56 protein-coding genes (1 of these 56 running past the window's edge) are annotated in these 57,671 nt (G+C 43.0%); 8 read left to right on the plus strand and 48 right to left on the minus strand.

The features are described 5' to 3' along the window. Positions 1 to 273 precede the first annotated feature (273 nt). Positions 274 to 1,683: an MDR family MFS transporter gene (locus B6A27_RS03395; RefSeq protein ID WP_080860185.1), complete on the minus strand. Its 1,410-nt coding sequence runs from the start codon at positions 1,681 to 1,683 to the stop codon at positions 274 to 276. Between the two features lie 136 nt (positions 1,684 to 1,819). Between B6A27_RS03395 and B6A27_RS03400 the strand changes: the two genes are divergently transcribed. After that, positions 1,820 to 2,464 (plus strand): TetR/AcrR family transcriptional regulator, encoded by a 645-nt coding sequence (locus tag B6A27_RS03400; RefSeq protein ID WP_161491026.1) that lies wholly within the window; start codon positions 1,820 to 1,822, stop codon positions 2,462 to 2,464. A gap of 651 nt (positions 2,465 to 3,115) precedes the next feature. Here the strand turns inward: B6A27_RS03400 and B6A27_RS03405 are convergent. Then, positions 3,116 to 3,805, minus strand: a complete 690-nt coding sequence (locus B6A27_RS03405) for a hypothetical protein (protein WP_236631777.1) — start codon at positions 3,803 to 3,805, stop codon at positions 3,116 to 3,118. A 1-nt stretch (position 3,806) separates the two neighbouring features. Next, positions 3,807 to 4,106, minus strand: coding sequence for a hypothetical protein (locus B6A27_RS03410; RefSeq protein ID WP_080860189.1), 300 nt, complete (start codon positions 4,104 to 4,106; stop codon positions 3,807 to 3,809). Positions 4,107 to 4,544: 438 nt separating this feature from the next. Between B6A27_RS03410 and B6A27_RS19020 the strand changes: the two genes are divergently transcribed. Further along, on the plus strand, positions 4,545 to 4,793 hold the full coding sequence (locus B6A27_RS19020) for a MarR family winged helix-turn-helix transcriptional regulator (protein WP_369824138.1): 249 nt from the start codon (positions 4,545 to 4,547) through the stop codon (positions 4,791 to 4,793). 374 nt (positions 4,794 to 5,167) lie between these two features. On the opposite strand, the gene B6A27_RS03420 is transcribed toward B6A27_RS19020, so the two are convergent. From B6A27_RS03420 to B6A27_RS03475, 12 genes are all read right to left on the minus strand, one after another. Then, the gene (locus B6A27_RS03420) at positions 5,168 to 5,680 is read right to left on the minus strand and encodes an acyltransferase (protein ID WP_080860191.1); all 513 of its coding nucleotides are present in this window, start codon (positions 5,678 to 5,680) and stop codon (positions 5,168 to 5,170) included. A 3-nt stretch (positions 5,681 to 5,683) separates the two neighbouring features. Next, complete coding sequence (gene ppaX / locus B6A27_RS03425) at positions 5,684 to 6,325, minus strand: pyrophosphatase PpaX (RefSeq protein WP_044741457.1); 642 nt, start codon at positions 6,323 to 6,325, stop codon at positions 5,684 to 5,686. Further along, on the minus strand, positions 6,325 to 7,260 hold the full coding sequence (locus B6A27_RS03430) for a nucleoside recognition domain-containing protein (RefSeq protein ID WP_080860192.1): 936 nt from the start codon (positions 7,258 to 7,260) through the stop codon (positions 6,325 to 6,327). The genes ppaX and B6A27_RS03430 overlap by 1 nt, the downstream gene beginning before the upstream one ends. A gap of 16 nt (positions 7,261 to 7,276) precedes the next feature. Next, entirely contained in the window at positions 7,277 to 8,086 is an 810-nt protein-coding gene (gene lgt, locus B6A27_RS03435; RefSeq protein WP_066149671.1) for a prolipoprotein diacylglyceryl transferase, read from the minus strand. An 18-nt stretch (positions 8,087 to 8,104) separates the two neighbouring features. Beyond that, the gene (hprK, locus tag B6A27_RS03440; protein ID WP_044741460.1) at positions 8,105 to 9,040 is read right to left on the minus strand and encodes an HPr(Ser) kinase/phosphatase; all 936 of its coding nucleotides are present in this window, start codon (positions 9,038 to 9,040) and stop codon (positions 8,105 to 8,107) included. A gap of 87 nt (positions 9,041 to 9,127) precedes the next feature. Next, positions 9,128 to 9,472, minus strand: a complete 345-nt coding sequence (locus B6A27_RS03445; protein WP_080860193.1) for a phage holin family protein — start codon at positions 9,470 to 9,472, stop codon at positions 9,128 to 9,130. After that, positions 9,469 to 9,669, minus strand: coding sequence for a PspC domain-containing protein (locus B6A27_RS03450; protein ID WP_066149663.1), 201 nt, complete (start codon positions 9,667 to 9,669; stop codon positions 9,469 to 9,471). The genes B6A27_RS03445 and B6A27_RS03450 overlap by 4 nt, the downstream gene beginning before the upstream one ends. A 14-nt stretch (positions 9,670 to 9,683) precedes the next feature. Further along, positions 9,684 to 9,998 carry a magnetosome magnetite crystal formation protein family gene (locus B6A27_RS03455; protein ID WP_044741481.1) on the minus strand — a complete coding sequence of 105 codons (315 nt, stop codon included), beginning with the start codon at positions 9,996 to 9,998 and terminating at the stop codon, positions 9,684 to 9,686. A gap of 321 nt (positions 9,999 to 10,319) precedes the next feature. Next, positions 10,320 to 13,181: an excinuclease ABC subunit UvrA gene (gene uvrA, locus B6A27_RS03460; RefSeq protein ID WP_369824139.1), complete on the minus strand. Its 2,862-nt coding sequence runs from the start codon at positions 13,179 to 13,181 to the stop codon at positions 10,320 to 10,322. A 16-nt stretch (positions 13,182 to 13,197) separates the two neighbouring features. After that, positions 13,198 to 15,177, minus strand: coding sequence for an excinuclease ABC subunit UvrB (uvrB, locus tag B6A27_RS03465; protein WP_080860198.1), 1,980 nt, complete (start codon positions 15,175 to 15,177; stop codon positions 13,198 to 13,200). A gap of 202 nt (positions 15,178 to 15,379) precedes the next feature. Next, positions 15,380 to 15,601 carry a CsbA family protein gene (locus tag B6A27_RS03470; RefSeq protein WP_044741465.1) on the minus strand — a complete coding sequence of 74 codons (222 nt, stop codon included), beginning with the start codon at positions 15,599 to 15,601 and terminating at the stop codon, positions 15,380 to 15,382. A gap of 16 nt (positions 15,602 to 15,617) precedes the next feature. Continuing rightward, a complete protein-coding gene (locus B6A27_RS03475) occupies positions 15,618 to 16,811 on the minus strand; it encodes a PDZ domain-containing protein (RefSeq protein WP_080860200.1) in 1,194 nt (397 codons plus the stop codon). A gap of 238 nt (positions 16,812 to 17,049) precedes the next feature. Between B6A27_RS03475 and B6A27_RS03480 the strand changes: the two genes are divergently transcribed. The 4 genes from B6A27_RS03480 to B6A27_RS03495 all read left to right on the plus strand — a co-directional run bounded on the left by B6A27_RS03480 (position 17,050) and on the right by B6A27_RS03495 (position 21,136). Beyond that, positions 17,050 to 17,553 carry a MerR family transcriptional regulator gene (locus B6A27_RS03480; RefSeq protein ID WP_080860202.1) on the plus strand — a complete coding sequence of 168 codons (504 nt, stop codon included), beginning with the start codon at positions 17,050 to 17,052 and terminating at the stop codon, positions 17,551 to 17,553. Positions 17,554 to 18,047: 494 nt separating this feature from the next. Beyond that, positions 18,048 to 19,736 (plus strand): DUF6044 family protein, encoded by a 1,689-nt coding sequence (locus B6A27_RS03485; RefSeq protein ID WP_080860207.1) that lies wholly within the window; start codon positions 18,048 to 18,050, stop codon positions 19,734 to 19,736. Between the two features lie 15 nt (positions 19,737 to 19,751). Continuing rightward, positions 19,752 to 20,741 carry a glycosyltransferase family 2 protein gene (locus B6A27_RS03490; protein ID WP_080860209.1) on the plus strand — a complete coding sequence of 330 codons (990 nt, stop codon included), beginning with the start codon at positions 19,752 to 19,754 and terminating at the stop codon, positions 20,739 to 20,741. After that, the gene (locus B6A27_RS03495) at positions 20,738 to 21,136 is read left to right on the plus strand and encodes a GtrA family protein (protein WP_080860212.1); all 399 of its coding nucleotides are present in this window, start codon (positions 20,738 to 20,740) and stop codon (positions 21,134 to 21,136) included. Before B6A27_RS03490 ends, B6A27_RS03495 begins: the two co-directional genes overlap by 4 nt. Positions 21,137 to 21,173: 37 nt before the next feature. Here B6A27_RS03495 and B6A27_RS03500 read toward each other — a convergent pair whose 3' ends face one another. From B6A27_RS03500 to B6A27_RS03555, 11 genes are all read right to left on the minus strand, one after another. Beyond that, entirely contained in the window at positions 21,174 to 22,622 is a 1,449-nt protein-coding gene (locus tag B6A27_RS03500; protein ID WP_066149639.1) for a S41 family peptidase, read from the minus strand. A gap of 520 nt (positions 22,623 to 23,142) precedes the next feature. Then, the gene (locus B6A27_RS03510) at positions 23,143 to 24,093 is read right to left on the minus strand and encodes a cation diffusion facilitator family transporter (RefSeq protein WP_066149634.1); all 951 of its coding nucleotides are present in this window, start codon (positions 24,091 to 24,093) and stop codon (positions 23,143 to 23,145) included. A 17-nt stretch (positions 24,094 to 24,110) separates the two neighbouring features. Next, complete coding sequence (locus B6A27_RS03515; protein WP_066149632.1) at positions 24,111 to 24,419, minus strand: ArsR/SmtB family transcription factor; 309 nt, start codon at positions 24,417 to 24,419, stop codon at positions 24,111 to 24,113. 122 nt (positions 24,420 to 24,541) lie between these two features. Then, complete coding sequence (locus tag B6A27_RS03520) at positions 24,542 to 25,264, minus strand: ZIP family metal transporter (protein WP_080860214.1); 723 nt, start codon at positions 25,262 to 25,264, stop codon at positions 24,542 to 24,544. 269 nt (positions 25,265 to 25,533) lie between these two features. Further along, positions 25,534 to 26,868 (minus strand): hemolysin family protein, encoded by a 1,335-nt coding sequence (locus B6A27_RS03525; protein ID WP_066149628.1) that lies wholly within the window; start codon positions 26,866 to 26,868, stop codon positions 25,534 to 25,536. Between the two features lie 60 nt (positions 26,869 to 26,928). Further along, on the minus strand, positions 26,929 to 27,615 hold the full coding sequence (locus tag B6A27_RS03530) for a zinc metallopeptidase (protein ID WP_080860221.1): 687 nt from the start codon (positions 27,613 to 27,615) through the stop codon (positions 26,929 to 26,931). 137 nt (positions 27,616 to 27,752) lie between these two features. Further along, positions 27,753 to 28,178, minus strand: a complete 426-nt coding sequence (locus tag B6A27_RS03535) for a MerR family transcriptional regulator (RefSeq protein ID WP_231734658.1) — start codon at positions 28,176 to 28,178, stop codon at positions 27,753 to 27,755. A 531-nt stretch (positions 28,179 to 28,709) separates the two neighbouring features. Beyond that, positions 28,710 to 30,239 carry an alkyl hydroperoxide reductase subunit F gene (gene ahpF / locus B6A27_RS03540; protein WP_044746259.1) on the minus strand — a complete coding sequence of 510 codons (1,530 nt, stop codon included), beginning with the start codon at positions 30,237 to 30,239 and terminating at the stop codon, positions 28,710 to 28,712. A 14-nt stretch (positions 30,240 to 30,253) separates the two neighbouring features. Continuing rightward, positions 30,254 to 30,817, minus strand: a complete 564-nt coding sequence (gene ahpC / locus B6A27_RS03545) for an alkyl hydroperoxide reductase subunit C (RefSeq protein WP_066149616.1) — start codon at positions 30,815 to 30,817, stop codon at positions 30,254 to 30,256. A 1,431-nt stretch (positions 30,818 to 32,248) separates the two neighbouring features. Further along, on the minus strand, positions 32,249 to 34,750 hold the full coding sequence (locus B6A27_RS03550; RefSeq protein ID WP_080860223.1) for a heavy metal translocating P-type ATPase: 2,502 nt from the start codon (positions 34,748 to 34,750) through the stop codon (positions 32,249 to 32,251). Between the two features lie 13 nt (positions 34,751 to 34,763). After that, positions 34,764 to 35,084, minus strand: a complete 321-nt coding sequence (locus tag B6A27_RS03555; protein WP_080860226.1) for an ArsR/SmtB family transcription factor — start codon at positions 35,082 to 35,084, stop codon at positions 34,764 to 34,766. 755 nt (positions 35,085 to 35,839) lie between these two features. On the opposite strand from B6A27_RS03555, the gene B6A27_RS03565 reads away from it, so the two are divergent. Both B6A27_RS03565 and B6A27_RS03570 read left to right on the plus strand, forming a co-directional pair. Further along, positions 35,840 to 36,385, plus strand: a complete 546-nt coding sequence (locus tag B6A27_RS03565) for a copper resistance CopC family protein (protein WP_080860228.1) — start codon at positions 35,840 to 35,842, stop codon at positions 36,383 to 36,385. Continuing rightward, the gene (locus B6A27_RS03570; RefSeq protein ID WP_080860229.1) at positions 36,382 to 37,470 is read left to right on the plus strand and encodes a copper resistance D family protein; all 1,089 of its coding nucleotides are present in this window, start codon (positions 36,382 to 36,384) and stop codon (positions 37,468 to 37,470) included. Before B6A27_RS03565 ends, B6A27_RS03570 begins: the two co-directional genes overlap by 4 nt. A gap of 289 nt (positions 37,471 to 37,759) precedes the next feature. On the opposite strand, the gene B6A27_RS03575 is transcribed toward B6A27_RS03570, so the two are convergent. The 22 genes from B6A27_RS03575 to B6A27_RS03685 form a co-directional block, all read right to left on the minus strand. Next, complete coding sequence (locus B6A27_RS03575; protein ID WP_080860231.1) at positions 37,760 to 39,052, minus strand: murein hydrolase activator EnvC family protein; 1,293 nt, start codon at positions 39,050 to 39,052, stop codon at positions 37,760 to 37,762. A 28-nt stretch (positions 39,053 to 39,080) separates the two neighbouring features. Further along, entirely contained in the window at positions 39,081 to 39,974 is an 894-nt protein-coding gene (gene ftsX, locus B6A27_RS03580; protein ID WP_080860232.1) for a permease-like cell division protein FtsX, read from the minus strand. After that, positions 39,964 to 40,650: a cell division ATP-binding protein FtsE gene (gene ftsE / locus B6A27_RS03585; protein WP_080860234.1), complete on the minus strand. Its 687-nt coding sequence runs from the start codon at positions 40,648 to 40,650 to the stop codon at positions 39,964 to 39,966. The genes ftsX and ftsE overlap by 11 nt, the downstream gene beginning before the upstream one ends. 191 nt (positions 40,651 to 40,841) lie before the next feature. Next, complete coding sequence (gene cccB / locus B6A27_RS03590) at positions 40,842 to 41,171, minus strand: cytochrome c551 (RefSeq protein ID WP_080860235.1); 330 nt, start codon at positions 41,169 to 41,171, stop codon at positions 40,842 to 40,844. Positions 41,172 to 41,231: 60 nt separating this feature from the next. Continuing rightward, the gene (locus B6A27_RS03595) at positions 41,232 to 42,101 is read right to left on the minus strand and encodes a YitT family protein (protein ID WP_080860342.1); all 870 of its coding nucleotides are present in this window, start codon (positions 42,099 to 42,101) and stop codon (positions 41,232 to 41,234) included. Between the two features lie 311 nt (positions 42,102 to 42,412). Next, a protein-coding gene (gene prfB, locus B6A27_RS03600; protein ID WP_369815562.1) for a peptide chain release factor 2 occupies positions 42,413 to 43,517 on the minus strand; the annotation gives its coding sequence in 2 pieces (ribosomal slippage) (positions 42,413 to 43,441 and positions 43,443 to 43,517; 1,104 coding nt in all). 89 nt (positions 43,518 to 43,606) lie between these two features. Continuing rightward, on the minus strand, positions 43,607 to 46,120 hold the full coding sequence (secA, locus tag B6A27_RS03605) for a preprotein translocase subunit SecA (RefSeq protein ID WP_080860237.1): 2,514 nt from the start codon (positions 46,118 to 46,120) through the stop codon (positions 43,607 to 43,609). Positions 46,121 to 46,259: 139 nt separating this feature from the next. After that, entirely contained in the window at positions 46,260 to 46,733 is a 474-nt protein-coding gene (locus B6A27_RS03610) for a hypothetical protein (RefSeq protein ID WP_080860238.1), read from the minus strand. A gap of 68 nt (positions 46,734 to 46,801) precedes the next feature. Further along, the gene (gene hpf / locus B6A27_RS03615) at positions 46,802 to 47,356 is read right to left on the minus strand and encodes a ribosome hibernation-promoting factor, HPF/YfiA family (protein WP_044746267.1); all 555 of its coding nucleotides are present in this window, start codon (positions 47,354 to 47,356) and stop codon (positions 46,802 to 46,804) included. A 358-nt stretch (positions 47,357 to 47,714) separates the two neighbouring features. Beyond that, a complete protein-coding gene (locus B6A27_RS03625; RefSeq protein ID WP_080860242.1) occupies positions 47,715 to 48,104 on the minus strand; it encodes a DUF8042 domain-containing protein in 390 nt (129 codons plus the stop codon). Between the two features lie 10 nt (positions 48,105 to 48,114). Continuing rightward, complete coding sequence (gene fliT / locus B6A27_RS03630) at positions 48,115 to 48,465, minus strand: flagellar protein FliT (protein WP_080860244.1); 351 nt, start codon at positions 48,463 to 48,465, stop codon at positions 48,115 to 48,117. Beyond that, positions 48,465 to 48,866, minus strand: a complete 402-nt coding sequence (gene fliS / locus B6A27_RS03635; RefSeq protein ID WP_080860246.1) for a flagellar export chaperone FliS — start codon at positions 48,864 to 48,866, stop codon at positions 48,465 to 48,467. The genes fliT and fliS overlap by 1 nt, the downstream gene beginning before the upstream one ends. A gap of 21 nt (positions 48,867 to 48,887) precedes the next feature. Beyond that, entirely contained in the window at positions 48,888 to 50,363 is a 1,476-nt protein-coding gene (locus tag B6A27_RS03640) for a flagellar hook-associated protein 2 (protein ID WP_080860248.1), read from the minus strand. Between the two features lie 17 nt (positions 50,364 to 50,380). Next, positions 50,381 to 50,743, minus strand: a complete 363-nt coding sequence (gene flaG / locus B6A27_RS03645; RefSeq protein ID WP_080860251.1) for a flagellar protein FlaG — start codon at positions 50,741 to 50,743, stop codon at positions 50,381 to 50,383. Between the two features lie 339 nt (positions 50,744 to 51,082). Next, positions 51,083 to 52,156 carry a glycosyltransferase gene (locus B6A27_RS03650; RefSeq protein ID WP_236631778.1) on the minus strand — a complete coding sequence of 358 codons (1,074 nt, stop codon included), beginning with the start codon at positions 52,154 to 52,156 and terminating at the stop codon, positions 51,083 to 51,085. Beyond that, a complete protein-coding gene (gene rfbD / locus B6A27_RS03655) occupies positions 52,153 to 53,013 on the minus strand; it encodes a dTDP-4-dehydrorhamnose reductase (RefSeq protein ID WP_080860253.1) in 861 nt (286 codons plus the stop codon). Before rfbD ends, B6A27_RS03650 begins: the two co-directional genes overlap by 4 nt. After that, positions 53,010 to 54,023, minus strand: a complete 1,014-nt coding sequence (rfbB, locus tag B6A27_RS03660) for a dTDP-glucose 4,6-dehydratase (protein ID WP_080860255.1) — start codon at positions 54,021 to 54,023, stop codon at positions 53,010 to 53,012. The genes rfbD and rfbB overlap by 4 nt, the downstream gene beginning before the upstream one ends. Further along, positions 54,020 to 54,583 carry a dTDP-4-dehydrorhamnose 3,5-epimerase gene (rfbC, locus tag B6A27_RS03665; RefSeq protein WP_080860257.1) on the minus strand — a complete coding sequence of 188 codons (564 nt, stop codon included), beginning with the start codon at positions 54,581 to 54,583 and terminating at the stop codon, positions 54,020 to 54,022. Before rfbC ends, rfbB begins: the two co-directional genes overlap by 4 nt. Positions 54,584 to 54,595: 12 nt before the next feature. Continuing rightward, complete coding sequence (locus tag B6A27_RS03670) at positions 54,596 to 55,342, minus strand: sugar phosphate nucleotidyltransferase (protein ID WP_080860259.1); 747 nt, start codon at positions 55,340 to 55,342, stop codon at positions 54,596 to 54,598. 98 nt (positions 55,343 to 55,440) lie between these two features. Then, positions 55,441 to 56,532, minus strand: coding sequence for a DegT/DnrJ/EryC1/StrS family aminotransferase (locus tag B6A27_RS03675; protein ID WP_080860261.1), 1,092 nt, complete (start codon positions 56,530 to 56,532; stop codon positions 55,441 to 55,443). A 90-nt stretch (positions 56,533 to 56,622) separates the two neighbouring features. Continuing rightward, positions 56,623 to 57,282: an HAD family hydrolase gene (locus tag B6A27_RS03680; RefSeq protein ID WP_161491027.1), complete on the minus strand. Its 660-nt coding sequence runs from the start codon at positions 57,280 to 57,282 to the stop codon at positions 56,623 to 56,625. A 29-nt stretch (positions 57,283 to 57,311) separates the two neighbouring features. Then, on the minus strand, positions 57,312 to 57,671 hold the end of the coding sequence (locus tag B6A27_RS03685; RefSeq protein ID WP_080860265.1) for an ATP-grasp domain-containing protein. Its footprint extends 597 nt past the window's final position; 360 of the gene's 957 nt are visible here — the last part of the coding sequence; its start codon lies beyond the right edge, outside the window — the gene reads right to left on this strand; it ends in the stop codon at positions 57,312 to 57,314.

Below are 57,671 nucleotides of genomic sequence, written 5' to 3' on the forward strand. Positions count from 1 at the left end.
AGAAATGTTGTTGTCAACAACATTTCTCCTGCCTAAGCATAAGAAATCGCTATTTATGGACAAGCGCCTGCCGTCTATATCCCATCCATCGCATAAAAAGTGCATCGACAACGCCGATGGATACGAGCACACATATTTTCCATTCGTTTAGCGAGCCGCTATCTCTTGATCTTGCTTAGTTGCTGTCATCTCCAATATGAAGTATAAAGACGAAAACTCCATGATTACTAGTAATGTTGTCTTCATTCAGAAAACCTCAAAATACATGGAATATTACGCCTTTGATTTTACCTTATTGGTTAAAAACAGAGATGGAATAAACATCGCAACCATTAACATGCTTGCAACCAAAAAGCCTGATTGATACGCAGAAGTAAGGTGCGCTAGATTAGGAACAACATGATCCATTCGATTAGCTACAATCGTCGCTAATACTGCCGATCCAAATGCACCGCCAATATTTTGAATAATACGAGTAGCAATACTAGCCTGTGGTATTTGACTTTTGGATAGACCAGTATAAGCATCCGCCATTATTGGTATCGTAATTCCTCCTACACCGATTCCACGAATAAACAGAGCGATCGCAATGAGCCAATAACCTGTGTTTTGTGAAAACCATGCAAATGGAAATGTGCCAATAAACGTAATCACAATCGCAAACATTACCACAATCTTTGCCCCAATTTGATCAATCATCTTACCAATCAATGGTCTAACAATCAGCATTCCCAATCCTTGCGGTATGAGGGCTAGACCAGCAAGAATAACTGTGTCCCGTCGAATATTTTGAAAGAACAAAGGTAAAAGCAACATAGGTCCATTGGTACCAATCCCAGCAAGAAACAATGCACAAATTGATGCTGTAAAGCTTCTAAATCTAAATAAACTTAAAGGGACAATAGCATTTTTAGGTTGTACGAATGCATAAATAATATAAACAATAGTTAAAACAACTCCCACTCCTAAAAAGGCAATCGTTTTAAAATTGGCCAAATCAGAACTTGAAGCCACTGTTGTAATTCCATATATAAAACTAGCTGAGAGACCTCCTAATAATAATATGCCTAACCAATCAAACTTTTTCTGCTTGTTATCGGGAGAAAAGCTCGGAAGATTTTTATAAATCAAATATAACGCAATCATGCCAATAGGAACATTGATGAAGAAAATCCAGCGCCATGAAAGATAATCTACAAAGAATCCTCCGATGACCGGACCGAGTATAGGTCCTAAAATAATAGGCATTCCGACAATCGACATCAATTTCCCCATATTATCCTGCCCGGCAGCCTGAACCAATAAAGTGGTCAACAACGGAATAATAAGTCCTGCACTAAATCCTTGCACAAGACGGAACATAATGAGACTTTCGATGTTCCATGAAATTCCTGAAAGGATGGAGCTAATAAAAAAAAGGAATTGAGCACTTACATAAATGCTTTTTCCATCAAAGCGATTGACCAACCATCCAGAAAAAGGAACTGCTATCCCTGTCGCTAAGACATATCCTGTAACAACCCATTGAATCGTATCAAGCGATGAATGAAAATCTTTCTCCAAATCATTCACAGCTATATTAACCATCGTTGAATCTAGCATTGGGGCAATTGCGCCAAGCACTAACAAAAGGGCAATATTCACTAGTTCTTTAGGTAATTTTTCCTCTCTCTTTCCAATCATATTATCATCCTTTCTATTAGATACAGTATGTATCTTAATTATATAGCGTATAGAAAATAAAGTACAATATGTATCTTAAAAATATGTTAAAAAATATGATAAAATGACTGTAGAAATGAATGAGGGGGTTAGAACCTTGACAAATGAACGAAAACGAGGAGAAAAACTAGAGATAACCATTCTCGAAGCAGCAGATGAGATTATACACACCTTCGGATATGAGCATATGACATTCCAAAATGTTGCTAAAAAAGCAAAGACCAGCCGAACTGTCATCTACCGCCGCTATGAAACGAAAGGAGATCTCCTTCACGCTTTAATACGATACAAAGCTAAACAGGCACTTGGTGGAAGCATGATTGAGTTAATCAACGAAAGAGGAAGCCTGCGAGCAGATTTATTGGCAGTTGTAGAGCTTTACCAACAATTTTTTGAAGCTATAGGTCCGAAAGTGATCAGTGCTATACTATTTGAATTGAGCCAAAAAAATTCCCATTTACAACTCTGGTTTAACCGCGCACTGGAAAGTAACATGAAAATAATGAGGAAAATCCAAGATTTCGCCAAAAAGCGCGGAGAAATTAATCATGAATTTTCACTCATGCAGATGAGTTTACCTTTTGATTTATTAAGGTTTGAAAACGTGATACGAGGCGGGAATGTATCAAAAGAGTATTTGACTCAATTAGTAGATGAAATATTAATGCCCATTTATCATTCCCCATCAAAGCATTTCTTTCTCAATAGAGAGAAAGAGCATGATCCGGTAAATAAAGAATAGATAAACACTAATCAGAACTGGCAAAAACCTCATTTGTTATGGACGGATATGAACAAACATTTTTCGTTACCAGTGGTGCTAAATAAAGTAACCTTTGCATGAAGATCTCCTTTAAAATGTAACTCTTTCCGTCAAAAGAAGAAGTCCTATGCAAGACCATTTCACAATAGATGAAATATCACATATGCAGCAATTGAATCGATTGAATGAGGTTATGATCGCGTCCATGCTCTTGAACATTACCATGGGTTCCAATATCTTCTTTGAAATGGATTCGATCCTAGTTAGTTAAGCGTTCGATCCATCACAATGATATAGTAACAGCTGGCCCATTGAACCCTGCCATTACACATGAATGGATCACAGCAAACGATTTTAATGATCGTTGAATCGATTATGGTGCATCCAAAAACAAAAAGACAGCTGATTATGGGAGGCTCCTCTTCAGATCACTATTCAAACGCTTCGGGTATGTGTCGTCACCAAAGCATTCTGCCAGACTGGCCGCCGTAAAAACCGTGCAATCCCACCTCCTCTTCCTATAAACAAATGAGTGGAGCGAAACACTGCCCCACTCATTTGTTTAGTGATGCGCTCTCCTCTCTCACCTATCCTGCGGCGAGAGAGAGGGAAGATTGCTTGGCCAATATGTTAAACTCCTATCTCTTGTACGAGTCTCTGAAAAGTATGAAATGCTGGCTTTGGCGTATAGTCATCTCCCATTATGCCAAATTGGTGGAATAAATCGTGAATCGAGCTATCGGCATCTCTTAACCCAAAAAACTCATAATGAGTAATATTGAATTCTTCGCGTAAAGAATAGACAGTACGAATAATAGTCTCAAACACCTTAGCCTGATGCTCATACGATCTTTCTCTTCCCGTAAAAGGGTGCCTGCCAGTAGGCCAGCCGTTTTCCGTAATCCGAATTGGAATCGTTTCAGGTATATGGGCCGTCTTAAGATTTTTTTCACGAAAACGGCACAGCACATATTCTACAGAAGCTGGTATGTCTTTCAGTTTAATTTCTTCTTCAAATACATCTACATAGAAATTATATCCGACATAATCGAGCGCTTGGACAAAATCATGTCCACCAAGCTCAAAAATCCGTTCCCAAAAATCTGGAACAATCGGGCCAACATGATCTGGATCAGCCGCAAAGCCAATATTGACTTGGGAATTGATTGCCTCCTTTTCATTTTTAGCTGCCATAATTCCCTGCACTAAAGTTTTTTGAACATTCGGCTTAGAGCCTTCCATGAACGTCATATTCGCTTCACCTGTAATTTGCAAGCAATCGAGATGATTACTATATTGCCGAATAATTGATCGAATCAAATTAAGCCATCCATCCAAGTTCCCTTCCTGAATCATAAAACCCTAACACCATATCCCATTTAAATCCCCATTTTTCTCCTACCTTCACATAACGCTTGACGTAGGATAAAACTTTGTTCAATAACTCTGGTCCGCTATAAACTATATAAGTTCGAGGCAGCAGTGTCGTTGCTTTGCTTTGTAGTTCTTTTAAGGCCACTCCGATTTTTTCATAATCATCCTCCGGTCCTGTTGCTAAACCCGTCGGCGTTCCCGCCACACTAAATGGATAAATGCCAAAGATTAATCCAAAGGAAGTCATTCAAATATCTCTTTTCTTAAAGAGAACGGAATCTTGTGTCTCTTTTGTGAGTTAGTAAATAAAATTGAATTATAGCGTCTCTCTCGATAAACTACATTTAGTAAACCAGCCTTTTAGCGAAAGGATATAAGCACAACTTAGCATTTGTATGTTTCCACTTTTGATTATTCGTTTTCCCAACTATTCGAACTTGTTTGATGCGGAATCTCTCAGTCGTGCTGATACACACTAAATTATTAAATTAATATTTACTTCACACTCGAAAAACCATGGTTTTACCTAAATAAATAGCAAATAATTATTTACTAATTTTCAACATATAAGTGAAAGAGAGGATGCTTACCGATGACAAGGATTCACCAAATTGCCGAACGTTTTGCTCAGCTTCTTCCTTTGCTGGATAATTAAATTTTTAAACCAATCATTCAAGCTACTCCGATTCCGAAGAAGCAGTCCGATTTAACTCATTTGCAATTCCATATACTAGAATCGTTGCTTCATGCAAAGGCTGACATTTCAATGACCGAGCTGGCTGACGGTTTAAGAATTTCGAAGCAGCAGCTTACTCAGCTGATTCGGAATTTAGAAGAGAAGGAGTATGTAACGAAAGTACCAAGTCCCACCGATAAACGATCCGTTATCGTGATGCTGACGGAAAAAGGGAGACACGTTGTGAAGAAAAGATAGGAGGAATTTTATCGGTTATTTTGTAATAAGATAGAGCAACTGAGTGGGGATGATTTAATAAACCTCGAATACGCCCTTACCAAGTTGGCTCAAATTATGGCCAAACTAAAATAATCTTTTTTTCTGACTACCAAATTCCCTTCAGAAATATGACTTATCGAGAATTTTCTCACCTTTAAACGTGGGAAATGGAAGAAGCTCATCATTCGCTGAAATTTTCGCTGCTTAATTTGACAGCAAACATTTGTCAAGAGCGATCCATTCATCAATTTTTTATTCATTGCATTCAATAACTATATAAACTCCATGTATGGTATGCAACAAAAAATAGTCTCCCGCCTTCCAAATATGGCGGCGGGAGACTCAAAATGGAGTTATTTATTTTGGGGTGTGTCCTCTGTCTCTTCTCTCATATAAACCATTCGCATCGGATTGCCGGCCACAAATGCACCTGGAGGCACATCCTTGTGTACCACCGTTCCTGCAGCCACAATCGCGCGATCGCCAATGACCACTCCCGGGAGAATGGTGGAATTCGCGCCGATCATGACTTCATCGCCGATGATGACATCGCCTAGGCGATATTCATCAATCAAATACTCATGCGCTAAAATCGTGGTATTATAGCCAATAATCGAATTGCGGCCAATTTTGATTTTTTCTGGGAACATAATATCCGGCATCACCATAAACGCAAGTGCGGTTTTCTCGCCAATTTCCATATGCAAAAATGTGCGGTACAGCCAATTTTTCAGCCGCATAAATGGCGTGTAGCGCCCTATTTGAATGATCACTACATTTTTAAACACCTTCCAAAACGAGACCGTTTTATACACTTGCCACAACGAATTGGCTCCAGATACCGGATATTTTGTCGTTCGTCTCAAAATTTATTCCACCCCTACAATCGCCAATAAATCACTCATTTTCTCAAGCATAAAGTCTGGTTCATACTTCTCCAGATACTCTCTTCCTTTAATGGCCCATGCTACTCCTGCCGTCTTTGTTCCCGCTTGCTTTCCCGCCAAAATGTCATGATAATTATCTCCAACCATGAGCGTTTCTTCTGGAACAGAACCTAAAAGCTCAAGCGCCTTCAAAATCGGTTCAGGATGCGGTTTCGCGTTTTGTACGTCATCCAGCCCGACAACACAGCGGAAAAACGGATCAAGCTTTGTCCGCTTTAATCCCATCAGCGCCGTCGCGTTCATTTTTGTCGTCACGACTCCCAATTGAAAGTCGTGCTGGTGTAGCACGGCAATCGTTTCATATACCGTTTCATATTCTTTTATGAGCGCATCGTGCTGGCGATGGTTGAACGCCCGATAGGTCGCAATCATCTCTTCTACCCGTGCTGCATCAAGCGCAGCAAAGGTATCGTAAAGCGGCGGACCGATAAACGGCAGGACATCCTCCCGTCTATATTTTCCGGGATAGTAGGTTTCCAACGTATGCAAAAATGACTGGATAATGAGTTCATTTGTATCAATCAGCGTGCCATCCAAATCAAATAAAATCGTGCGAATGTTCATTAGGCTGCTTCCCTTCTCCCTGTTTTTCTATAAACATTCCAAACAAATCCGACCATCATCGTCAATAGAACAGCTGTTGTCAAGCGAATCAGCAAAAGCGGCCATACCGGGATGCCAAGCGGAACAAATAATAGTGTATCCTCTACCACCGCATGGCACGCAGAAAGAAACAGAAAAGCAAGCGTGACATCTTTCTTCGATACACCATCCTCTTGTACCGCCTGAATCATGACTCCCGCTCCATATGCCAAACCAAATAAAAGTCCCGCCGCCAGCGTCATCGACGTATTTTCTTTCATTCCAAGCATTTTCGTCAATGGGGACATCCAACGTGAAAACACATCAAGCCATTTTAAATCCTTCAAAATTTGAATCCCGACCATGAGCGGAATGACAATCATGGCGAGCTGCATAATTCCGAACAATGCTTTTTTCACGCCTGCCCAAACGACAGGTCCCCATCCGGAAAACTCTGCTGAAGAGCTAGAGATCATACCATATTGCGCCACCTCATCTCCTCCCTGCCAAATCAGATGAATGAGGAGCGCAGAAACAATCGCCAGCATAACGCGAACACCAACAGCTAAAGCTACATGAACCCCCACTCTTCCAGCAACTGTCACTTCCACAAGCAAATTGTGGGAAAATGAAAGCATGACAGCTAAAATCAATACTTCTTTTACCGTCAGATGCAGCGTCAAAATCGCGCCAATTCCAGCATATAAGTTTAAAAAATTCCCCAACACAAGAGGAATGGCAGCCTCCCCTGGCAGGCCGATCCATTTCATCAGCGGAGATACCACTCGAATGATCCACGGCAAAATCGGCGTATACTGCAGAATCGATACGATAAGAGTAACCGGAAAAATAATTTTTCCAAGCGCTCCCGTCGTCTTCACGCCGACTGCCAGCCCTTTTTTGACCGTCTCGACCAATCCGCTTCCCCCTTTTCTAATCTAAATAACGCTCCTTCGCCCATCCTTTTACCCGCCGTACCATCCACAATCCGGCCGCTAACACAACCAGGGCAATGGAGACAACTTGGGCAATCCGCAAATGATCTGTCAGCATTAAGCTATCTGTCCGCATTCCCTCGATAAAAAAGCGACCGATCGAATACCAGATTAAATAGCTGAGAAATAACTCACCGCGGCGCAAATTGATCCGACGCAACATGATCAGCAAGAAAAAGCCCATCAAATTCCAAATCGACTCATATAAAAAAGTCGGATGATAATATTGGCCGTTGATATACATTTGGTTAATAATAAAATCTGGAAGGTGCAAGCTTTCAAGAAAATGGCGCGTCACTGGTCCGCCGTGCGCTTCTTGGTTCATAAAGTTGCCCCAACGGCCGATCGCCTGGCCTAAAATAATGCTAGGCGCTGCAATATCGGCCAGTTTCCAAAACGAAATGCCCCGCCTTTTGGCAAAGACGACTCCCGTAATGATTGCGCCAATTAAGCCTCCATGGATGGCTAAGCCTCCCTCCCAAATTTTAGGGATTTCAGCAGGATGCTTCGCGTAATAATCCCATTCAAACATCACATAATATGTACGGGCACAAATAATCGCAATCGGAACAGCTAATAAAACGAGATCCACAAATGTTTCTTTTGCCAATCCACGCTTGACCGCTTCTCGCGTCGCAATCCACAGTCCAAGCAGCACGCCTGTTCCAATAATCACTCCATACCAATAAATAGTGATAGGACCAAGGTGTAAAAATACACGATCTAATGGCTGAATCGCTGGATCCACCTTATCCTTCCTCCTCTCTTATTCGTAATCATGATCTCCATCCTCAATGGCATCTGTTAAGCGTGCCGAAAACTCTTCAGCAGCATTCATTCCCATTCGTTTCAAGCGGAAATTCATGGCGGCTACCTCAATAATGACCGCTAAATTTCGGCCGGGTCTTACTGGAATCGTCAATTTTGTCACTTCTGTATCAATAATTCTCACTTTTTCTTCTTCTAAACCGAGCCGATCATATTGTTTATTCGGATCCCACAACTCCAAATCCACGACGAGCGAAATGCGCTTATGTGTCCGCACGGCTCCTGCACCGAACAATGTCATCATATTAATGATACCAAGCCCGCGAATTTCCAGAAGATGCTCAATCAGCTCTGGAGCATTACCGACGAGAAGGCCTTCATCCTCTTGACGAATTTCTACGCAGTCATCGGCCACAAGACGATGGCCTCGCTTTACCAACTCCAGCGCCGTTTCACTTTTTCCGACACCGCTTTTTCCGGTAATCAGCACGCCAACACCGTATACATCAACCAATACCCCGTGCACAGCGGTCGTCGGAGCCAGCTTGCTTTCCAAAAAATTCGTCAATCGGCTCGAAAGGCGTGTCGTTTTCATCGTTGAACGCATGACCGGAACCGAATGGCGCTCAGATGCTTCAATTAATTCTTGCGGAACATCCAGCCCGCGCGATACAATAATTCCCGGCGTAATATCTGTACAAAGCTTTTCCATGCGAATCTTCTTTTCAGCCGGGTGCAATCGTTCAAAAAACGAAAGCTCTGTTTTTCCTAGCAATTGAATCCGCTCAGCTGGATAGTAGGCAAAATATCCCGCCATTTCAATTCCTGGCCGCGATAAATCGCTTGTTGTAATCGGACGGTGTACTCCTTCCGCCCCGCTGATTAATTCAAGCTGAAATTGTTCAATCAAATCTTGCGTCCGAACTTTCGGCATCAAAACCCCCCCTTTGCTTTTCCATTTTAACACTTTTCCCAACGCATGTGAAAAAAGAAAAAACGTTCGCGCCGAAGCGGAACGTTTTTAGTCTCTATCGCTAATCGCATCAATGATGACATGAAAGAGAGAAATCGCAAGCGAAGCCAACAAGGCCGCACCGAATCCATCAATTGTAAACGAGTCGCCCATCAGCCATGATGTCATAAGCAATGTTAAAGCATTGATCACAAATAAAAATAGTCCAAACGTTAAGACGGTTACCGGAAGCGTTAAGACAATCAAAATCGGTTTGACGACCATATTTAAGAGCGACAGCAGAAAGCTAGCTAAAAGCGCAGCGCCAACCCCAGACAAATGAATGGACTGAAAATAGCCGGCAAGCGCCAACAATAGCACGGCATTGACAATAATATGCGCAAGCCACTTCATCGTTCCATCCCCTCTTGCGGCATCACCAAGGCAGCGATGACGTAAAATAAAACAAATGGCATAATTCCAGTCGATAAAAGCAAAATCACAAAAATTAACCGAGTGAGCGTTGAATCGATTCGAAAATAAGCGGCCAAGCCGCCGAGAACGCCCGCTATTTTGCGGTCATGATAAGACCGAACCAGTTTTTTGTTCATGGTTTCACTCCATTCTATGCTTCTTGCAATACTTGAATGCCTTTGATCACATTCCAAATGATGACCAATAAATGAATCATCCCTCCAACTACGATTCCCAAAAACGGCAGCGCTGCCAAGCCATCATGGTTGGTCGCTGCGGCAATGATAAAACCACCGATGGACAGCACAAGAATGAAAAACGGAAGAAGATGCGAAAACAGCGATTTTTTCGCATGTTTTTTGACCTTCTCCTCTTTCGTGACAAAATAAACAATCACCGGAAAAAGAAACGGCGCAAAAAACACGCTAAAATAGCAAGTGGCCGATAACAGCTTAGATGAATTCACCTTCATCGCTCCCTTCTTTATATCAATATATACGACGCATATACCGAAAAGTTTCAGTACCTCATGCTATACATAGATGGGATTCTCACCAGCATCCTTAAAAACAAAGCATCTCATGAGCCTCTCCTACCTTCACTCCGCTTAGGGGGAAGACTTCTCGGTGGATGGTGTTCAATTTCCACCCTGAGCTTCTCTACATCAAAAGAAGGAAGCGAGATGATGATTGATCTTTCCCGCTATTCAGCGCATCTATTTCTCTTTGCTTACCTTTCCCTCTTTGGCTAGAATCTGTTCATGTGAATGTGAAAAAAGGGCCCTTGATTAGGGCACCTTTACTTCTTCATACATCGCTTGCATTCGCCGGCGGTCGCGCTCTAAAATGCGTTTTAAATACAGTCCCGTATAGGACCCTTTCACTTCGGCGATTTCCTCTGGGGTTCCCACCGCCACGATTCGGCCGCCTTTATCGCCGCCTTCAGGACCGAGATCAATAATATAATCAGCCGCTTTAATGACATCAAGATTATGCTCAATAACAAGCACGGTATCACCGTTATCCACCAGCCGCTGAAGCACTTTAAGCAAGCGGGCGATATCATCAATATGCAAGCCTGTGGTCGGCTCATCTAAAATATAGAGAGTGCGCCCCGTCGAACGGCGGTGCAGCTCAGACGCCAGTTTTACCCGCTGCGCCTCTCCCCCAGATAGCGTTGTCGCCGGCTGGCCCAGCTTGATATAGCCTAATCCGACATCATAAATCGTTTGCAGCTTGCGCTTGATTTTCGGAATGTTTTCAAAGAAGGCGAGCGCATCCTCCACCGTCATTTCCAGCACTTCGGCAATGTTTTTGTCCTTATATTTCACTTCCAGCGTTTCACGGTTATAGCGTTTGCCGTGGCATACTTCACATGGAACGTACACATCCGGCAAAAAATGCATTTCAATTTTAATAATGCCATCGCCGCGGCAGGCTTCGCAGCGGCCGCCCTTCACGTTAAAGCTAAAACGGCCTTTCTGATAGCCGCGCACCTTCGCCTCGTTCGTAGCTGCAAACACCTCGCGAATATCATCAAATACTCCCGTATACGTGGCCGGATTGGAGCGAGGCGTACGTCCGATCGGCGACTGGTCGATGTCAATGACTTTGTCCAGATGATCGATTCCTTTCAATGCTTTATACTCTCCAGGCTTCGCTTTCGCTCCTTGTAATTTTTGCGCCAGCGCTTTGTGCAAAATTTCATTGACAAGCGTACTTTTCCCCGACCCTGATACTCCCGTCACAGCCACAAACGTGCCAAGCGGGATTTTCACGGACACATTTCTTAAATTGTTTTCTTTTGCACCATGTATTTCAAGCCAGCGGCCATCTGGCTTGCGGCGTTCCGGCGGAAGCGGAATAAATTTTTTGCCCGACAAATATTGGCCTGTTAGGGAATGAGGATCGTTCATGACTTCTTCCGGCGTTCCGGCCGCCACTACTTGGCCGCCATGAATGCCGGCGCCTGGACCAATGTCAATCAAATAATCAGCAGCCAGCATCGTGTCTTCGTCATGTTCTACGACAATCAGCGTATTGCCGATGTCTCTCATGTTTTTGAGCGTATCAATCAGCCGATCGTTGTCACGCTGATGGAGGCCGATGGACGGCTCGTCCAAAATGTAAAGCACACCCGTTAGCCGGGAGCCAATTTGGGTCGCAAGACGAATGCGCTGTGCCTCCCCCCCTGATAATGTGCCGGCTGAACGGCTTAATGTTAAATAATCTAAGCCCACATTATTTAAGAAACCAAGCCGTTCTATGATCTCACGCAAAATCATATGGGCAATTTTCTGTTCTTTTTCACTCAATTCTAAGCTCCGGAAAAACGCGAGCGCTTCCGTGACAGACAGCGATGCCACTTCCCCAATATGCTTGCCGCCGACAAGCACGGCTAAGCTTTCTTTTTTTAAACGATAGCCTTTACACGTTGGACACGGCTGATCAGCCATGTATTTTTCCATTTGCTCGCGAATATAATCAGAGCTTGTTTCGCGGTAACGCCGTTCAATATTGGGAATAGCCCCTTCAAATTCAATGTAATGTTCGCGAATCTGTCCAAAATCATTTTCATAACGAAAATAAATTTTTTCACCATTGCTTCCATACAGGATGCGATTTAACTGCTCCTTCGGCAGCTCCTTTACCGGAACATCCATATCAATTCCATAATGCTGGCAAACAGCCGCCAACAGCTGTGGATAATATTGGGAGCTTTGCGGTTCCCATGGAGCGATCGCATGCTCGCGCAAGGTCAGTTCATCATTCGGAATGACTAAGTCCCGGTCTACCTCCAATTTAGCGCCCAGCCCGTCACAATCCGGACACGCTCCGTACGGACTGTTGAACGAAAACATGCGCGGCTCAAGCTCGCCAATCGAAAAACCGCAATACGGACAAGCGTGATGCTCGCTAAACAGAAGTTCCTCTTCTCCGACCACATCAATAATCACTTTGCCGTCAGCCAGCTTCAGCGCTGTTTCCAGAGAATCAGCCAAGCGCGAGGCAATGCCTTCCTTCACGACGATGCGATCAATCACTACTTCAATAGAATGCTTTTTATTTTTTTCTAATTCGATGTCTTCCGATAGCTCGCGCATCTCGCCGTCTATGCGCACGCGTACATATCCCTGTTTTTTGATCTCTTCTAGCGTTTTAACATGCGTTCCTTTTCTTCCCGATACGATCGGCGCTAATACTTGAATTTTCGTTCGTTCCGGGTAAGCTAAAATGCGGTCAACCATTTGTTCAATGGTTTGCGACGTAATTTCAATGCCGTGCTCTGGACAAACGGGACGGCCAATCCGCGCAAACAATAAGCGCAAATAATCATAAATTTCGGTAACCGTTCCCACTGTGGAGCGCGGATTGCGGCTCGTCGTTTTCTGATCGATTGAAATGGCCGGAGATAGCCCTTCGATCGTATCGACATCCGGCTTGTCCATTTGTCCTAAAAATTGGCGGGCGTATGCCGAAAGCGATTCGACATAGCGCCGCTGCCCTTCCGCATAAATCGTATCAAACGCCAACGACGATTTTCCTGAACCTGATAACCCCGTTAAAACAACAAGTTGGTCTCGCGGGATCTCAATGTCCATATTCTTTAGATTATGAACTCTTGCCCCTTTAATCGTAATTTTATCCATTGGCATAAGCTTTTGATCATCCTTCCGCTTTGAGTTCAAAAATTAAATCGCGAAGCTCGGCCGCGCGTTCAAAGTCAAGCGCTTTGGCCGCTTCTTTCATTTCTTTTTCTAAGTTCGCCACAAGCTGCTCCCGCTCTTTTTTCGTCCATTTGCGGCGATCCGGCTTCACCTCGTACGACTCTGGCTGTTCAGCCGCATACGTCGCACGAATGACATCACGAATCCCCTTTTGAATCGTCTTCGGTACGATGCCATGCTCACGGTTATAGGCCTCTTGGATGGAACGGCGCCGTTTTGTTTCATTGATCGCAATCTCCATCGATTGGGTGATCGTATCGGCATACATAATCACATGACCGTTGGCATTGCGGGCCGCTCGTCCAATCGTCTGGATCAGCGAACGCTCTGAACGCAAAAATCCTTCCTTATCAGCATCTAAAATCGCGACAAGCGACACCTCCGGAATATCCAATCCCTCTCTTAACAAGTTAATGCCAACAAGCACGTCGTATTTGCCGATGCGCAGGTCGCGGATGATTTCAATGCGTTCAAGCGTTTTAATTTCCGAATGCAAATAGGCCACCTTAATCCCTATTTCCTTCAAGTAATCGGTTAAATCTTCCGCCATTTTTTTCGTGAGCGTCGTCACTAGTGTTCGCTCATTCCGCTTCACGCGTTCATGAATTTCATCGATCAAGTCATCTATTTGCCCTTGAATTGGACGAACATCAATCGTCGGATCCAAAAGCCCGGTCGGCCGAATAATTTGCTCGACCATTTCCGGACTATGCTCCAATTCGTATGGTCCCGGCGTTGCCGACACATAAATAATTTGGTTCACTTTTTTCTCAAACTCTTCAAACGTCAGCGGACGGTTGTCAAGCGCTGACGGCAGGCGGAAGCCGTGATCGACCAGCACCTGTTTGCGTGCTTTGTCGCCATTATACATCCCGCGAATCTGCGGCAGTGTGACGTGCGATTCATCAATCACAATTAAAAAATCGTCTGGAAAATAATCGAGCAGCGTATAAGGAGTCGATCCTGGCGGGCGCAATGTTAAATGGCGTGAGTAGTTTTCAATTCCTGAACAAAAGCCCATTTCCCGCATCATTTCAAGATCATAGCGCGTGCGCTGCTCAAGCCGCTGCGCTTCCAACAGCTTGCCCTGCTCCCGCAACTCCTTCAAGCGTTCTTCCAGCTCTTGCTCGATATTTTGAATCGCCAGCTGCATTTTTTCATCGCGCGTGACGAAGTGGGAAGCTGGGAAAATCGCAACATGCTCCCGCTCTCCGATAATTTCTCCAGTCAGCGCATCTACCTCGCGAATCCGTTCAATCTCATCGCCAAAAAACTCGACACGAATGCAATGCTCGTCGCGCGAAGCCGGAAAAATTTCGACGACATCACCGCGAACGCGAAACGTTCCCCGCTGAAAATCAATGTCATTGCGCGTATACTGCACATCGACTAAACGGCGCAGCAATTCGTTTCTTTCGATTTCCATCCCTGTCCGTAAAGATACGACAAGCTCTCGATATTCTTCCGGAGAACCCAAGCCGTAAATGCATGATACACTGGCCACAATAATGACATCGCGCCGCTCAAATAAAGCAGATGTGGCCGAATGCCGCAGCTTATCAATTTCATCGTTGATGCTTGCGTCCTTTTCAATATACGTATCCGTCTGCGGCACATACGCTTCCGGCTGATAGTAGTCATAGTAGCTCACAAAATACTCAACTGCATTATTTGGAAAAAACTCCTTCAATTCACTATATAGCTGGCCCGCCAATGTTTTATTATGAGCAATGACCAGCGTCGGTTTACTCACCTTCTGGATGACGTTAGAAATGGTAAAGGTCTTTCCTGTTCCTGTCGCTCCTAATAGCGTTTGATGCTTCGTACCGTTCAAAATTCCTTCCACCAGCTTAGCAATTGCCTTTGGCTGGTCGCCTTGCGGCTGATAGGCTGATACTAATTGAAAATGATCTTTCACCTGCGCAAAGCCCCCTTCGTATTCATCCTAATTGTATTGTACCACATGAATGCTTAAGATGCACAAAAAATACGAACTTATATTCGTTTCCAAAACTTTCGTAAGCCTTACAGAGCGAACAGCTATTTCCATCTCTTTGGCTGCAATAACAAAAGCCACCGCAAAAGAACGGTTCAATCGATCTTTTGCGGTGGCTTTCTTCTTATTTTTTAAATTTTTTTACCATTTTCTCTGCATATAAAAAGCCTGCCGTTGTCGACGCAATATCCGCTAACACTTCATGAAGCTCGTTTGTATATCCTTTGACATAAGAAGCTACTAACAGCGCCACTGTCAGCAGCGTCCCCACATAATGATTATAAGTGACGCGAGTAAAAAGCAGCACTAGCAAAAACGGCACGATTAATGCAACGAGAAACCACATAAGCAAAACCCCTTATCTATACAGCTTCCGATGTCCATTTTTCCCGCGTTTGCACAAACAACAATCCAAGCTCGTGATGCTCATTTTCATATAACGCTCCTTGGACAAAACGGACTTCCTCATTTTGATCCAACACCTCTAGCTTACAAAAAGCGCGGTTATGCTGCAATGCCTCATAAAATTCTTTTTCCGTTTTAACTGGTATGCCGTTCACTTTCACAATCACTTCGCCGATTTTCAGCCCGATTTTTTCAGCCTTCGATTCTGGTAAAATTCCTAAAATAACCAATCCCTGCTCTTGCTGTGAAAAATACGGGGGACGGGAACGGTCTTGCCGATGCTGCCAAAAAGCCAGACATTCTCTAGCAATCAACACCGCAGCTGCAACCGCGATTCCTAAGGAAGGAAACCAAGAAGACGCCAAAGCTCCCGCGCAGACAGCGGCCGCTAACCAGAGCACGCGACGGCCGGCCATTTGAATAGAGGCTCGTGGATGCATGCCTTGCATATGCTGCGAGAAGCCGAGCAAAAATGGCACCAGAGCGAATGAATATGAATGATCCACGCCCGAAAACAATGGCCACCATGAAAAAGGTGAAGAGAGCGGGCCATTGGAAATTGGCAGAAGCACAGGCACAAACCAAATCCTATCTACCCAATGTTCTCCAATCATAAGCCCCCTCTTGCTTTTAGCAAGCTGCGGAGAAGTAGCCACTGCTCCGTTTCGCAAAATGAGAAACCCCTCGGCAAATAACAGCAATGCAAGCAGCCATATAAAAACGGATATAGGCGCCTCGTGAAGGCTTTCCACATATTTTGAAACCAACGGCCAAGCGCCTCCGTATTTCATAAAACCAGCTGCAAGCAAAACCAATCCCCCAACCGTATAAGCAGGAGATAGTAACCGCATCTGTCCTGTCAAGCTCAGCAAAACCGTCACATAAAAAAGCAGCAGCAACACATCGTGGGGTACCGCCATTCCAGACACTACCGTCACGATGGAAAGAAACAAGCCAACGGCCCAACCGCTGCGCCAAAAAAAGACACTTTCCTGAAACCAGCCATATACGCGAATATGAAAATGCTTCCGCTCTTTATTCATTCGACGCCAGCCGACGAAAGCCGCAAGCAGCACGCCATAATACAAAAGGGGCTCGGTCAACAACCGCCCGACTCCTTTCAAAAGTTCCATCCCCCACATGCCAAGCATGGGCTTCACCTCCGATCATCATGAACGTATCTACTGATCTACTTTTCATTCTAGCAAATCGCTTCTACAAATCATACGATTGGCTGCATATTTTTTTATATGTTATTCGACAAATGGCGAATTTTTTCCTATTCCCACTTTCTTTGCCGAATGAGCACTAGTTTTGTCATCGTAAAAGGAATTTGGACATTCGATGGAAAAATGATATAGACAAGGAAAGAAAAGAGGAGGAAAAACCATGGAACTAAAAACGAGCAGTGTTGCCAAGCGGCTTGGAGTATCGCCTAAAACGATTCAGCGCTGGGTTAAAAAATACGAGATTCCATGCAAAAAAAACGAAGCAGGACATTACATATTCGATTCCGAAACACTTGCATTGCTTGAACAGATCAAATTTGAGCAAGGAGCGGCTCTTGAAGAGTGCGAAACAGAAGAAGAAAATGAAAAAAACATTCTGTGCCCAGAAGACTTTTTCTCCACTCATCTTCAACCACATCTAAACGAATTCACCTCACGTTTTCAACGCATTGAACGCCAGCTTGAGCAAAAAGCAGATGAAGTTGTATCCGTTCAACTGTTGCAGCACCGCCGCGAAATTGAAGAGCTGCATTCTTACATCCGTCAGCTTGAACAACGCATCTCCCTGCTGGAAGAAGCCAATGAGAAGCGCGAAGCGGACGATTCTTTGTCTAAAAAGCAAAAACGCCGCGGCGTAGGCCGAATTATCGGCTTATTTGTGTGAACCTTTCATCTCTAACACATGAACGTTCAATATCTAATAACATCACAATATGCTTCCATCTTATTTTCACGTGATATGTTCCCAAATTAAAATCCTAAGAATGTTGATAAAATGGCATTCTTGGGATTTTTTTATTCGTCAATCCAATGAAATGGCTACTTATCATTCCCCGCTTTTCTTGGTCACCTCTATGTATATGAAAATTACAATGAATGGAACTCTATTTTTCCTTCTCCTTATTTTTATCCATTTCTTATGTTTTTTTAATTCTATTTGTTTATAATGAATGCCGCTGCCAAGAAAATCAAAATGTAATGGGCAGATTCTATGTTTCGGCCATCGGCAAACCGGATCGCCATGACCGCTTTTTTTGGCATGATGCGTAACGAAACAGAAGTTCTTGCATCTTCCAGCCGTCATTGGCGGTATCAGGCGCGAGAAATATTGATATTCCATTACATGAATCATCAGCAAGAAAGGAGCAGAGATGGTCCATGCAAGAGCATTCGATTGTGGAGAAACGAGAACGGATCGCCATATGGATCGCCATTTTTCTTATCATTCTTTATCTTTCTCCGCTTTATATTTTAGGAGAAAATGCCCATATTCGCGTTCATGATAATTTAGATTCCAATATCGCTTGGTACAAGGTGCTTGTACGAAGCGGAGAACTATTTGGATCCATCAACGCGACGATTCCGCAAGTCATTAACGGACTGCCGCGCAATGCCTATGGCACTGAATTTAGCGGTATCGTTTGGCTTCACGCGTTGCTTCCGTCCATGGTAGCGTATGCCGTCAGCCAGACCATTACGCGCGGCTTCGCTTTTCTGGGGATGTATCTTTTATTAAAGCGGCATTTTCTTAGGGAAAAAGAAGCTTATCTTATTCGCGTCGGAGCAGCGCTCACCTTCGCTTTGACTCCTTTCTGGCCGTCGGGAATGCTTAGCACCCTCGGCATGCCGCTGGCACTTTGGGCTTTTCTGTCCATTCGAAACCGTCAAGCGTCATGGAAGGAATGGGCCACCCTTGCCCTTCTTCCGTTCTATGCAAGCTTTGTGCTCGGCTTTTTCTTTTTCTTAACGGCGATGGGGCTTCTTTGGCTTCGTGATGCGATTGGCAAAAAACAATGGAATATTCCGTTTCTCGGCAGTATCGTGTTCATGACAAGCCTATTCTTGGCCATCGAATACCGCCTTGTCTATTCGTTGCTTTTTAGCCATGAGCCGACTAGCCGAAACGAATTTGTGTCCTCAAAGCTTGGATTTTGGCATACGATCCATCTTGTATTTAAAAACTATTTTCTTGGTCATACCCATGTGATGACCGTGCATACTTTTATCATTCAGCCCATTCTGTTCCTTGCCTTTGCTTTCATCCTAAGAGCAAAGAAAGGGGAGCTCGAAAGACGTTTTTTGTTTTTATTCATTCTAAACTTTGTTTTATCCGTTTGGTACGCCTTTTGGTTTTATAAAGGCTGGCAGCCGCTCAAAGAACGATTTGCGTTGCTGAACACCTTTAATTTCGCTCGTTTCCATTTTTTGCGGCCTTTGGTCATTTATTTAGACTTTGCTTTAGCCTTGCAAATACTATGGCGCCGAAATAGAAGCTGGAAGCAGGTGGCTATGGCCGCCATCCTTTTGCAAACGCTGTTGTTAGGGGGATTCAATGAAGAAATTCGCTACCGTATCAGCGGCACACCGTCATTTAAAGAATTTTATGCAGAGCATTTATTTCATGAAATCAAAGAATACATCGGAAAACCGCCAAGCTCCTATCGTGTCGCCAGCATCGGCCTGCATCCGGCCATTGCGCAATATAACGGCTTTTATACATTGGATACGTACAATAATTTTTACCCATTGTCGTATAAACACTCTTTTCGCAAAATCATCGCGAAAGAGCTGGATAAGAGCCCAGAGCTGAAAGATTATTTCGATCACTGGGGCAATCGTGTCTACATTTTCTCAGCGGAGCTTGGAAAGCATTATGGCTTTCGCAAAACATCCCATAAGAAAATTTACCATTTAGAACTTCATACAGACGTATTTAAGAAAATGGGCGGACGCTATCTCTTTTCATCCGTTCCTATTATGAATGCCAAAGAAAATCATCTGCGTCTGCTTAAAGCATTTGAAGACTCCCAATCTGTTTGGAAAATCTATTTATACGAAGTGGAATAAAGGAGGAGAGACGGAATGGAAACGCCTGTTTTAACCATTGTGGTACCGTGCTATAACGAAGAAGAGGTATTTTTAGAAACAGCTAAACAGTTAACCGGTGTATTACAGCAGCTGCAAAAAGAGAAGCTGATTGCCTCTGAAAGCAAGCTATTGTTTGTCGACGATGGCAGCCGTGACCGGACATGGGAGCTTATCTTGGAGGAAAGCGAAAAAAATCCGCTGATCACCGGAATTAAGCTATCGCGCAATTTTGGACATCAACGCGCGCTGTTAGCTGGACTTCAAGCGGCCATGGAGTATTCGGACTGCGTTATTTCCATTGATGCTGATTTGCAAGACGATATCCAGGCCATTCGTGAATTTATTATAAAATATTGGGAAGGCTTTGATATTGTATACGGTGTGCGCCGTAGCCGCAGCACCGATACATGGTTCAAGCGGGCAACCGCACAAGGCTTTTACCGATTGATGCAAAAAATGGGCATCGCTCTGATCTATAATCATGCTGATTTCCGCTTAATGAGCCGGCGGGCGCTGCAAGAGCTCAGCCGTTATGACGAAGCCAATCTATTTCTGCGCGGTATCGTTCCGCTGCTGGGGTTCCGTTCGACTCAAGTGCTTTATGATCGAAAAGAACGCTTTGCTGGAGAATCGAAATATCCATTGAAAAAAATGCTGGCTTTCGCCTTGGATGGAGTGACTTCGTTTAGTGTCGTGCCGATTCGCTTCATTACATTTGTCGGCTTTCTTTCTTTTCTTCTTAGCAGCATCGCTGGTCTCTATGCTTTCATCGTCAAGCTGTTGGGATATGCCGAATCAGGATGGACATCCATTATGATCTCAATTTGGCTGATTGGAGGGCTTTTATTAATGAGCGTCGGTTTCATTGGAGAATACATTGGAAAAATCTATCAAGAAGTCAAAAGAAGACCGCGGTTTATCATTGAAGAAAATTTATATTCTCTGCGAATGAAAACAAACCAGAAAGAGCGGATCCATCTATGAATCATTCGTTCTTCCGCTTCTTGCTTGTCGGGTTGATTAATACCGCTGTCGGATTGTCTGTCATGTATGCGCTGCTTCATCTCGCTCATGTTTCCTATTGGGGGGCCACGTTGATCGGCAACACGATTGGCGCCATCGTCAGCTACTGCTTAAATCGTTTGTTTACATTTCGCAGTCATGCGCCCATCGGCAGCAGCGCTTTTCGTTTTGCACTTGTGATTATGGTATGCTACTTCTTTGCTTATCGGCTAGGCAAACAACTGGCTCACTGGACGATGGGCACGGTTTCCCTTCTGCCCGACCAGTATACCGATGATATGGCCATTTTATTCGGCACAGCGCTTTATACCATCTTCAATTACCTTGGACAAAAACGTCTCGTCTTCATCAAATGAAAAGGGAACGATTCGGCTTCGAACCGTTCCCTTTGTATTATTGGAATAACACTTTCATCGCTTCTTTTAACTGTTTGTCATTTTTATCATCACGGACCGCTTCCAGCACTTTCGTTTCAAGCAATTCAGCTGTTTGCTTGTCAATGCTTCCTGTAGCTGGAATTTTATTTTCTTGTTGGAATGACTTGACGGCCTCTACCGTTTCCTCGCTGAAATATCCATCCTCACGCCCCGGATCAAAACCGAGTCCTTTGAGCATTTGCTGGGCGTTTTTAATTTGCTCACTATTCATGTTGTATTGGAGGGCTTTATCAATATGAATCGGGCTGGCATGGAAGTATTCCGGCTGCTCCACAGTCACATCCGGCTTAACTCCTTTTTTATGAATCCAATTTCCATCAGGAGTCAACCATTTATAAAGCGTAAGTTTTAAGTTGCTGCCGTCGCCCATCGGGATGGCCTGCTGCACCGTGCCTTTTCCAAACGATGTTTCCCCCACCAGCTTATAACCGCCGGCTTCTTTCATGGCACCTGCTAAAATTTCCGACGCTGAGGCGCTACCTTTATCGATCAGCACAACAATCGGGTACGGCTTTTTCTCCGTCAAATTGGAGTAAAATTTTTGCTTGCGGCCATTGCGGTCCTCAATTTGAATATATGGTTTGCCCTTCGGAATAAACTGCTTTAAAATATCCTCTACGCTTTGCAAGTAGCCTCCCGGATTACCGCGCACATCGATGACCAATCCATCCATTTTTTCCGATTCTAATTTCTCTAATTTCTTTTTAAAATCTTGAGCTGTATTTTCTGAGAATGAAGTAATCTCTAAATATCCTACTTTTTTGCCATTATACGTCTTGAGCGAATCGTAGACCGTTTCAATTGGGATTTCATCGCGTACGACGTTGACTCGAATCATATCCTTCATCCCCGGGCGAAGAATGTCCAAATGAACCGTCGTTCCCTTTTTGCCGCGAATTTTTAAGACCGCTTCATATAAATCAAGTCCTTCCAGACTTTGCCCGTTCACCTTCACGATCTGATCGTTTGGCTTCAGCCCCGCTTTTTCGGCTGGAGAGTTTTTAAATGGAGCGACAATCGTCACTTTTCCGTCCACCATGCTTACTTCTGCGCCAATTCCTTCAAACGAGGAATCAAGGGACTCATTAAATTGCTCAGCCGTTTCTTCATCCATGTATACAGAATATGGATCTTTCAGTGTGCCGATCATCCCTTGAATCGCGCCTTCGATTAGTTTTTGGTCATCCACCTTTTGCACATAACGGCTTTTAATGAGCTCATAAGCTTGTTGGATTTTTTTGAGCTCTTCCTGCTCATTTTTCGCCGTTTCCTTTGTGGCTTGCTCCGATTGGACGGAAAGGCTGCTACTTTCATGACGATCCGTCAGCTGTATACCAGCATAGGTTCCCCCAGCTCCGACCAACATCGATAAAGCCATAAGCACTGCTGTCGTTTGCTTCTTCATCGTTTTCTCCTCCTCTATCCACACTACACCATGCAAGGAAAGGCACCACACAATCGTGCCGTGCGATGCCCTTTATCATCATTATATGAACAGCTTGTACAGCTTATGATCACATCTGCGCAATATTCAGTTTACACGTTTGCTGTTATTTTCTCAACTGATATGGCATTGGTTCCACTTGACGATATAAACGTGATGCGGCAACATTCCAAAGAGCAGGCGATTGGGGATTTCGCCGGATGGACGACCATCGAAAAAATGTCTGCTTTTGAATAGGCGATCATGTTTCATCTTCCATCTGTACTTAAAAAAGTGGAGAGAAGGCGGCCTTCATCAGAAAAGCCGCCTGATGATCCATAATTTTATGATCTGTCGTTTTTCAGTCACCCGCTGTCTAAACAACAAGCTTCCGCATAGATCCATAGATGGATGAGCGGTATCATCCGGATTTCTGTCGGCTTTCCAAGGATCATCTGCTCCATCAGAAATGGTGTCTATGCAGCGAAAGGAAAGTCGATCACTACACTCTCATTTCTCCGTGATCAATTTGCGAGGTTTCAATTTGGATGGTCGTATGGAGGATTTTAAATTTTTCTTCAATCAAATGAATCGCCGCCTGCAAAATCTTTTGGCTGTCCTGACAGTCTTCAATCAGCATATGGCAGCTTAAAGAGTCCAGCCCGGATGTAATCGTCCAAATATGGAGATCATGGACATTGACCACTCCCTCAATGCTTTCAAGCGCTTTTTTCACCTCGTGCTGGTCAATCGTAATTGGCGTGCCCTCCATCAGAATATGAACCGTATGCTTAATCACTTCCCATGCCCCTTTCAAGATGAGAAGCGCAACAAGCACAGAAATAATTGGATCAGCTATATACCAGCCAAAAGCCCACATGACCAATCCAGCCATGATCGCTCCTACAGATCCTAGCGCATCGCCCAACACGTGCAGGTAGGCGCTGCGCAAATTCACATTATGCTTCACATCCCCTTTCCGCATTAACGCCCAAGCACTTAATAAATTCGCTATCAAACCGATCAAAGCAATCAGCATCATAGAACCGCTGGAAACCGTCGGCGGATGATAAAAACGCCCAATGGCTTCCCAAATAATAAATCCAGCGATAATAAACAACGTAACGCCATTAAACAAAGCCGCTAAAATTTCAAACCGGTAAAAACCATACGTTTTATTGGGGGATGCAGGCCTGGCAGCAAACCAGATCGCAATAAGGCTAAGAAGCAGCGAACTGGCATCGCTCAGCATATGACCGGAATCGGACAAAAGGGCGAGACTGTTCGTCCATAATCCTCCTAAAAACTCGAGAATCATAATGCCAGCCGTAATGGAAAGAGCCACAATCAGCCCTTTTTTATTTCCTTCCCTTCCTAAATCATGATGGTGGTGTCCGTGATGATGGCCATGATGATGACCATGATGGTGATGATCATGATGATGGTGATGCATTGTTACACGCCTCCTCATTAATGGTGCTCTGAATGGTCGATCGCCTGTTTTAATAGCGAAATAACGTGTTCGTCATCGCAAGAATAAAATAACGTTTTTCCTTCGCGCCGGTATTTCACGAGCCGCAAGTTTCGGAGCAGGCTCAGCTGATGAGAGACGGCTGATTGAGATAATTCCAGCACTTCAGCCATATGATTAACAGAACATTCCTCTTGAGACAATAAGTAAAGGAGCTTCATTCGTGTCGGGTCTGCCAGCGCTTTAAAGATTAACGACACATGTTCTACCGTTTCATCTGCTAAAAAAGCATGATCTTTTTTATCCAATTTGTTAGAGCCTCCTTTTTACAACACATGAACATATGATCATATGTATTATATTCTGTCTTTATGATTTCGTCTATCCTTTTTTCATTCTTTTTCGTTTTCTCTTTTCCTTATTCAGCATCCTAAAGAAAAATTAAGAAACACCAAACGGATAAAAAACCAAGCGTAGAAAGCAGCAGACAATCGATCATCTTTGTTTCCTTTAAAGCGGTTCCCAACATTTCCTTTGCAGCCACTGTCAACATGACCCCCACGGCCATGGTTGTCATCCCGGCGGACAGCCAAGAAATATCCGCGCCATAACGGCTTCCAAGCAGCGCTCCAATCCCAACCGGAATCGACACAGCGATCGCTCCAAGAACCACTCCCATCATCCCCATTCCCGCCATCAGCAACGGGGTAAAAACCGCCAATCCTTCGGGAATATTATGAAAAATCACGGCCAGCCCCAGCTGCTCGACCAACGGGGAACGGGCATTGACTCCTAAGGCGATCCCTGTGGGAAAATTATGTATAGCAATGCTAAAAAGAAGATATACTCCCGAATGAATCCATGCATCATGGTTTTTCCTATTCGTCACGACAACCACTCGATGCCACATGCTTTCTAAGTGATGATAAAGCCCATAACCTGCGGCTAATCCAATCACAGTAAGCAGCCAACCTCCTGCCGCCATGCTTTCCGGCAAAATTTCCACTACCGCAAGTCCAAAAATCATACCGCTGGACAATGAAAAAATAATAGGCGTTCCTTTATGCCAGCCGCAAAACAACCAAGCAACCGCTCCTCCTATGAGCATTCCAAGTGCGGAAGCGGAAAATCCGAACCATCCCAATGAATCCATCCCCGATCTCTCCTTATTCCTTACCGCGAATCCTTTCTTTTTTCTCTTTACTACCATATGCGGCTGGACAAGAAAAAATCCGCCCATGTGAAGAAGCTTATCTTTCTTTGAATAAAGGCTGAGTCTGCCGCTTTTTCCGCTATGTGTCGCTTCACATCATGCTTTATATTCCTGTATGCGCCTCTTCCTCTTCATGTGCCTATCCCATGATCCAAAAATAAACGGCAGCTTGATCACCAGCTGCCGTGTCTTTTTCACTTGATTCATGGTCATTCAACCACTGTCTCCCGCTCTGTTCGTGCAGAAGATTTCACAAGTTTCTTGATTTCAATTAATCGGATATTGTGGCCCTCCATTTGTAAAACCTTAAACTCATGACCATCGAATGCCAACGTCTCCCCTTGCTGAATATCAAATTTCTCTGTTAACATCCAGCCGCCAATCGTATCCACATCCGTGTCATCTATATGTGTTCCAAGCAAATCATTGACATCTTCAATCAACACTTTTCCTTCCACAATCATCGTATGTTCATTCACTTTGCGAATTCTCGGGACTTCATCGGCATCAAATTCATCTTGGATCTCCCCTACAATTTCCTCCAGTATATCTTCAACGGTAACAAGGCCCGCTGTCCCGCCATATTCATCAATGAGAATGGCCATATGAACCCGTTCACGCTGCATTTTAACGAGCAAATCATGAATCGGAATCGACTCAATTACCTGGATGATCGGACGAATATAGTCATCGATCTTCTTTTCCGCGGCTTGAGGATTGTGAATGCAATCCGTTAAAATTTCTTTAATGTTCACCATGCCGACAATATGGTCCTTGTCGCCGTCCATCACGGGATAGCGTGTATACTTTTCTTGCTTCATAATTTCAAAATGATCGATGATGGAATCGTTTATATCAAAAGCAACAATCTCTGTGCGGGGCACCATGATTTCTTTGGCAATGCGATTGTCGAACTCAAAAATATTATTGACATACTTATATTCAGACGGATTAATCTCGCCGCTCTTATAGCTTTCTGATAAAATCAGCCGCAATTCCTCTTCAGAATGAGCTACCTCATGCTCAGCCACAGGCTTTAAGCCAAATAACCCTGTAACCATCCGCGCGGATCCGTTTAGCGCCCAAATAAACGGGTACATCACTTTGTAGAAAAAAATTAACGGTTTGGAGCATAGCAGCGTAATCGTCTCGGCTTTTTGGATCGCCAGCGTTTTAGGCGCTAACTCACCAACCACAACGTGCAAAAATGTAATGGTGGAGAAAGCGATGACAAAAGAAAGGATAGAAGCTACCGATTCGTTTATATGCATCTCTTCAAACAAAGGATGAAGCAAATGCATGACGGTGGGTTCGCCCAGCCAACCGAGACCTAACGCGGTAATGGTGATGCCAAGCTGGCAGGCCGACAAGTATTCATCCAAATTGCTGATAACGCGCTTTGCGGCGATCGCGCTCCTGTTTCCTTCCGCTACAAGCTGGTCAATACGTGTGCTGCGCACTTTGACAATCGCAAACTCCGAGGCGACAAAGAATGCCGTTAAAGCAATTAAAACGGCAACCATCAATAAATTCACTATTTCCAATTAAACTCTCCAGCTGAAGGCAGCTAGAGAACCCACCTCCTGTCCATTGAATCCATAAGCTTATTCCTCGTTATTTCCTTGAAAGAAAATCATGACAAACTTCGTTAACTCTAAAACAGAGATCAAAGCAGCCGCTACATAAGTAAGCGCTGCAGCGTTTAATACTTTTTTCACGCCCCGCTCTTCCTGATGAACAATCATTCCTTGCGCAAGAAGCAATTGTTTGGCGCGGGAGCTTGCATTAAACTCTACCGGCAGCGTGATTAGCTGGAATGCTACAGCCGCGGAGAAGAGGATGATCCCAAATCCAATAAGCGATGTTTGATGAAGCAAAAATCCAAGCAATAAAAGAAAAGGAGCGATCCCGGACGAAAAATTCACAAGCGGAAACATGCGATGACGCCAAACTAACGCACCGTATGATTGCTGATGCTGAATAGCATGCCCGACTTCATGAGCGGCCACCGATAAAGCCGCAATCGAATGCCCATAATAAACAGGCTCAGATAATCGAACCGTTTTGGATAACGGATCGTAATGATCTGTCAACGCGCCAGCCACAGGCTCAACGGGAACATGATATAAGCCTTGAGAATCCAAAATTCTTCTTGCTACTTCAGCTCCTGTCAGTGAAGAGCCCGCAGGCACTTTCGCCCATTGGTTGAAGGTTCCTTTTACTTTAAATTGTGCCCAAAGTGACAATCCAAATGCTAAAAAGATAAAAATGTCCATCGGATGAAATAACATCATTTTCCCTCCTACTGCCATATGGTGTTTACATCTATTCAACCGGCCTGCCATACCGCCTTCATAGGAAGTTTTGCTGCATGATGCTCTCGCTTTGACAAAGCTGGAGCCTCAGGGATACAACCCTTTTTTGTTGGTTAAATAAAAGGGTTCTCCCCAAGCAATATCGCTAATGCGTGCAACAACCCATATCCTTGCTGTGCTAACGGTTTGGTCATCAGCTTCATCTGCTGTTTATTGAGATGCTGAAGCAACGGTTTTAATTCCAACACTTCTTCTTGAATATGCTTCATCTGCTCCTGAAGATGCTCAATCTTATCGGCAATTTCCTCTACAGAAAACGATAAATTCTTCATCGTCTGTACGCGTTCTTTGATTTCTTCCAGCGTTAAATTTTGTTTCTTTAACACATGGATTAGCCGCAAATATTCGAGACTCTCTTCAGGATAATAACGATAATTCGATTCAGAACGAAGGGGTTCAAGCAAGCCAAGCTGTGTATAATAATCGATCGTCCGTTTCGATACACCTGCTAATTCCGCAAGTTCGCCAATTTTAAACAACTTCCCAATACATTCACCCCTTTCATTGATTTTCATTCTTTTAATTCATATTGTACCTATAAAAACCATACAGTCAAACGTTATGCTGTATAGTTTTTTTATATAAGCCAACATAATTCGGCAACTTTTCTCTTCCAATCATCTACCTTCAACGTTCATGGCACCGAACAAACCGCTTTCTCGCTCTGCAAGCAGTTTTCCATCATCATGGGGAGTGCACAGGATTCTTCCAATCATGGATCTTTCAGTTGTATTTACACATATAAGTTCACTTTATGAATATATACGAATGGATGGCGGGGAAGGATTCATCTATTTTTATGCATCAGGAAAGCCGATTTCATCCATCATGCATGGCGGGGAGCTAATCTAGAAAGTGCTTCTTGGAGATCGAGAGGAATAGACCTTTTGGTCGTCAAATTCTTAAAGGCGATTTACTTGATCCGCAGGCTTTGTTAAAATTAAAAAGAAAGCCGCTTTCCACTGCCATTCAGAAAGCGGCTTTCCAAGAGTTCACATATTATCATTTGATTAATTTCGAATGAGGTAATCAAATGCGCCCAAAGCGGCGGTCGCGCCTGATCCCATCGAAATAATGATCTGCTTATATGCGCTATCTGTGCAGTCGCCTGCCGCAAATACGCCAGGGATGTTCGTAGCCCCTCGCTTATCGACGATAATTTCGCCGAAGCGGTTGCGCTCAACAGTTCCCTCTAACCAATCGGTATTTGGCACAAGACCAATCTGCACGAATACGCCTTGTAGTTCAAGGTGATGCTCTTCGCCTGTTTCGCGGTCAATGTAAGAAATGCCGTTTACTCGGTCTGTACCGGTAATTTCCTTTGTTTGGACGTTCTTAAGAACGGTGACATTAGGCAAACTGTAGAGGCGCTCTTGAAGAACGGCATCAGCTTTTAATTCCGGCATAAATTCAAAGACGGTGACATGCTTGACAATACCGGCAAGATCAATCGCTGCCTCTACGCCGGAATTGCCGCCTCCAATAACGGCCACATGCTTTCCTTCAAACAACGGACCGTCGCAATGAGGGCAGTAGGCCACTCCTTTGTTTTTGAACTCAGCCTCACCTGGCACCCCAAGATTGCGCCAGCGAGCGCCTGTTGCCAGAACCACTGTCTTGCTTTTTAAAACCGCGCCATTTTCAAGCTCGATTTCAATAAGATCTTTCTTTTCTAAGCGCTTCACTCGCTGCGAATCCATGATATCGATATCATACTGTTTGACATGCTCCTCAAGACTCGCTGCAAGCTTAGGGCCTTCTGTATATTTGACACTGATAAAATTCTCAATGCCCAACGTATCCAATATTTGTCCCCCAAAGCGTTCAGCTACAATACCCGTGCGAATGCCTTTTCGCGCTGCATAAATCGCTGCCGTTGCACCAGCTGGACCGCCACCGACAACAAGCACATCAAATGGTTCTTTTTCAGCGAAAGCGGAGGCATCCAAAGTGCTTCCTATCTTTGAAAGAATTTCTTCAAGCGACATCCGTCCGCTGCCAAAAAGCTCTCCATTTAAGAATACAGTCGGAACGGCCATAATCCCCTTGCTTTCTGCCTCATCCTTAAACGCTGCACCGTCAATCATCGTATGCGAAATGCCAGGATTCAGGATGCTCATTAAATTCAAGGCTTGTACAACGTCAGGGCAGTTATGGCATGTCAAGCTCACATAAGATTCAAAATGATAGGTGCCTTTTATGTTTTTAATTCGTTCAATTACTTTCTGATCGACTTTTGGAGGTCTTCCACTTGTCTGGAGTAGAGCCAACACCAATGAAGTAAACTCATGGCCCAATGGAACGCCGGCAAATGTGATCCCTGTGTCTTCGCCGATGCGATTCACACTAAAGCTTGGCGTTCTCTCTAGCTGTGTGTTCTCTACTTTGATTTTAGGAGACATGGTGGCCAATTCATCCACAAGAGCCAGCATATCGCGGGATACGCTATCGGATCCCGCGCTGACTTTAAGAAGTACGTCTCCTTCCATCAATTGCAGATATTGGGCCAGCTGTGCTTTTATTTCTGCATCCAATATCATGTTGATATCCCCTCTTAAATTTTACCTACAAGATCAAGGCTTGGTTTCAGTGTTTCTGATCCTTCTTGCCATTTAGCTGGACAAACTTCACCAGGATTATTGCGAACATATTGCGCAGCTTTAATTTTGTTAATCAATGTGCTTGCATCACGGCCGATACCGTCAGCATTAATCTCAACCGCTTGGATCACACCGTCTGGATCAATAATAAACGTACCGCGTTGAGCAAGACCTGCTTCTTCATCTAATACATCAAACATGCGAGATAGTTTTTGTGAAGGGTCGCCAATCATAATGTATTCGATTTTGTTAATGGTTTCAGATGTATCATGCCATGCTTTATGTGTGAAATGTGTATCTGTTGAAACAGAATATACTTCAACACCAAGCTCTTTTAAAGTTGCATAGTTATTTTGTAAGTCTTCAAGCTCTGTAGGGCATACGAATGTAAAGTCAGCTGGATAGAAGCAAACAACGCTCCATTTTCCTTTAAAGTTTTGCTCTGTCACATCGATAAACTCTCCATTATGGAACGCTTTTGCTTGGAATGATTGTACCTCTTTGCCGATTAAAGACATCTTCATCTACCTCCTAAAAATAGTGCTGGAATAATTCACAGATTGTTACACAAGCCACTTGTGCAAATTATAATAATTATAATTCGATATTTATTATCATATAGTAGTATCTATTTGTCAATAGATATGATTCAAATTTATTTTGATTTTATCCCTCAGACAATCGAAAGCGGCCATTCTCCTCCATGCTGCGCTCCGCCGCTAATCATCCTTTCTCATTTAGCGACCATTTGATCGATAATGAATGAGAATAAGCAACCGTTTCCTCTGAATGAGTCACGATCCACATTGACGAAAAGACGCGCTTTTCAAACATTTCTGCGTATGGCTACTGATTTTAATAGGTTTGTAAGGAGAAGCCAAGCGTGTTTTGATCCATTGATAACAATCGCTAGATCTTTTCCCACACAAGTATATGTGACACTCCTTGCTTGAGGAGCTGGCTCACTTAACGATCACCGTATATGCCCAATCAAAAGCATACACTTTTATTTTGCCCCGATCATGATAAGAACATACAAGCAAAGAACGTTCAGCGGAGAAGGATTCGATCATCAAAGTGTTTTTTCAAATCAAGCGGAAAGACAAAGCTGCTAAGCCAATGTGACATCATGCAGAGATGGAAGCATCGGAAGATCATCGGCACCTGATCAGAGATCTGCCGTTTCATGCTGTGCGGTCTACTGAAAAACGGAATCCGGTTATAGCAAGAGACAAAACCGCCCCTATAAAAAACCAAAATATCCCATATAAAAACCATGTCCGTCTTTATTTTACTCTTTTCCCTTTCTGAAGTAAACTCACCTGCCTAATCCTAAAGAATCATTCCATTATCAACCAGGCAAAACCCCATATTTCGCATCTTAAGTTCCCTCCCTATGACGTGGTGCTAGTATCTCCCTGGCAAATGAAGAAGTAGGAGACTTCTTGATAGGTATGTTAAAACAGTCTCAAATGATATTCAATGATCCTGTTTCATAAGTAAAAAAGGACTGATTCAATTGAACCATTCATACAGAAACCTTGCCATGCCATCCTTCCTTCATAAAAAATGCACAACTTGCTGAAAGGGCTATCCAGACAAGTTGTGCATGTTGATGCTGCTTTTTTTAATTTTAGATTTGTGTAGATACAAAAAGGTTTAAAAAAGTGTTTTTATTTGTAGTGACGAAAAAGTCTTAAAAACCATGTCCTACATTCAAATCAAACAATGTATATTTATACAGCAAAAGTATACTTCCCACATATAACCCACTCGTTGGTTTATTTAATGATGTCGATTTCCTCTTGGAAAATAATACTCGATAAATAACTATCCCCTTATAATAGACATTACACCCTTTTCTTGTTGCTGTCTACTTTTAACGTTTCCTTCATCACCTGTAGCTTTTAAGCTCCTTTATCATGCTGTCTTCCTATCGAAAAACAAACTCAATCCTTTACGCTCAATAGCCTCATACTGTTTAAGATGACTAATAAAGCAGCTCCCGTATCGCTTAAAACTGCAATCCATAAAGTAAGCCAACCTGGAAAAATTAGAATCAAAGCAGCAAACTTGATAATCAGCGAAAACCATATGTTTTGTTTGATAATTTTTAAAGCTTTTCGGCTTAGCTTAATGGTATAAGGCAGTTTTTCCAAGTTATCTGCCATAAGAACAATATCAGCTGTTTCCATCGCTGTATCTGTTCCTGCCCCTCCCATTGCTATGCCCAAATTTGCTGTCGCAAGAGCAGGAGCATCATTAATGCCGTCCCCGACCATTGCGACCCGTTTACCCTCGTCTTGTAACTGTTTAATGGCTTTTACCTTGTCTTCTGGCAATAGTTCGGCAAAATAACGATTGACACCCGTTTGAGAAGCCACTTTTTCGGCAGTTCCTTTGTTATCACCCGTGAGCATTACTGTTTGCTCTACACCCACATTTTTAAGTCCCTGCAACGCTTTTACCGTTATCTCACGGAGCGTGTCAGCAACAGCGATAATGCCGAGTATCTGCTCTTTTGTCCCAACAAGGACAAGCGTATTTCCTTCGTTTTGAAGGGCTTTAATTTGGGGCTCATACTCATCAATAGGAGTATTCAGTTCTTGGAACAGTTTCAAGTTTCCTGCAAAATATTCCATACCTTCAATCATGGTTTGAACACCCTTACCGACAATGCTCTTAAATAATTCCCCATTTCGAGAAGGAATTTCTTTTTCTTTTGCATAATTAACCACAGCCAATGCAATTGGGTGAGTGGAATATTCCTCTAAAGCATGGGCAATCGATAACAAATCTGTTTCAGTCGTATTGATCGGTATTACTCGTGATACCTTTGGCTTGCCTTCGGTTAAAGTGCCCGTCTTATCGAACGCAATCACATTAATAGATCCAGCTGTCTCTAAGAAAGCTCCTCCTTTAATCAGAACGCCGTTCTTGGCGGCATTTCCGATTGCTGAAACAATGGCTACAGGTGTAGAGATAACTAATGCACAAGGACAAGCGACAACTAATAGTTCTAAACCTCTATAAAACCAATCTCCCCAAGTTCCAAAGTCAAGTAGAGGAGGAAAAATCATTACCGCTAATGCTAGTGCAAAGACAATAGGCGTATAAATTTGTGCAAATTTATCAACAAAAGCTTGTGTTGGTGCTTTCTTTTCTTGTGCTTCTTCCACTAAATGAATGATTTTCGAAATGGTCGTATCTTCAACAAGCTTCGTAACTTTGATTTCTAAGGAGCCGTGTTCATTAATGGTTCCTGCATAAACCGTATCGCCAATTTGCTTATCAACTGGTATGGACTCACCGGTAATGGGGGCTTGGTTAACGCTTGATTCACCTTGAACAACTTCACCATCTAATGGAATTTTGTCACCTGGTTTAACAACAATGATATCTCCAATAGCTACTCTTTCTACAGATTTTCTAACTAAGTCCTGCCCTTGTTTCACCCACGCTTCGGGTGGCGTTAAATCAAGCAAACTGCGGATGGAATTTCTAGTCTTTTCAATGGATTTCGTTTGCAAAGTATTACCTAACATGAATAACCACACGACAGTAGCTCCTTCAATCCATTCACCGATTATAGCAGCTCCAATCACCGCAGCGGCCATCAATACGTTCATATCTAAGGAACGGCTTTTAATGGCATAATAAGCACTTTTAGCTGGCTTATATCCACCAATCAATATGGATAAAGCATATAGAACATTCACAACAAAAGGAGACATATCAGTTAGAGAACCAAGAAAACCAAATAATAAAAAGAACCCTGATAATAAAAGGAGATTGTTACTTGATTGTGTTGTTGGCATATCGGTTTTGGCTCGTCTATTTGAAACGAGAGAGGCTTTATAACCCGTTTTCTCAACTTCTTTAATGATCTCTTCAACAGAATTGTCGTGTTCAATTTGCATTTTTCCCGTAGAAAAATTAATACTAACACTTCTGACAGAAGGATGCTGTTTTAAATGATTTTCGATCGTTAACGCACAAGAACTACAATCCATTCCTTCAATAGTATAAGTTCGTACATTCCCTTTTTGCTCAATTGACTCCAATGTATACCCTATTTTTTTCATCTCCATCGGCAATTTTTCCAGCACCGACGGATTTTCAGCTATAACCTGCATTTTACCTGTGCTGTAATTGACATCGACGTTCTTAATGTTTTCCAATTGTCCAATACTTTTCTCAATAGTCAAAGCGCAAGCAGGACAGCCCATTCCATGAATTCGGAACTCCCATTTGCAATCTGAGGCTTTAGATAAATCAGACTTGTCACTTTTGAACTTAGACTCCATAGAACAACAATCGCCTTGGCAGGACGCTGTGGATTCTTTAGCAGAATTTATTTGAATAAAATTCAATTCTGTTTTCCGTGGTTCTTGAGATTCTTTGCAGTTATCACCATTACAACAAATATTTTTTTGCCCCTTGTCAGGCATTATCATCACCTTCTTAATATAAATGGCTATCACATTGGGCAACTTCTGTTTGCACTTGATTTAAAACTTCGTCAAACAACTCCAGCATTTCTTTAATCTCTTCGTTCCGCAAAGAATAATAAACAAATTTTCCTTCTTGTCTCCCTACAATAATTCCGCAGCCTTTTAAACAAGCTAAGTGTTGTGAAATATTCGATTGATTGCCTTGAAGCTCTTCCACAATTTGAGATACTGTTTTTTCTCCATTTTTAATGCATTCCAGTATTTGGAGTCTAGTTTTATCCGAAAAACCACGAATAAATTTAGCTTTTACGTCCAAATAATTTTGTTCCATTTATTTCATCTCCAATTTATATTAGTATTCAATAATATGATTATTTGCATTTATATTAGCATGTTCTAATACGTTGGTCAAACAGGAAAAATAAAAGACTCTCCTTCCATTTTCGGAAAATAGAGGTTTGTTTATGATAAAAGCATTGAAATATTAACTGGTTTGACACAACCGTTCTTTGTACTTTTCATCCATAAATTCCTTTATAGGCTTGCTTTCTTATTTCAATTTGATGAATTCAACTGCGATTTTGTAAGCAAACTCTCTCGCAAGCCCCTGTTCATCCTAGACAACAGAACTATTTTCATTGATTTTTTTGACAAAGCAATCTCATATTCATTTTATATTCTGTACGCTCGCCTCCACCACAATAACATGAATCTATTGTAACAGCATAGATTTGTCAGCAGTTTGATATACCAAGTGGAACTCCTCCACTTTTGCTCTTTTAAAAATGTCGGCAAAGCATCAGCAGAAACCATTTTTTCCAAATCTCCATAGACTCCACTTGATATGATTGCTCTTTATTGGAACCGCAAATAGAAAGGACCAAAATGAGAATAAGCAAAACAATAATGCCCTCATTTTTCCTTCTTGTCATCTCTTATAGCATTAGATATGACAAATTATCATGGGAGATAAAGATATTTTATACAAATCATCAATTGTTCAAAATATTGTTGGTTATAAACTTACAATTCACATATTAGTCAGTTATAATATGACTTGATAAGTTAAAGAGAGGATGGAATAAAATGTTAAAAAAGTTTATTTTATTTGCTTGTTTATTGGTGTTGTTGCCAGCAACAGTATTAGCTCATACAGGGCTTGAAAGTTCAACGCCAAACGATAAAGAAACTATAACAAAACCTTTAACAGAAATTGTTTTAAGATTTAATACGCCAATTGAAAATCTTAGTACATTTACCCTTTTGGATAAGACAGGCCAAAAAGTAAAGGTTGATCATATGGCGGTTACAGACAAAGAATTAAAAGGAACTTTTAAGGATCCTTTGCCGAATGGAGATTATGCCGTTAACTGGAAGATTGTTGGAGAAGATGGTCATATCATTGAACGCAGCTTCACATTTACAGTAAATATGCCTGAAGAAAAGAAATCTATATCAACTGAAACACCCGAGAAAAAACCAGCACCAAAAGATAATCAACCAGAAATGAAATCAAACCAGCCTGAATCTGCTAACAACGATAAAAATAATTTTATGATGTACTTGTTCATAGGGGCTTCGCTTGTTGTTCTGATGATTCTGATTACATTGTTACTGAGGAGAGGAAAATGATTTATTTATCTGAGCTTTTACTATATATTTGCTTTTGTATTGTAGTTGGAAGTCAACTACTAACGTTTATCCCGAATGATAAACGTCCAACAATTACTGTTCCTGCTTGGTTAATCAATCTTTGTATTATTGGAATAGCTTTACTATCCTTTTCTCCCTTATTAAAGGTTACACTTATCTTTTCAAAAGATTATAATGTGGGCTTTTGGACCATTTTTAAAGGCATATTAATGGACTTCAATATTGGGCATGCTTGGTTAATTACTGTGCTTTTGTGTCTCATTTTATTACTTGTGCACGTTTTAAAGAAAATAACAAATGACCCCATCCTTGAATACATAGGGACAGTTTTGATTTTTGCCCTAATATTGGCTTTTGGCTGGGCAAGCCATTGTACATCCAGCTATGAATTAAAAGGATTCATCCCTCATGCAACCCACTTTTTATCTGTAACCGTTTGGATTGGAATATTGCTTGTTGTTGGATGGTTTTCAAAAAACAGCGACAATTGGCTGAAATTCTTAAAATGGTTTAGTCCAGTTGCTCTGATATGTGTAATTACATCTATCATCGCTGGCTATTTCTTAATGAATTTGTTAGTACCTAGTTATGTAAACTCATGGATCGTTTCGTATGGACAAACTTTGCTTATTAAACATTTGCTTATTATTCCATTACTGACTTTTGCATTAATTAATGGTGTATTTGTAAAAAGAAGATTAAAAACCACTCCAAGCTTTAATCCGATTCCATGGATCAGAGCAGAAAGTGTTATGGCTTTGTTTGTTTTTACATCTATGGCAGTGATGGGACAACAAAGTACTCCTGAAAATATTGCAGCCATTATAAAGTTTGAAAAACCGTCCTGGTTGTTTGAGGCTTTTTATGATGGACAAATTAAACAAAATATATCCATTCATTTTGAAATCAGCGCTGTGAGCATCGCGTTAGCGATCATTTCTATATTGTTCTTAATAGGATTGATAGTTTTGTTCAGAAAAAAAGGCAATGTTGTTTTGTCTGTTGTTTGTGGAGCCCTATTTGTAATATGTGCGTATATATCATTAATGATTGGGGTTGTCTAGCTGTAAAAAGGGATTCTTTGTTAATAATGAAGAATCCCTTTTTACAGCTTATACTCCTGTTTCAGCAATTTTTTAATATGTATACCGATTTCATCGAGGGCACATTGGAAACAGCCCATCTTTCTTCCGGACAGGTTCCCTCTTTTTGATATACTGATAAATTCATTCAAATGTCCAATCATACAGAAACCTTGCCATGTCATCCTCCCTTCATAAAAAATGCACAACTTGCTGAAAGGGCTATCCAGACAAGTTGTGCATGCTGATGCTGCTTTTTTAAATTTTAGATTTAGAAATTAATATAATTTAACGGGTTCACAGCATTGGATTTCGCTGCATTCCACGGACCGCGGTGCAATTCGAAATGAAGATGCGCTCCTTCTGACCAGCCTGTGTTCCCCATATACCCGATGATTTGGCCCTTTTTGACCGTTTGTCCTTCATGAGCCAAACGGGATTCTAAGTGAGCGTATACGGTCGTATACACTTGTCCATTAATGACATGTGTAATAAATATAACGTTTCCGTAGCTTTGTGAATAATAGGAACGAAATACATATCCGTCTGCTGCTGCCACAACAGGCACTTCAGCCGCGCGCTTGCCAATATCGATACCAGCATGGAACTCGCTGCCGCGCATTCCAAAGCCGGACGTAACTGGGCCATTGGCCGGTCTCATAAACGCTCCGCTTGTCACAGCTGGCACCCCTGCGCTTCCTCCGCCCGAAACATAGGACGGACCTGAAGAACTAGATGTTTTTGACGCCGTTGATTTTGCTTTTGCGGCTTGTTGCTGCTGTTGGATCAACAACTGCTGAAGCTGTGCTTTCATCGCTGCTTCTTGCTTTTTCAGCACCTCTTGTTCTTCCGCTAGCGCCAATTTTTTCTCATGAACATCTTGCTCTTGCTTCTCAAGCTGTGCCATCAATTGGTCTTTCTCCTTAATTTGTTGGCTCAGCTGTTGTTTGAGCTGCTGAAGTTTCTGCAAATCACTTTGCAGCGACGCAAGCTTAGTCGTCAACTCATTTTCTTTGTCTTCCTTCAGCTTTTTATCCGCTTCCTGCTCTGCGATAATTTGTTTGTCCGCTTCAAAGATGGTTGTTACCGCGCTAATGCGATCGATAAAATCGCCAAAGCTTTGCGCCCCTAGCAGCACATCAAGATAGCTGACCAATCCGCCGCTTTGCTGTAAAGAACGGACGCGTTCCTTTAACAGCTCATTCCGCTTTTCGATACGCTCCTTCACCTCTGTAATTTCCCGCTGCAAAACTTGAATATCTTGTTTCGTATCTTCAATCGTGGCAGATAGATCGCGAATTTTTCCGCTTGTTTCTGATACGGCCATATCAAGCTTTTTGATTTCTGCCGCCAGTTTCTCCTGCTGGGATTGTAAGCGAGTAATATCCTGATCGGCTTGGCTCATCTGGTTTTGAATCGACGATTGCTTGGATTGAATGTTGTTCAGCGCATTTCGCTTTTGTTGAATCTCCTGATTGGTTACCGCACCGACTAAGTACGGAGAAAAACTAGATGCGCCAATGACGGCCGCTGCTGCTAATGAAAGCACCTTTTGCTTCACGATTTCGTTCCCCTTTCTCCTCTATGATCTACTAAGCTTTTAAAAATCTGCGCACAGACATCATGCTTCCCCACACGCCAATACATCCGCCCAGCACGAGCAAAACGATACTAATCTTCCACATAAATGGATGGAACGGAAGGAGCTGCAAAAACGGAACTGTTAATTTCGGATTGGCAAACTCATAAATGTTATAGTAAACAAGCGAAATCAACACGATCGGGATAATCGCTCCCATTACACCGAGCCATAGCCCTTCAAGGAAAAATGGCCAGCGAATAAATCCGTTCGTGGCTCCTACTAATCTCATAATCTCAATTTCACGGCGTCGCGCAAAAATGGTAATTTTAATCGTATTGGAGATTAAAAACATCGCCGTAAAGAGCAAACCGATAATTAAGCCTAGGCCAATATTTCTTGCAATGCCAAGAGTTTTAAACAATTTTTCCACTTGACCTTGCCCGTACTTCACTTTATGTACAGACTTAAACGTTTCAATTTTCTTTGCTGCTTTCACCGTATCTTCCGGTTGTTTCGCCTTCACGACATAAACATCGCTCAGCGGGTTATCTTGTTCAAACAAACGGAACGACGAGCCCTCCTCACCAAAGCTCTTAATGAGATTTTTCAACTCCTGCTCTTTGGAGGAATACTCTACCTCTTTTACCTCTGGGACCGCCTCAATTTGCGCTTTTAACGCCTGCTTCTCTTGCTCTGTCGCCGTCAAATCGATATAGACGCGAATCTCGACATCATTTTCAATTTTGCTGGCAAAATGGTTCATGTTAAACATGATGACAAGAAACACGCCAACAAGCAAAAGCGTAACCGTGACGGCACTAATGGAGGCAAACGTCATCCAGCCGTTGCGCCCGATGCTTTTAAAGCTTTCCCGCATGTGACGCCGAAGGGTACTAAACCTCATAGCCATACTCTCCCCTCGCCTCATCGCGGACAATTTTTCCACTTTCAATCGCAATGACACGCTTTTTAATCGTGTTGACAATTTCACGGTTATGCGTAGCCATCACAATCGTCGTGCCACGATCATTAATCGTCTCGAAAACCTCCATAATTCCCCAAGAATTGTCAGGGTCCAAATTTCCTGTCGGCTCGTCCGCAATCACAATCTTTGGCGAATTGACAATCGAACGCGCAATGGACACGCGCTGCTGCTCGCCGCCAGAAAGCTCATCGGGATAAAACCGAGCTTTATGCTTTAAGCCGACCAAATCCAACACTTCCATTACTTTCTTTTTAATCAGTCTCGGCGATTCTTCAATTACTTCCAAAGCAAACGCTACATTCTCATATACCGTTAGCTTAGGGAGCAATTTAAAGTCTTGGAATACCACACCAATATTCCGCCGCAAAATCGGCACTTTGTTGTCCTTCAAATGGGCAAGATTGACACCGTTAATCATAATCGAACCGCTTGTCGGCTTTTCTTCGCGGTACATCATTTTAATAAATGTCGACTTTCCAGCACCGCTCGGACCAACGACATAAACAAACTCCCCCTGCTTAATGCGTACATTAATTCCATTTAGCGCAATGACGCCGTTTGGATAGGTCTTATATACATCTTTCATTTCAATCATTTCCATCACCTTATTTTTATAAAGTCCTCGCCTATGATGCCACTATTCGAGCGGTCTCGCGCTATTTATACAAAATTCCACAAAACCTATTATAACACGACCCTCTTCTTTTTTTGTTTACATTTATGTTTCAAAACCGTGACGTTTAAAACAAAAAGCAATCCGGCAGGCCTGCCGGATTGCTTTTCTTTTTATTTTTTTGATGCGAGCCATTCGGCCACTTTGTCGGCATCGTCTCCTTGAATAATGCCACCAGGCATGCCGCCTCGACCTTTTTCGATAATTTGCTTAATTTCATCTTGAGAATATTTGCTGCCCACTTTTTGTAAATTAGGCCCCACTGCTCCTTCTAAGTTAGCGCCATGACAGCTTGCACAGTTTTGTTTAAAAATCTCCTCTGCGGCTGACGCGGTGGATCCTTGGTTCTGTGTATCTTTGTTATCTGTTGCTTCGTTTCCCCCGCCACAAGCAGCTAACATGAACGACATGCCCAGCAATAAGACGGTTAATTTCTTTTTCATTGACGAACTCCCCCTCTAACAAATTGCAGACAGCCTTATTATAACCGATTTTCCAGCCGCTTACGCACGTTTGAATCCTTCGCCAAGCACCTCGGTCGCGTCCATAATGACGACAAACGCCGATGGATCAATGGCTTTCACTAATTGTTTCAATTTCGTGAATTCTGTTTGTTCAACAACGCACATAAGAATAGGGCGCTCATGCTCTGTATATCCGCCGTACCCGGACATTTTCGTCACTCCGCGGTTAATTTTATGTAGAATAGCCGCCCGCACTTCCTCTTCTTTATTCGTGATAATCATCGCCATTTTTGAATAGCCAAAGCCGATTTGGACGATATCAATCGTTTTGCTTGTAACAAATAAACCAATCATTGCATATAACGCGCGTTCAATATCAAAGACAATGGCGGCTGTCAACACAATCAAGCCGTCGATCAGAATGACGCATGTACCGAGGGAAAGACCTGTAAATTTATGAATAATTTGCGCGGCTAAATCGGTGCCACCTGTCGACGCTTTGCCACGAAACACCAGTCCCAAACCGACACCGACCCCAATGCCCCCGAATAAAGAGCCAAGCAACGGATCGTGAGTAGCCGGTTCGACATCTTTCGTCAAATAGACAACAAACGGCAAAAAGACCGTTCCCACGAGCGTTTTCACGCCAAATTGCCGTCCTAAAAACACAACCCCGGCAATAAATAGCGGGATATTAAACGCCCATTGCACATAAGCAGGCTGCCAGCCAAACGTCGCATGCAAAATGGTGCTAATGCCGCTGACACCTCCAGAAGCCACGCGATTTGGCAGCAAAAACAGATTAAACGCGATCGCAACGATCGCTGAACCGATAAGAATGTATACATATTCACCGATCATGGCAACAGCAGGATGCAATGGTTGACCGATTCGTTTTGCTTGTTTCATCATCTTCAAAACCCCCCATGAGAGTATAGCACGCCTATTTTCGTTCGTAAATGACAGCCCAATAACGCAATAAAGGATTAAAGAATATCTTCGCATCGCTTCCTTATAGTTTGCGCAATAAAAGCCAATCTATCGAAAATACGGCTTGAAGATGAAGCAATCGGCCACAGAAAGAAAGGTTCGCGATTTCTCCAACTGAAGAGCCGTCAGTCGCCGTTGTCAACCGTAAGCAACCGCGATCTGGTCCGCTATCCAAATCCAAGCGCAAAAAGGCTTGAAGAAGGATGGTCTCTCCTCTTCAAGCCTCGTTTTTATTTCAGCTTGGCACGCAAGTATGCGTCAATAAACGCATCAATTTCGCCGTCCATCACCGCTTGTACGTTTCCTACCTCTGTATTCGTACGGTGGTCTTTCACAAGCGAATAAGGATGGAACACATAAGAACGAATTTGACTGCCCCAGCCGATTTCTTTTTGCTCGCCGCGAATCTCCGCCAGCTCCGCCTGCTGCTCCTCTAATTTCTTTTGATATAGCTTCGCCTTGAGCATATTCATCGCTTTTTCGCGGTTTTTAATTTGCGAACGCTCGGATTGGCACGTCACTACAAGCCCTGTCGGAATGTGGGTGATGCGCACAGCCGAGTCGGTCGTATTGACATGCTGGCCGCCGGCGCCGCTTGAACGGTACGTGTCGACCTTAATGTCTTCCGAACGAATCTCAATTTCAATATCGTCGTTAAACTCCGGCATCACCTCGCAGGACACAAACGATGTGTGGCGGCGGCCCGAAGCGTCAAATGGGGAAATGCGCACTAAACGGTGCACGCCTTTTTCCGCCTTTAAATAGCCGTAAGCGTTATGTCCTTTAATTAACAGAGTGACGCTTTTAATTCCAGCTTCCTCGCCAGGTAAATAATCCAGCGTTTCTACTTTAAAACCTTTTTTCTCTGCCCATCTTGTATACATGCGAAGCAGCATAGAGCCCCAGTCTTGCGACTCCGTTCCGCCCGCGCCCGGATGAAGCTCCAAAATGGCATTGTTTTTATCATACGGCTCATTCAGCAACAGCTGCAGCTCAAATTCGCTAAAATCCTTTGTCAGCTTTTTCGCTTCGGCAACAAGCTCCTGCTGCAAATCTTCATCCGGCTCTTCTTTGACAAGCTCATAGGTCAGCTCTAAATTTTCAAACCGCTCTTCTAGTTGATGAAAGGCGCCGACGAGATCCTTCAGTGCATTCGCCTCGCTAATCACCGTCTGCGCTTCCTTTTGATCATCCCAGAAATTGGGCGCAGCCATTTGCTCCTCCAGTTCGCGAATGCGCGCCTCCTTCACATCAAGGTCAAAGAGACCCCCTAATATCCGCTAATCGCTTAGCCATTTTCTCCAAGTCTTGCTTTACTTCCACTAAATCAATCATCACTGTTCACCTCATTACTAGTTTACTCGCTATATTTCCTATCTGTTACAGGGCAAAATCAAAGCGAGAGGCTGCCCCCTCACTTTGATTTACGCGTTTTTCCCGCAGCAGTTTTTATATTTCTTGCCGCTTCCGCAAATGCACGGATCATTGCGGCCAATGTTCACCGCTTTGCGAACCGGCTTGCGCTTCACTTCCCCTTCATCTTCTTTTGGATGAACGGCTTCTCCCTTCGCCACTTCTTGGCGCTCAAGGTTGCTGTGGATTTCCGCTTTCATGATATATTTTGCCACTTCTTCTTCAATGGAAGCAATCATGGCGTCAAACATCGCATAGCCTTCCATTTGATATTCGCGAAGCGGATCGATTTGTCCATATGCCCGCAGATGAATGCCTTGTCGCAATTGCTCCATCGCATCAATATGATCCATCCACTTCATATCGACCGCGCGAAGCACGATCACGCGCTCAAATTCGCGCATTTGCTCCGGATCGATTTGCTGTTCTTTTTCATCATAGCGCGCTTTGACCTTTTGCCAAATCACTTCGATCATTTCTTCCGGTTCTTTGCCGCGCAAATCGCTGACGGCCACATCTCCCTCTGGAAGCAGGTTGGCATGGACGTAATCCAGAATGCCTTTCAAATCCCAATCTTCCGGAAGCTCTTCACTTGGCGCATGCGTCGTCACCACTCGTTCAATGACCGATTGGATCATCTTTTCAACAATGCTGCGCAGATTTTCGGAATCCAGCACCTCAAAGCGCTGGCGGTAAATAATTTCCCGCTGCTCGCGCAATACATCATCATATTGCAACAGCTGCTTCCGCGCGTCAAAGTTATTGCCCTCCACGCGTTTCTGCGCCGACTCAACCGCTCTTGTCACCATTTTGCTTTGAATCGGCTGGGAATCGTCCATGCCGAAGCGATCCATCATCGCCATTAAATTTTCCGAGCCGAAGCGGCGCATCAACTCGTCTTCCAATGACAAGTAAAATTGCGATACTCCAGGATCTCCTTGACGTCCTGAACGTCCGCGCAGCTGGTTATCAATCCGGCGGCTTTCGTGCCGTTCCGTACCGATGACCGCCAATCCGCCAAGATCGGTCACCCCTTCGCCAAGCTTAATGTCCGTTCCGCGCCCTGCCATGTTCGTGGCGATCGTCACCGCGCCTTTTTGTCCAGCTTGCGCAATAATCTCCGCCTCTTTTGCATGGTTTTTCGCGTTCAGCACATTATGCGGAATGCCTCGTTTCTTCAGCATGCTTGAAATCAGCTCAGAGGTCTCGATCGCAACCGTACCGACAAGCACCGGCTGCCCCTTCGCATGGCGCTCGGCAATATCCTCGACGACCGCGCGGAATTTGCCTTCCATCGTTTTATAAATTAAATCCGGGCGATCTTCGCGAATGACCGGTTTATTGGTTGGAATGACAACCACCTGCATATTGTAAATGTTGCGGAATTCTTCTTCCTCTGTCTTCGCTGTTCCTGTCATTCCCGCTAATTTTTCATACATGCGGAAATAGTTTTGGAACGTAATCGTCGCCAACGTCATCGATTCGTTTTGAATCTCCAGACCTTCCTTCGCTTCGATCGCTTGATGCAAGCCATCGCTATAACGCCGGCCTCTCATTAAACGACCTGTGAACGGATCAACGATGACGACCTTTCCTTCTTCCACGACATAATCGACATCGCGCTGCATCGTCACATGCGCTTTTAACGCCTGATTAATGTGATGGTTCAGCGTCACATGCTTTAAGTCAAATAAGTTATCGATGCCAAACGCGCGCTCCGCTTTCGTAATCCCTTCTTCTGTCAGCTGCACGCTTTTTGTTTTTTCATCATACGTGTAGTCCGTATCCCGCTTGAGCGTACGAACAAACGCGTTCGCCTGAATATACAGCTTCGTCGACTTTTGCGCGGTACCAGAGATAATAAGCGGCGTTCGCGCCTCATCGATTAAAATCGAGTCGACCTCGTCAATCACAGCAAAATGAAGCGGACGCTGCACCATATGCTCCTTGTAGAGCACCATGTTATCGCGCAAATAATCAAAGCCGAATTCATTGTTCGTTCCATACGTAATATCCGCTTGGTACGCGGCCTGCTTCTCCTCGCGTGACAAGCCTGTCAAATTCAAACCAACTGTTAAGCCTAAAAACTCATACAGGCGACCCATTTCCGTCGCGTCACGGCTGGCCAAATATTCGTTGACCGTCACGACATGAACGCCTTTTCCTGTCAACGCGTTCAAATAGACCGGCATCGTGGCCGTCAGCGTTTTCCCTTCCCCTGTTTTCATCTCGGCGATATTGCCTTCATGAAGCACAACACCGCCCATAATTTGCACTTTATATGGATAAAGCCCAAGGACGCGCTTCGCTCCCTCGCGCACAACCGCAAAAGCTTCGACCAACAAATCATCAAGCGACTCTCCTTGCTGGTAGCGCGCTTTAAACTGCTCCGTTTTTTGGCGCAGCTCTTCATCAGAAAGCTTGGCCATATCGGCACTGAGCGCATCCACCTGCTCTGCAATTTTTTCCAAGCGTTGAATCTGGCGTTTATTTGAATCAAACACCTTTTTTAATACTCCTAGCATATATAACGCCCCTTATTCAGATAGAATCACTAATTTACATGATATCATTTACAGGAATAGGTGACAACTCAAACGCGGGGATCGATGGAGAAGAGAGGAGGGAAAAAAGAAAAGCCAGCCTTCTAACTGGAACCGCTCGTTACGTTTGCGATTGGATTTGTTCAATCGCTCCTTCGACATGCAACAGCCGTTTGTTGAGCGCATAGATTTCAAACCCTTTTTCCTCGATTTTCTTATGGATGTTTTTCAACAGCGCATACACATCGTCAGCGACTTGAGGTTCTTGGGGGAACACCGCTTCTTTTACCTTGCCTATCTTCCCTTCGACCTGCTCGATCCGTTGTTTCACCTCAACCATGTCGCTTTCAAGGTGACCGAGGCGCTCTTTCACTTCTGCCATCTCACTCTCCAGATGGTCTAAACGAGCTTCCAGATTGGCGAAGCGTTCATCGATTTGGGAGAAGCGTTCGTCGATTTGGACAAACCGCTCATCCATTTGCGCAAAACGCTTGTCCACTTGATCCAATCGCTGGCGAACTTCTTCTTGAAATTGTTCCGCATTCGTTTCCATCTTATCCAATTTAAGCAAAATTTGCTTTAACATCTCTTCCATCTTTTACTCACCTCCTTCCTCCTAATACATTATAACATCCCCCGCCTTCAAAAGGCAGGGGATGAAGATTAATTCGCTTCAATTAAACCATATCTTCCGTCTTTGCGGCGGTAGACAATGTTGGTGCGGTTCGTCTCCGCGTTGGTAAAGACGAAAAAGCTATGGCCGAGCATATTCATTTGCAAAATCGCTTCCTCGCTGTCCATCGGCTTCAAGCTAAACCGTTTGGTGCGCACGAGCTCAAAATCCCATTCCTCTTCCTCTGCTGGTTCAGTTGCCACCGGAACATCGTTGCCGGCAAATACATGCTTCGCTTCTTTTTCGCGCCATTTTCGGTTCACTTTCGTCTTGTGCTTCCGAATCTGCCGCTCCAATTTGTCTGTCACCAAATCAAGCGCCGCATACATATCCTCATGCCGCTCCTCTGCGCGCAGCACCAGTTGCGGCATCGGGATCGTCACCTCTACTTTCGCTTGTTTATCGTTATATACTTTTAAGTTCACATTGACTATCACTTCTTCCGTTGCGTCAAAATAGCGTTCCAATTTGCCGAGCTTTTTCTCAGCGTAGTCTTTTAAGGCTTGCGTAACTTCCAGATTCTCACCGCGAATGTTGTACTTCATATGTGCAAAAGCCTCCTTTAATAAAGGGTTATGTGTATAGTTCTACAATCCCCTACAAAATCCTTCTTCAAACGTCGAATATTTTTTGAAAATTTTGTGAAAAATCAAATGGATATTATGGTAATATTTACTCTTATTCTCGCCCCTTTATGCCCGCCTTGTTTGAAATCAAGCGAACTCTGATTCCATGCAAATAAAAAACCGCCCTCCACTCAGCTAGAGAACGGTTTGGTACAGATGGATTCATCTTTTCTGCGGCCTGCTTGCCAAAAGGCATGCTGACATTACAGAACGGTGCTTCCGCACTGATCGCTTTCGCCACTGCTCCTTCGATGGTTTTACGTAGCAGAAGCAGCGATTATTGCTCCACATATGGGCGCAAATGCGTCAGCATGCTGGCTTTCCACGCTTCAAACGCAGGAGCTAAGCGCGTCTCGACAAGCTGCTGCTTCCCATTGGCATCCTGCAGCTTTCCATCCAGCTTCCATGCCTCGTCCGCAACAGCGGAAAACCGGCGGATCTCCGCCATGATGGCGGCATTCTCCGCAAAAAAGCGGGAGAGCAGCCGCTCGTTGACATCATGAATGCGGCCAAGCGCGGTAAAAAGATCGGCTAGCACCGCGTCGCCTTGTGTGCGTTCGTAATGGTGAAAGCTCTCCACCACATAAGCAAATCCTTCTTCCATCGTATCAAGCAATGCTGCATATTGCCGGACAACGGCCAATTGTTCAGGAGTTAAATGCATCATCTAGAAAGACCTACCTTTTTTTATCGTAAAACATCCCATCAACCGAAAGGGATTGATAAGGATTCAAATAATTTTGATTCGCCATCTTCTTTTGCTTCATCGCCTTTAAATCTTGGTAAATTTGTTGCTTCAGCCCATGAAGCCTTTGGTCGATTGTTTCATTGAGCATCACGATTTCCATGCCCAACTCCTGTTCCTCATCGCTATATGGCGGTTGTAGCTGCTCGATCAGTTCATCCCTTCTCCCAAGCAAATGTCGAATCATATCAATCGTTTCATCGCGCGCTTCCTTTGGAATGGGCTCATCTAATAGATCATATAGCTGTTTTGTAACCTGAAACAATTCCACAACAATGCTCACTACACGTGCCCACCCTGCGCATATTGGCGCTGGCGATTCAATTGAATCACTTGCTTCCACGTATCGCGGAATTCCGTCACATAGCCTTCCACTTCATCAAGAATGGCGCGATCATTTTTAATATTCGCTTCCACTAGGCGGCGGTAAAGGTAGTCATACATCGTCATCATCGATTTCGCGACGTCGTAGTCCATATTGAGCGTCACCATCAGCTCTTGAATGATCTTTTGCGCTTTTAATAAATTGGTATGGCGCTCTGCCGTATGGCCTTCTTCCATCGCGCGGCGCGCAAGCTGAATGAACTTCAAGCAGCCGTTGTATAACATCAACGTGAGCTCGCCAGGCGATGCTGTTTGTACGGCATTCGTTTGGTACGATTGATATGGGTTATTCGTTGCCATGTAAAAACACTCCCCTAAAAATTATTGCGATCCCCCAAAAGCATTCATTAAATACAAGCTTTGCTGATTGGCCCGATTGATCGCTTCCTCCATCGCCGTAAATTGGCGATAATAGCGGTCTTCGATTTGCTGCAGCCGATCATTAAACGCAGCAATTTGTTTATTCAGATCATCTAAGTTGCGGCCAATTGAAAATTGATCGTTTGTCCACAATGTTTTTCCTGCTTTTTGCTCAATTTTGCCGATCGTATCTTGGATCGTATCGCGCAATCGGCGGGCAATCCCCTTTGTATCAAAGGTGGAACCGTTGGCATTAAACAATTGATAAATGGAATTCGGATCCTTTTCAATTGCGGCGCGAAGCTTCGTTTCATCAAGAACCAGCTTTCCGTTTTCCAAATAGTTGCTTGATGTCGTAATCCCGATCTCCGAAAGTGTATCATAATCAGGGTTGATCGCCGGATCATTGACTTTGCTATAGACACCGATCCGCATTTGATTTAAGCCGCTCGATAAAATCGTATCGCCGCGAAGCAAGCCGCTTTTCGCTTTTTCTTCCCACAGCTCGACCTGCTTTTCCGTCATCGCTTCCTTTTGCTCATCGGTCAGCGGCAAATAATCACGATAGCGCTGTTCCGACAGCTTCGCATTGATTTTGCTGATCGTATCGTTATATTTATCAACAAAGCCTTTAATCGCATTAAAAATCGCATCTGTATCGTTGGCTGTCGCAATCGTGGCGGAACCGACCGCTTTTAGCGTATAGGTCACATTGCCCAGCGTAAACGTATTCGATGGTCTTGTCGTCGTCAAGCCGTTAATCGTAAATTGGGCATCCTGGCCCGCCGTTTTTCCGGTCAGCTCCGCCCCGGCCACCGCATCGCTAAAGCCAAGCTGTTGAAAAAACGCAGCCGTATCCGCATCATTGAGCACTAAGCTCGCAGCCGCTCCCGTATCTTTTTTCGTGATGACGACTTTATCCTGTACTGAATCATAGAACGCGGTAATTCCTAAATCGTTGTGATTATTAAGCTTGGCCAAAACGGTATCAAGAGTGTCAGAAGCGTCAATGGAAAGCGTCACCGCTTTCGTGCTTCCATCGCCATTGGTGACATTTAAGCTAAGCGTTCTCGCCCCTTGGGCGAAATTTTCCGTTCCAGTGGAAATCCACGTAGCGGAAGTCGCTATTTTCGCGACATTGATGTTCATGCTGACATTCGCGGCCGAAGCGCTGGCCGTGGCAGTGACTACACTGTCGTTGGAGCTTGTCACTTTCTTTTTCAGCATGCTGCTTTGCAATGTCAAATTACTAAAAATATAATTATCTAAATCTTGCAGCAGCGCATTCATCGATCGATAATCATCGCGCTGCCATTCAAGCGTCTGCTTCTTCTGCGTCAGCTTGTCAAGCGGCATGCGCTCCGCCTTCATCAAATCCTTCACCATTTGATCGATATCCATGCCGCTGGCAAGACCGCTTATCCGCATGGTACTCATCGCCGCACGCTCCCTTCTTAAATTTTCTTATCCACGACAAGCCCGACAAATTCCATCATCGCCGCATACATATCTAACAGCTTTTTCGGCGGAATTTCACGGATGACCTCCTTCGTCCGCTCATCCACCACTTGCACATAATATTCCTTTAGCTCATCATGAAGCTCAAACCGCAACGATGTCTGGCTTGGCTGCAAAAAAGTGTTCATGCTTTTCACAATATCGGAAAGCCGCTCCTTCGACCATTCCTGCGAATCCTGCGGCGTCTCGGCTATAATCGGCTCCTCTGTCGGCTGCCGTTCAGCCATGTGAAAAGCCTGCTGATTTTTTACATTCTCCAATGAAAAAGAAGATTGGGAAAAAATACGCTCAATCGCCATATCGCCCGCTCCTTTGTCTCTAAACGCTTCCTATTTTTTATATCGGCTACAGATGAAGGAGTGTGAAGAAAAAATAGAAAAAACCCATTCAAAAAAAAGAGAATAATACTATAAATTTCGTCATCTATTCCTTTATGTTGGCTGTTATAAAGCGAATTTTAGTAATTCAAGCTTATGTAAAACTCTGCTAGATCTCTTTTCCAATGAACTTAGGAACGATGAGAAAATCACACAAAGCTGTGAGCATGTTTAACGCCAACAATATTTATCATGTAGCGAATGAATAATACGTTCTAATTCCATAAAAATAGAGCTCGCACACGCGAAGCTCTATTTTTTTCATTGGCGATTGAGCATCTCTAATCTTTTGGTCGCTTGTCCATATTGCAGATCAGCCGCTTTTTGATAAAAAGAAATAGCTTTATTCACATTTCCAAGCGCTTCATGAAAAACCCCGAGATTATATAAGGCTAAAAAGCTTCCTGTTCCTTTCACACTATCATATTTCGCCGTATCGCCTATCGCTAAACATCGAAGAAAAGATTGCTCGATAAGCGGAAACAAGTGAATATATTGATTCACGTCGCTAAAAATCAAATCCATATAAAATAAACCGCAGGCAAAATGAAAATCCGGAGAATCGGCTAAGCTATTTTGTTCCGTTTCAATAAGCTTTATGCCCTTCTCAAACGATTGATTCCCTCTGACGGTATACAAGTAATCGACAACTAGGTTATGACGATACCATGAATATAACGGAACAAGCTGATAGCTTTTTTCAAAATATCGCTCTGCCTGTCGCAGCTGTTGTTTTAGCTTATACTGCTTCCCTATTTGATATAAAACATAATCGTTAAATGGATCTTTTTCCAATTCCAGCAACAACAAATTTAAATTTCGATCTGTTTTATCCGTAGCAATATATCCATCATGATACACTTCTATGTCAAGGTCCTCTCTCGGTAAATCTGTCTCTATCTGTTCATGCACCCGTCCAACATATTTTACGCCTTTCGGCAACAATCGAGATAGATAGGACTGCGCATACCGTTTCTCGCCATTTTGGATAAACTCATCAATACGCCGAATTCGTCCAATTTTCTTTTCATCTTTTTCTAAAAATCGACGTATAGTGCTTTCACATTGATTTATCACATATTCATCTGCATCCAGTACTAAATTCCAATCACTTGTAGATTGTTCGAGCGCATAATTGCGGGCCGCCGAAAAATCATCGATCCATTTAAAATCAAATATTTTCGCTCCAAAAGAAGAAGCAATGTCTTTCGTTCGATCCGTAGATCCTGTGTCCACAATAATAATTTCATCCACTATATCTTTAACACTTTGCAGACACCGTCCTAAGTGACGTTCTTCATTTTTGACAATCATGACCAATGCGAGTGTCGTCAAGATTCCACCTCATATAGCCCAATAAATTCTTTCAATGCTTCTCGCCAGTGCCTTAGCTCCTTAAAACCGTTAAGCCTTAAAGCCATATGCTCTAATACGGAATACAAAGGGCGCGCGGCAGGCCTTGGATAATCTTTTGTCTTACATCGCTCTAGCCTTACTATCAAGCCAGTTTCTTCAAAAATCGCCTTCGCGAACTCATACCAAGAACAAGATCCCGAGTTTGAAACATGATAGATTCCATACTTTTCAGTTTGAATCAGCTGAAAAATTTGCGCCGCTAAATCAACAGCATAAGTGGGGCAACCGATTTGGTCATCCACAACGAATAGCTCTTTTTGTTTCTGTCCGAGTTTCAGCATCGTTTTTACAAAGTTATTTCCATGTTTTCCGTAAACCCATGACGTTCTCACAATAAAAAACTTTGAGTGTAAATCCGCTACAAATCGTTCACCAGCCCATTTACTTTTTCCATATACATTGATTGGACTTGGCGCAACAAACTCGTTATAAGGTGCATGGCTGTTTCCATCAAATACGTAATCCGTGCTTATATAAACAAGCTTGGCATCTACCTTTTGTGCTGCCACCGCAACGTTTCTTGTTCCGTATGCATTTACTAGAAAAGCTTGGTCGATTTCAGACTCGGCGTCGTCTACCCTTGTATAGGCAGCCGCATGGATAATTACAGTAGGACGAACACGATCGATAATATCGTTTACTTGCTCAAAATCGGTAATATCCATTTCATTTCGTCCGTAGCCGTATACTTGACATTCCGCATTTTCTAGCAGTGTGACTAGTTCAACCCCAAGCTGCCCATGTGCTCCTGTTATTAATATTTTATCCTTATTCATTTGGTTTCACCGTACTGCTTCTTGTAATAATCCATATACTCGCCTGATTTGACGCGTTTCCACCAATCTGGATGATCAATATACCATTGAATCGTTTCTTCAATGCCTTTGTCAAACTCGTACTGCGGCGTCCAACCGAGTTCCTCTGTAATTTTCGCCGGATCAATCGCATAACGGCGATCATGTCCTAGGCGATCTGGCACATACTTAATCAATGATTTGGAAACCCCTAGTTTTTCAACAATGAGGTGCACGATTTCATTATTTGTACGCTCATTATGTCCGCCAATATTATATACTTCCCCAGAAATCCCTTTATGAATCACCAAATCAATCGCTGCGCAATGATCTTTCACATGGAGCCAATCACGAACATTTTGACCGTCACCGTAAATCGGGAGCTCTTTGCCTTCCAAGGCATTAGTAATCATTAACGGAATCAGCTTTTCAGGAAAATGATACGGCCCATAATTGTTAGAACAGCGCGTTATATTGACATTTAATCCATATGTTTCGTGATACGCCCTCACAAGCAAATCGGCCCCTGCTTTGCTCGCCGAATATGGACTGTTTGGCGCCAGCGGCGTTTCTTCTGTAAAATATCCTGCTTCTCCTAGACTCCCATATACTTCATCCGTTGAAACTTGCACATATTTTTTAATACCATGAGCTTTGGCTACATCTAATAACACCTGTGTTCCAAGTACATTTGTTTTCACAAAGATTCCTGGATCAGAAATGCTGCGGTCTACATGCGACTCGGCCGCAAAATTAACAATTACATCGATCTGATGAGTGCCCACAACATAATCAACGAGCTGATAATTGCCAATATCACCTTTAACGAAAACATATTGCCCGTTTTTTTGAACATCTTGCAAATTTTCTAGATTTCCTGCATATGTTAACAGATCATAGTTCACAATTTTGTATTTAGGATATTTCTCTAACATATAACGCACAAAGTTGCTGCCGATAAAGCCAGCTCCACCGGTCACCAAAATATTCATACAATTCTCTCCCACGCAAAATTAATCTCTGCATCGACCAATAATGGATGGTTGGCATCCTTTTCGGAAAGAACAGGAGTTGGCATTGGCCAATCAATCCCTAAAGAAGGATCATTCCATAAAATACCTCTGTCATGCTCTGGAGAATAATAGGCATCCACTTTGTATTGAACTTCTGTATGATTAACTAGAGTACAAAAGCCGTGCGCAAATCCTTTAGGAACTAACAACTGCCTTTTATTATCGGCACTTAAAATGAAACCTTGCCATTTTCCAAACGTCGGAGAACCGCGGCGGATATCGACGATCACATCATAAATAGCGCCGCGCGTAACACGGACGAGTTTGGTTTGAGCTCGGGGATTCAACTGATAATGCAATCCACGAATCGTTCCCGCTTTAACAGAAAGAGAATGATTATCTTGCACAAACCGCAAGTCAAAGCCTAATTCGCGAAACGTTTTCTCATTGTAGCTTTCCATAAAAAAGCCTCGAGCGTCTCCATATACGGTTGGTTCCAAGATAAAAGCACTGTCAAATGTGGTTTCGATAATTTTCATACCTTTCATCCTTCAATATTTCATGTTCTTATTAAACCAGCTGCCGAAATCCACATCCTTCGCCAGTTCATTAGCCCGCAAATAAGATATATGCGTCCCCGCGTCCGTCCACCATCCATCCAAAACGTCATACGTTAACTCATTTCTCTCAATGTAGGCGTTATTTACGTCAGTAATTTCCAATTCCCCTCGTGCTGATGGCTTTAATGTTTTAATAATGTCAAATACTTTTGCATCGTACATATAAATTCCCGTTACCGCATAACGGCTTTTCGGCTGTTTCGGCTTTTCTTCAATGCTCTTGATTCGGTTTCCTTCTAATTCCGGCACCCCAAATCGCTCAGGATCCTCGACTTGCTTAATTAAAATTTTTGCTCCCGCTCCTTGCTCTATGAAATTCTTTACATAGGAAGTGATGCTATCAGAAAAAACATTGTCCCCTAAAATGACCGTCATTAAATCATTGCCGACAAACGCCTCGCACAGCCCCAATGCCTGTGCAATTCCCCCCGCCTGATCCTGTACTTTATACGTCAGTTGGACATCGAATTCCGAACCGCTTCCTAAAAGATTCACGACATCTCCCATATGCTCGCGCCCAGTTACAATTAAAATATCGCGAATATCCGCCTCTTTTAACTTGTAAATAGCATGATAAATCATCGGATATTTACCGACTGGAAGCAAATGTTTATTGGTTACTTTCGTTAACGGATAAAGGCGGGAGCCTGTCCCACCGGCGAGAATGATACCTTTCATTATATCCCTCCAAAATTAGGAATATTTTAGATAAAAGATCATTTTTTTAATTACGGACATATAAACGCTTGCCTTGATTAAATATTAAAACTCAAAATTTAATAATTATTCACAACTTCCACTATCTTCTTCACATCTTCCAATTTCAAAACTGGAGACATAGGCAAACTAACGACTGTTCTATGAATTTCCTCTGTGATTCTAAGACAACAATTGTTCCACTCTTCATACGCTTTCTGTTTATGCGGAGGAATTGGATAATGGATCGCTGTTTGTATCCCATTTTGAGTCAAATATTCTTGAAATTTATCTCGGTTTTCCACTCGAACTACAAATAAGTGCCAAACATGAGAAAGACGATTCCCATTCTCGACAACAGGCAAAACAACTTCCTCGTTCTTAATATGGTTAAGATAATATTCCGCAATTTGACGGCGCTTTTCATTATCCATGTCAAGATATTTTAACTTAACGCGAAGTATCGCTGCTTGCATTTCATCCAAGCGACTATTAAGACCTTTAAATAAATTTTGATATTTTTCATAAGAGCCGTAATTTCTCAAAGCTCTTAGCCTGTCGGCTAGTTCATCGTCGTTTGTGGTAATCGCGCCACCATCCCCAAGCGCACCTAGATTTTTGCCTGGATAAAAGCTAAAGCCAGCAGCATTCCCTAAACTTCCTACTCTTCGCCCATTGTACACTGCACCATGAGCCTGTGCGGCATCTTCAATAATCTTTAAATTATATTTTTGGGCAATATGTTTTATTGCATCCATGTTTGCTACTTGACCATACAAATGAACAGTCATAATAGCTTTGGTTCTTGAAGTGATTTGCTTCTCAATTTGAGTTGGGTCAATATTATAGCTATTAATTTTAGGTTCCACTAATACTGGAGTAGCTCCGTTAGCGGAAATAGACAAAATAGTAGCTATATACGTATTAGCAGGGACAATTACTTCATCTCCTTTTCCTATTTCGTAGGCTTTAAGGATGAGGGTAAGAGCATCTAAACCGTTTGCCACACCTATCGCATGTTTCACACCACAGTATTTAGCAAATTCCATTTCAAAGCGTTCTACTTCTTCACCCAAAATATACCATCCACTATTAATAGTTCTATTAATTGCTTCTTTGATCTTTTCTTCATATTGTACATTAACAGCTCGCAAATCTAGAAAAGGTATCATACATTACTAACCTTCCTTTAGTTCAGCAAAATAAATCCGTCAATTATCCAAATTTGTATAGAATTCTAGATGATCTTTAGAGACATATAATTATTGATAGTCACCAAAAACTATATCTTGCTCAATGGCATAAAAAACATCAATTAGATTAGAGTAAGATTTTATACCTTTCTCCTCCCAAAATTGATTATTCCGAAAACCATGTGATATAGCGTAAAATTTAATATTTAAGGCTTTAGCCCACTCATAATCATCTTCCGTATCCCCAACAACACAATCTAAGTGATATTCCCTAGTATATTTTGCTTTGATAGATTTAAATTCTTTATTGGACTCAAAATTAGGATCGACCACATGTATTGCTCTAAAATAATGGCTTATTCCTAACCTCTTGATTTGATTTATCACGCCTTCAGTGTTCTTTCTTTTGGTAACAAGATAAAATTCTATGCCCATAGCCTTATATTTAAAAAGTAAATCCTCTGCATCTGGATATAAAATATCTAATGATAATAAACTACCTTCCTCTATTATCTCTATCCAATTCTCAATTATCTTCTTGTTGTTAGGAATATTATATTTCTTTAATACCTCTAATCCTGTGCATCCAAAACTTTTTTCACTGACAAACGAACTAACTAATTTTGACGGCAATATCACATTTTCTTTCTTTGATGCCAAAATAAGAGCCTGTTTATGTCTTTCCCTGCTATCCAATATCGTACCATCTAAATCGATTCCGATTTTCATTTCACAATACATCCTTTAGATATTTGGTCTTAATTCATTATTATTTCTTTATAAACCCTTGTAACAAATTTTTCACCTGAAATTGAATTCAGGTATTTCGATGCATCCATCTCAAGTTTCCCCCACTCTACTAAGGCTGCTGACGCTAAAGACCATCCACAAGCAGATGCTAGAGCTGTTCCCGCACCTAATCTCGGGTTAACATCAATAACCACCCATTCTCCAACGCTATTTTTCATTACTTGAAAACAAAAAGCTATAGGCAATTTTAGTATGTTACACAATTTAACAGCAATTTCGTGAAGTTCTAAATCAAACCACAACTTAGTTTTGGTACATACACCATTTTTTACTTCAATTCTTTCTCTAGAAATTGACTTAATAACGCC

The organism is Anoxybacillus sp. UARK-01 (assembly GCF_002075365.1).
Lineage (GTDB): Bacteria > Bacillota > Bacilli > Bacillales > Anoxybacillaceae > Anoxybacteroides > Anoxybacteroides rupiense.

Coding starts and splice junctions, on each gene's coding strand:
- B6A27_RS03395 (WP_080860185.1), bottom strand. CDS start 1,683: ATGATTGGAAAGAGAGAGGAAAAATTACCTAAAGAACTAGTGAATATT.
- B6A27_RS03410 (WP_080860189.1), bottom strand. CDS start 4,106: ATGACTTCCTTTGGATTAATCTTTGGCATTTATCCATTTAGTGTGGCG.
- ppaX (WP_044741457.1), bottom strand. CDS start 6,325: ATGAACATTCGCACGATTTTATTTGATTTGGATGGCACGCTGATTGAT.
- hprK (WP_044741460.1), bottom strand. CDS start 9,040: ATGCCGAAAGTTCGGACGCAAGATTTGATTGAACAATTTCAGCTTGAA.
- B6A27_RS03445 (WP_080860193.1), bottom strand. CDS start 9,472: ATGAAGTGGCTTGCGCATATTATTGTCAATGCCGTGCTATTGTTGGCG.
- B6A27_RS03450 (WP_066149663.1), bottom strand. CDS start 9,669: ATGAACAAAAAACTGGTTCGGTCTTATCATGACCGCAAAATAGCGGGC.
- uvrA (WP_369824139.1), bottom strand. CDS start 13,181: ATGGATAAAATTACGATTAAAGGGGCAAGAGTTCATAATCTAAAGAAT.
- B6A27_RS03470 (WP_044741465.1), bottom strand. CDS start 15,601: ATGTGGTTTCTCGTTGCATTAATCGTGCCGTTTTTGCTAGTGCTGCTT.
- B6A27_RS03475 (WP_080860200.1), bottom strand. CDS start 16,811: ATGCTTGGCATGTGGGGGATGGAACTTTTGAAAGGAGTCGGGCGGTTG.
- B6A27_RS03480 (WP_080860202.1), top strand. CDS start 17,050: ATGGAACTAAAAACGAGCAGTGTTGCCAAGCGGCTTGGAGTATCGCCT.
- B6A27_RS03485 (WP_080860207.1), top strand. CDS start 18,048: ATGCAAGAGCATTCGATTGTGGAGAAACGAGAACGGATCGCCATATGG.
- B6A27_RS03490 (WP_080860209.1), top strand. CDS start 19,752: ATGGAAACGCCTGTTTTAACCATTGTGGTACCGTGCTATAACGAAGAA.
- B6A27_RS03495 (WP_080860212.1), top strand. CDS start 20,738: ATGAATCATTCGTTCTTCCGCTTCTTGCTTGTCGGGTTGATTAATACC.
- B6A27_RS03500 (WP_066149639.1), bottom strand. CDS start 22,622: ATGAAGAAGCAAACGACAGCAGTGCTTATGGCTTTATCGATGTTGGTC.
- B6A27_RS03510 (WP_066149634.1), bottom strand. CDS start 24,093: ATGCATCACCATCATCATGATCATCACCATCATGGTCATCATCATGGC.
- B6A27_RS03520 (WP_080860214.1), bottom strand. CDS start 25,264: ATGGATTCATTGGGATGGTTCGGATTTTCCGCTTCCGCACTTGGAATG.
- B6A27_RS03530 (WP_080860221.1), bottom strand. CDS start 27,615: ATGTTATTTCATCCGATGGACATTTTTATCTTTTTAGCATTTGGATTG.
- ahpF (WP_044746259.1), bottom strand. CDS start 30,239: ATGATATTGGATGCAGAAATAAAAGCACAGCTGGCCCAATATCTGCAA.
- ahpC (WP_066149616.1), bottom strand. CDS start 30,817: ATGTCTTTAATCGGCAAAGAGGTACAATCATTCCAAGCAAAAGCGTTC.
- B6A27_RS03550 (WP_080860223.1), bottom strand. CDS start 34,750: ATGCCTGACAAGGGGCAAAAAAATATTTGTTGTAATGGTGATAACTGC.
- B6A27_RS03555 (WP_080860226.1), bottom strand. CDS start 35,084: ATGGAACAAAATTATTTGGACGTAAAAGCTAAATTTATTCGTGGTTTT.
- B6A27_RS03565 (WP_080860228.1), top strand. CDS start 35,840: ATGTTAAAAAAGTTTATTTTATTTGCTTGTTTATTGGTGTTGTTGCCA.
- B6A27_RS03570 (WP_080860229.1), top strand. CDS start 36,382: ATGATTTATTTATCTGAGCTTTTACTATATATTTGCTTTTGTATTGTA.
- ftsX (WP_080860232.1), bottom strand. CDS start 39,974: ATGAGGTTTAGTACCCTTCGGCGTCACATGCGGGAAAGCTTTAAAAGC.
- ftsE (WP_080860234.1), bottom strand. CDS start 40,650: ATGATTGAAATGAAAGATGTATATAAGACCTATCCAAACGGCGTCATT.
- cccB (WP_080860235.1), bottom strand. CDS start 41,171: ATGAAAAAGAAATTAACCGTCTTATTGCTGGGCATGTCGTTCATGTTA.
- B6A27_RS03595 (WP_080860342.1), bottom strand. CDS start 42,101: ATGAAACAAGCAAAACGAATCGGTCAACCATTGCATCCTGCTGTTGCC.
- secA (WP_080860237.1), bottom strand. CDS start 46,120: ATGCTAGGAGTATTAAAAAAGGTGTTTGATTCAAATAAACGCCAGATT.
- B6A27_RS03610 (WP_080860238.1), bottom strand. CDS start 46,733: ATGGAAGAGATGTTAAAGCAAATTTTGCTTAAATTGGATAAGATGGAA.
- hpf (WP_044746267.1), bottom strand. CDS start 47,356: ATGAAGTACAACATTCGCGGTGAGAATCTGGAAGTTACGCAAGCCTTA.
- B6A27_RS03625 (WP_080860242.1), bottom strand. CDS start 48,104: ATGATGCATTTAACTCCTGAACAATTGGCCGTTGTCCGGCAATATGCA.
- fliS (WP_080860246.1), bottom strand. CDS start 48,866: ATGGCAACGAATAACCCATATCAATCGTACCAAACGAATGCCGTACAA.
- B6A27_RS03640 (WP_080860248.1), bottom strand. CDS start 50,363: ATGAGTACCATGCGGATAAGCGGTCTTGCCAGCGGCATGGATATCGAT.
- flaG (WP_080860251.1), bottom strand. CDS start 50,743: ATGGCGATTGAGCGTATTTTTTCCCAATCTTCTTTTTCATTGGAGAAT.
- rfbD (WP_080860253.1), bottom strand. CDS start 53,013: ATGAATAAGGATAAAATATTAATAACAGGAGCACATGGGCAGCTTGGG.
- rfbB (WP_080860255.1), bottom strand. CDS start 54,023: ATGAATATTTTGGTGACCGGTGGAGCTGGCTTTATCGGCAGCAACTTT.
- rfbC (WP_080860257.1), bottom strand. CDS start 54,583: ATGAAAATTATCGAAACCACATTTGACAGTGCTTTTATCTTGGAACCA.
- B6A27_RS03670 (WP_080860259.1), bottom strand. CDS start 55,342: ATGAAAGGTATCATTCTCGCCGGTGGGACAGGCTCCCGCCTTTATCCG.
- B6A27_RS03675 (WP_080860261.1), bottom strand. CDS start 56,532: ATGATACCTTTTCTAGATTTGCGAGCTGTTAATGTACAATATGAAGAA.
- B6A27_RS03680 (WP_161491027.1), bottom strand. CDS start 57,282: ATGAAAATCGGAATCGATTTAGATGGTACGATATTGGATAGCAGGGAA.